Source organism: Streptacidiphilus sp. MAP12-16 (genome assembly GCF_041262165.1).
Taxonomy (GTDB): Bacteria; Actinomycetota; Actinomycetes; order Streptomycetales; family Streptomycetaceae; genus Streptacidiphilus.
Genome location: NZ_JBGCBY010000023.1, coordinates 56265 through 112975, shown reverse-complemented (window position 1 = coordinate 112975; position 56711 = coordinate 56265). Strand labels below are relative to the sequence as shown.

Here is a 56711-nt window from a genome sequence, read left to right as displayed (position 1 = left end):
CGGCAGCAGCCGGCTCGGCAGTCCCAGCAGCGTCAGCAGGCCGAACCGGCTGCCCTGGTCGTAGCCCTCCTCCTGGAGGTAGCCCGGCAGGTAGCCGATCACGCCCAGGCCGGAGGCGAGGACGTAGGGGACGTAGCAGAGCAGGAAGGTGACCCCGGCCACAGCGGGGACCGTGAGATCGCGCAGGCGCGGACGGCGGCCCCGGGCGAGGGCGCCCGACACCGCTCCCGGCAGGGCGAGCACGGGGATCAGCTTGGTCGCTGTCGCCGCACCGAGCAGCACTCCGCCCAGGACCCGGCCCAGTACCCGTCCGTTGCCCGGCCCCCAGCGGGCGCACCCGAGCACGCCCAGCCCACACACCATCAGCAGCGCCCCCAGCGCATCCACATGGGCGTCGTTGACGGCCCAGAGCGCCACTCCCGGGCACCAGCCCCACAGCGCGGCCCGGTGCAGCGGCGCGCGCGTCCGGCGCAGAACCAGCAGCAGCGCGCCCGTGGTCAGGACCGCGACGAGCGCTCCCCCGGCCTGTGCGGTACGCACCCCGTGGCCGCCGGTGAGCCGCCCGGCCTCGTACAGGCCGAGGAACCAGACCTCGGCGACCGGCGGGTAGATGGTGTGCACGGTCGGACGGTTGACGTGCGTGCAGATGCCGCCGGAACGGCGGAGGTCCCAGCCGGTGCAGGAACCGGTGACGGGGAACAGCGCGGGCTCCTGGGCGCGCAGCGCGGCCAGGTGCGGGTCGGTGGGGGCGTAGGCGTAGGGGGAGATCCCCGCGGCCTGGACATGGCCGTCCCACAGGTAGCGGTAGGCGTCGTCGCTGGTCCGGGGCGGGGCGAGGAGGCCGGTGAGGGCGACCGCGAAACTGCCGACGAGGACCAGTGCGGCGGTGCGGCGCGGGGGTACCCGGCGCAGCAGCACGATGGCGAGCGCGAACAGTGCGCCGTCGGCGAGGTACCAGACGTGCAGCGGGACCAGATTGCCCAGGGTGCCGCCGCCGACGAAGGTGTAGGCCAGCGCGGCCACGAGGGCGGCGACGGCGACGGCGCACGGCCAGGTGGCGCGGACGTCGCCGCGCCGGGCGGGCCCCGGGGAGGAGGGGACGGCCCGGCGCGGGGCTCGGAGGGTGGTGGACACCCTGTCACCCTGGCATCGGCAGGGTCGTCGTGGGGCCGATCAGGGGGCCCTGTACGACTTCCGTAAGGAGCGGCCCCGCACTGCCGCACCTGCTCGTATCCGCCCTCATTTCGCCGCTCGTATCCGCCGCAGGGCGAGGAAGTGGCGGCCCCGGGCGCTCCACGAGTCGCTGGGGCCGAGGCCGACGTGTCCGGCGATGCCGACGGTCGCTGCGGCGCCGAGCCTGGCCCAGGGGAAGGACGGCCCGCAGCGGCCCCAGGCGTCCTCGACGGTGACGGTGACCCGCTCGTCCAGCTCGGCCGGTTCGACCTCGACGAGCAACACCCCGCTGGGGGCCAGGAGTTCGGCGGCGCGGCGGAGCAGGGCCTCGGGGTCGCCGCCGATGCCCAGGTTGCCGTCGGCCAGGAGCGCGGTGCCCCAGCGACCCTCGCCGGGGAGCGGGTCGAAGACCGAGCGGCACAGGGCGCTGCCGCCGATGCCCCGGGTGCGGGCGACAGCGGCGTGGGTGATGTCCACGCCGAGAGCCGGCAGCCCGTACGACTGGAGTTCGGCGACGAGGCGGCCCGGGCCGCAGCCGAGGTCGATCGTCGGGACTCCGCGCCGCAGGCAGCGCAGCAGTAGGGTGCGGTCGGCCGAGTCCGGTGGGGCGCACCAGCGTTCGACGTCCAGGGGGTAGCGGTGTCCGTCGGGGCGGCGCAGCCACAGCGGGCCGCGCCCGGTGCGCATGGCCTCGGCGAAGGGGTCGTCCACCCAGGGGGCGCGCTCGGGGGCGAGGATGGCGGTCGTCACCTGGCGGCTCCCGCACGGACGGCTGTGTCGCTGAGGGAACGGGAACTGACGTTCCGCCAGCAGGCGGCGAAGAGACTGTCCGGCGCGAGCGCGGCGACCTCGGCCGCCTCGGCGACGGTGTCGACGTCGGTGAGCATCGGCAGCGTGGCCACCCGCAGGCCGGCCTGGTCGAGGCGCTCACGCAGCACCGCGCCGGTCACCGAGGTGGACATGGGAACGCCGACCAGCAGCCGCCGCGCCAGCTCCGCGCGCGGCCGGGCCAGACCCAGCGCCCAGAAGCCCCCGTCGGAGGCGGGACCGAACCAGGCGTCCACGCCGGACCGCGCCGCCGGGGCGAGCGGCTCGGCGAGCGTGCGCGCGGTCAGCTGCGGGGTGTCCATGCCGACGACCAGCGCCGGCGCGTCGCCCGCTACTGCGGCGAACGCCGCCGCCAGCCGTACGTCGAGACCGCCCCCGCTCTGCGGCACGACCTCCCAGCCCGGCGGCAGCCAGCGCCCTGGAGGGCCGTCCAGGACCAGCACCCGCCGCCCGGCCGGCACCTGGCCCAGCGTGCGCAGGGTGTCCGACAGCGCCGCCTCCGCCAGCTCGGCGGCCTGCCCGGGGGTGCAGGCTGGCGTCAGCCGGGTCTTCACCCGCCCGGGAACCGGGGCCTTGGCCAGCACCAGCAGGGTCGGGGCGGGTGCGGCCAGCAGAAAGCGCATGTCCTGGACCGCCTGCCGGACGCCCCGCAGCGTGCCGGTGACCTTGGACCGCCCGGCCCGGGGGCGGTACGCCACCTCGCGTTCCACGATCCGCATCCCGGCAGCCGCGCCCGCGAGGACCATCTCCAGCGGGTAGCCGGAGCGGCGGTCGCCGAGGCCGAGGCCGAGCAGGCGCTCGCGGCGCGCGACCCGCATCGGTCCCAGGTCGTGCAGCCGGGCGCCGGTACGGGTGCGCAGCCGCCGGGCCAGCTCGGCGTTGGCAAGCCGGGCGTGCAGCGGCCAGGCACCGCGCTCGGTCGGGCGGCGGCGCCCCAGCACCAGGTCGGCCGTGCCGTCCCGGACCAGGGCGACCAGGGCGGGCAGCTCGGCCGGGTCGAGCGAGGCGTCGCAGTCGCAGAAGGCGACGTACTCGGCGGTCGCCGCGAGCAGTCCCGCGTGGCAGGCCGCACCGAAGCCGCGCCGGGGCTCGGGCACCACCAGGGCGCCCAGCTCGCGGGCGAGGTCCGCGGAACCGTCGGTCGAACCGTTGTCCACGACGATGGCGCGACAGCCGTCCGGCATTCGATCGAGCACATAGGGCAGCGCCTCGACCTCGTCGAGGCAGGGCAGCACGACATCCACGCGATTCACCGCGTGCGGTGCATGAGGATTCGTCATGGCGCTCAAGGTACGAGCGGAAAGGTGGACAAATGCCCCAAGGGCTCCTTACGGAAGTCCTACGGGGTATCGCCGGAACAGATCCTCCCAGGCTGCGGCCTTCTACTCTCTGAGTGTGACCTCCTCACCTCCGCAGCACTCCCCCGACGGGCACATCCTCGTCGTTGACGACGACCCGACCGTCGCCGAGGTCGTCGCCCGCTACCTGCTCCGCGCCGGATACTCGGTCGAGCGCGCCGCAGACGGCCGAACGGCCCTGGAGCGGGTCGCCCGAACCCGCCCCGACCTGCTCGTCCTCGACCTGATGCTGCCCGAGATCGACGGCCTCGAGGTCTGCCGCCGGCTGCGCGCCGACCCGGCCGGGCGCGGCGTCCCGGTGGTCATGCTCACCGCCAAGGGGGACGAGCACGACCGCATCCTGGGCCTGGAGCTCGGCGCGGACGACTACGTCACCAAGCCCTTCTCGCCCCGGGAGCTGGTGCTGCGGATCCAGTCGGTGCTGCGCCGCAGCGCCGCCCCGACGCCGCCGCCCTCCCCCGAGCTGCTGCGCGCCGGGGACCTGGTCCTCGACCCCGGCGCCCGCCGGGCGCACCGCGCAGGCCGCGAGCTCGCGCTCACGCTGCGCGAGTTCGACCTGCTCGCGTTCCTGCTCCAGCACCCCGGCACCGCCTTCGGGCGCGAGGAGCTGATGCACCGGGTCTGGGGCTGGGACTTCGGCGACATGTCGACCGTGACCGTGCACGTCCGCAGGCTGCGCGAGAAGGTCGAGGACGACCCGGCCGCGCCTTGTCTGATCACCACCGTCTGGGGCGTCGGCTACCGGTTCGACCCCGTGTCGGACGCCAACGCTGAGAACGAGGCGGCAAGCGCATGAGCGACCTGATGCTGATGGCCAGTTACGCCGCCCTGGGCGCGGCGGCCGCCGGGGTGGTCGGCTGGCCCGCGGTCCTGCTGCTGCGCCGCCGCTCGCTGGCCCTCTCGCTGTTCACCGTGGTCTTCGTGACCGTCCTCGCCGTCGCCGCGAGCACCATAGCCGTCGCCGAGGCCATGCTCCCCGGTCATCACGACTTCCAGGTCGTCACCATCGTGACCTGCATGGGCTCCGTGGTCTCCCTGATCGTCGCCGCGCTGCTCAGCCGCCAGGTCGTCGCGGGGAGCCGGGCGCTGACCCGCGCCGCCCGTACGGTGGGCAGCGACGCCGGCTTCACCGCCCCTCTCGGGCCGCTGAGCTCGGAGCTCTCCGAGCTCAGCGCCGAGTTGTCGGCGACCAGCGCCCGCCTGGCGGAGTCCCGGCAGCGCGAGCGTGCGCTGGAGAGCTCCCGGCGCGAGCTGATCGCCTGGATCTCGCACGACCTGCGCACCCCCCTGGCCGGGCTGCGGGCCATGGCCGAGGCGCTGGAGGACGGCGTCGCCGACGAACCGCAGCGCTACCACTCGCGGATCCGCACCGAGGTGGACCGGCTGACCGGCATGGTCGACGACCTCTTCGAACTGTCACGTATCCAGGCCGGGGCGCTCACTCTCAGCCTCTCCCGGGTGTCCGTCTACGACCTGGTCGGCGACGCCATAGCCGGGGCCTACCCGCTGGCCCGCGAGCGCGGGGTGCACCTGGTCGGGGACAGGATCGCGCCGGCTCCGGTGGAGGTGGACAGCCGGGAGATCACCCGAGTGCTGGGCAACCTGCTGATCAACGCCATCCGGTCGACGCCGGTGGACGGGACCGTCGCGGTCGCCGCGCGGCAGGAGGAGGCCGAGGTCGTGGTGTCCGTCACGGACGGCTGCGGCGGCATCGACGAGCAGGACCTCGCCCGGGTCTTCGAGACCGGCTGGCGCGGCGGCAGCGCCCGGACCCCGCGCAAGGCGGCGACCGCTCCCGCCGGGGCGGTGCAGCACCACGGGGACACGGGCGCGGGGCTCGGCCTCGCTATCGTGCGCGGCATCGTGGAGGCGCACGCCGGGCACGCCTCGGTCCACAACGTGCACGGCGGCTGCTGCTTCGAGATCGCCCTGCCGGCCGCGATGCCGTGGGCCTGACGCCCGGCGCGTGACTCCCAGTACGGGGGCTCGCCCTGCGGCAGGTGCTCGCAGCGGCCAGGCTCCCGCGGCGGAGGGCTCGCGCGGGCGTGTGGCAGGGACTCGGGCGGCGGAACTCCTGCGACGGGGGCTCCCGCCCGGAGGGCTCGCGGCGGCGAGGTCCCCCCGGGGGCTCGCGCGGCGTGCGGCAGGAACTCCTGTGGCGGGACTCAGGCTGCGGGGGCTCCCGCCCCGGGGGGCTCGCGGCGGCGAGGTCCCCCCGGGGGCTCGCGCGGCGCGCGGCAGGAACTCCTGTGGCGGGACTCAGGCTGCGGGGGCTCCCGCCCCGGAGGGCTCGCGGCGGCGAGGTCCCCCCGGGGGCTCGCGCGGCGTGCGGCAGGGACTCCTGCGGCGGGACTCCGGCTGCTGGGGCTCCCGTCCGGCTGACCTGCCGGACGGGAGCCCCCCGCTACTGCCCGCGCAGCGGGGCGTGTGCGAAGGCCGCCATCCCGGAGGAGAAGGGCACGATCGGCCGCCAGCCCAGCTCCTCGCGCAGGCGGCGCGAGTCCGCGGTGATGTGGCGGACGTCCCCCAGCCGGTACTCGCCGGTGACGACGGGCTCGGGCCCGTGGTTCGCGGTGGCGAGGGCCGCTGCCATCTCGCCGACGGTGTGCACCACCCCGCTGCCGACGTTGTAGCGGCGCGACTCCCCCGGAGGCCGGTCGGGAAGTGCCCGCAGCGCTGCGAAGTTGGCCTCGGCGACGTCCGCGACGTGCACGAAGTCGCGCCGCTGGCCGCCGTCCTCGAACACCCGTGGAGCCTCACCCCTGGCCAGGGCGGAACGGAAGATCGACGCCACCCCCGCATAGGGGGTGTCGCGGGGCATGTCGGGTCCGTAGACGTTGTGGTAGCGCAGCGCGATCATCCGCCCACCGCAGGCCCGTGCCCACGCCGACGCCAGGTGCTCCTGGGCGAGCTTGCTCGCCGCGTAGACGTTGCGCGGGTCCGGTGCCGCGTCCTCGTCCACCAGCCCGGGTTCCAGCGGTGCGCCGCAGCGCGGGCAGGGCGGTTCGAAGCGCCCGGCGTCCAGGTCCACCGTGCGGCGCGGCCCCGGCGCGACCTCCCCGTGCTCGGGGCAGCGGTAGCGGCCCTCCCCGTAGACGACCATCGAGCCGGCCAGGACGAGCCGGGACACCTTCGCCCTGGCCATCTCGGCCAGCAGCACGGCGGTGCCCAGGTCGTTGCAGCCGACGTAGTCGGGCGCGTCGTCGAGGTCGAGGCCGAGGCCGACCATCGCCGCCTGGTGGCAGACGGTGGTCACTCCGCGCAGCGCCTTCTCGACGGTCTCCCGGTCACGCACGTCGCCGTGAATGAACTCGACGCCGGGAGGCAGGTTCAGCGGTGTTCCCGCCGGGTGCACGGCCGGCAGCAGGGCGTCCAGCACGCGCACGTGGTGGCCTGCCGCGGCGACGCGGGCGGCGACCGCCGACCCGATGAATCCGGCTCCGCCGGTGAGGAGTACGTCCATACCTCGGGACGTTAGGGGCATAGCGCGCCGGGCGAGTGGGTCGCGGACGATCCGTCAGGGGTCCGTAAGAGGTGGGAGTCGGAGCGGGTCGGCGAGCCCGATCCCCCCGCAGGGCATGGTTGTCCGCGGCACCTGCGAGGATGACTGGTATGCGCATCGTGGTACTGGCCGGAGGAATCGGCGGCGCGCGCTTCCTGCGCGGCCTCAAGCAGGAGGTCGGGCCCGGGGCCGGCCTCACCGACATCACCGTCATCGGGAACACCGGGGACGACATCCACCTCTTCGGGTTGAAGGTGTGCCCCGACCTGGACACCGTGATGTACACGTTGGGCGGTGGCATCCACGAGGAGCAGGGGTGGGGGCGCGCCGACGAGTCCTTCTCGATCAAGGCCGAGATGAAGGAGTACGGGGTCGGACCCGAGTGGTTCGGCCTCGGCGACAAGGATTTCGCGACGCACATCGTGCGCACCCAGATGCTGGGCGCGGGCTATCCCTTGAGCGCCGTCACCGAGGCCCTGTGCGCCCGCTGGCAGCCCGGGGTTCGGCTGGTCCCGATGTCGGACGACCGGGTGGAGACGCACGTGCTGACGGACATCGAGGGCGAGCGGAAGGCTGTGCACTTCCAGGAGTACTGGGTGAAGCACCATGCCTTGGTTCCCGCGCACGCGATCATCCCGGTGGGCGCGGAGCAGGCTAAGCCCGCCCCGGGGGTACTGGAGGCCCTGGCCGAGGCCGACGTGATCCTCTTCCCGCCGTCGAACCCGGTGGTGAGCATCGGGACGATCCTCTCGGTGCCCGGGATCCGCCGCGCGGTGGTGGAGGCGAAGGCGCCGGTGATCGGCCTCTCCCCGATCATCGGCGGCGCGCCGGTGCGCGGAATGGCGGACAAGGTGCTGGAGGCGGTGGGGGTGGAGACCACCGCCGCTGCCGTGGCGAAGCACTACGGCAGCGAACTTCTGGACGGTTGGCTGGTGGACGAGTCGGACGCGGCCTCCGTGGCCGAGGTCGAGGCGGCGGGCGTCCCCTGCCGGGCGGTGCCGCTGTGGATGACGGACGTGGACGCCAGCGCCGCGATGGCCCGGGAGGCGCTGGCCTTCGCCGAGGCGGTGCGGCGGGCGTGAGCGAGTTCTCGGTACGGGGGGTCACCGGGCTGCCGGAGATCGCCGCAGGGGACGACCTGGGCGAGCTGCTGCTCGCCGCCCTTGGCGGCAGCCTGCGGCACGGCCTACAGGACGGCGACATCCTGCTGATCACGTCGAAGATCGTGAGCAAGGCCGAAGGCCGGATCGTCCTGGCGGACGACCGCGAGGCGGCCATAGACGCCGAGACCGTACGCGTCGTCGCCCGGCGCGGGCGGACCCGGATCGTGGAGAACCGGCAGGGCCTGATCATGGCCGCGGCCGGGGTCGACGCGTCCAACACCCCGCCGGGAACCGTGCTGCTGCTGCCCGAGGACCCGGACGCCTCCGCCCGCGCGCTGCGCAAACGGCTGGGCGGGCTGACCGGCGCGCGGATCGCCGTGGTGATCACGGACACCTTCGGGCGGCCCTGGCGCAACGGTCTGACGGACGTGGCGATCGGTGCGGCAGGGCTGGACGCGCTGGAGGACCACCGGGGACGGACGGACTCGCACGGCAACGAGCTGGCGATGACCGTCACCGCGACGGCCGACGAGTTGGCGGCGGCGGCGGACCTGGTGAAGGGCAAGACGTCCGGCATGCCGGTCGCCGTGCTGCGCGGCCTCGGCCATCTGGTGACGGAGGAGGACGGCGCGGGAGTCCGGCCGATGATCCGCAGCGCCACCGAGGACATGTTCCGGCTGGGCACCTCGGAGGCGATTCGCGAGGCGGTCACCGGGCGGCGGACGGTACGGCGGTTCACCGACGAACCGGTCGACGGCACTGCCGTGCGCCGGGCGGTCGCGGCCGCGATCACCGCGCCCGCGCCGCACCACACCACGCCCTGGCGCTTCGTCCTGGTGGAGTCCGCGGAGACCCGGACCCGGCTGCTGGACGCGATGCTGGCGGCCTGGAACGAGGACCTGCGGACACTGGACGGCTGGACGGACACGCAGGTCAGTACCCGGGTCCGGCGCGGCGACGTGCTGCGCAACGCGCCGTACCTGGTGGTGCCGTGCCTGCTGATGGAAGGCTCGCACGACTATCCGGACGCGCGGCGGGCGGCCGCGGAGCGGGAGATGTTCGTGGTGGCGATGGGCGCGGCGGTGGAGAACCTGCTGGTCACGCTGTCGGGGGAAGGGCTGGGCACGGCGTGGGTGTCGTCCACGATGTTCTGCCGGGACACGGTGCGCGAGGTGCTGGCGCTGCCGGAGGGCTGGGACCCGATGGGTGCGGTCGCGGTCGGGCATCCCGCCGCGCCGGCGCCGGAGCGGGCGCCGCGCGACGCGGAGGCGTTCATCGAGGTGCGGTGAACTGACCGCCGGTGAACCGATGTGCGCTGACAGCTGAGGCGCGATGGGACCGGGTCAGCAGTGACGGCCGGGCCCTCGTCAGATCGCGCGGAAGTCGCGGGGCGAGTAGCGCGGGGCGTGGCGCGGCGCACGCATGGAGACCATCCGGAGCAGTCTGCAGACCCGGTGCCGATGGCCCCGGTAGGGCTCCAGCAGTTCCAACATCCCGGCGTCGTCGGTGCGTTCGCGACCGGCCAGGGCCCAGCCGACCGTGTTGGGCAGGTGCAGGTCCCCGACGGACACGGCGTCCGGATCGCCGTTGCTGCGCTGCATGGTCTCCGCGGCGGTCCAGACGCCGATCCCGGGGACGGTGGTGAGCAGCGCGGCCGCCTCGGCGGAGGGCAGCACCGAGGCGCGTTCGAGGCGGGCCGCGAGCCGGGCCGCCCGTACGACGGTGCCGGAGCGCTTGCTGTCGACACCTGCCCGGTGCCACTCCCAGGAGGGGATCATGGCCCAGTCCCTGGCGGAGGGCGCGACCCGCATCCGTCCGGGCGCGGGTCCGGGCGCCTCCGTGCCGAAGCGGTGCAGCAGCCGGTGCCAGGCGCTGTGGGCCTCGTCGACGGTGACCTTCTGCTCGAGGACCGCAGGGACCAGTGCCTCCATGACCAGCCCGGTGCGGCCGAGGCGCAGGCCGGGGTTGCGGCGGTGGGCCTCGCGCAGCAGCGGGTGGGTCGAGGAGTCGAAGCCCGACGGGTCGTCGTCCGCGCCGAGCAGCGAGGGCAGACGGTCCAGCAGCCACTCCGCGCCGGGGCCCCACGCCTGCGCGCTGACCAGCGCGTCGGCGGGCCGCACCAGCACCCGCAGGGTGCCGACGCCGCCGGGCGTCCGCGAGGCGCGCCACAGCGCGCCGTCGGGCGTCGCCCGGTAGGACGGATCGCGTGAGCCGTGTCGCAGGACCCCCAGCGTCGATCCCACGTCGAGCGCCCCGAGCGGCTTCCACTCGCGGGTGCGGGCAGCGTCCGCCGCGCGCTGCGCCGGCACCGCGAGCACCGCGGGTACCGCCACTCTTCCCTCGTCCACCCGAGCAAGGGTACGGGCGTCCCGCGGGGCGCAGGGGCCACTTTGATAGCGTGCGGTCGCCGGTGAAGGCCGATTGACGGGGGAATTCCATGGGTGCAGGTTTCGTCGTCCACCCAGAGGCGCTGCGCGGCTACGCGCAACTCCTGGAGACGCAGGCAGAACGAATGCAGCAGGTCAACGCCGCGATCAGTGGGGTCTCGGTGTCGGCTGACGCCTTCGGCCAGCTGCCGAACTCGGGTTCCATGCACGGGCAGTACACCGCTCACGCGGAGGCGGAGACGCAGAACACGATGGACATGGCGGAGATCCTCTCCGGCATCGGCCAGGCGCTGGCGGCGGTCGCAGACGAGTACCAGGCCGTCGAGGAGGAGCACGTCCACGCTCTGGGCTCGATAGCCGCGAACCGGGCGGCGAACTGACGTGGCCGGGGGAATAGGCGACGAGGCCGTCGCGGCCTACAACTGGATCAACACTCCGCTGTTCACACTGCCCGTCCAGCTTCCCGACATCCACAAGATGGAGTCCGGAGCGGTCGACGGCCTGATCGACAGCGGTGTACGGGAGTTCCTCAAGATCACCGGCCTGCAGGATCTCCTCGACATGGTCACCGGAAGGCCCGAGGAGCTGCACGCGGCCGGGGCCGTCTGGCTGGATCAGGCCAAGACGACCCGGGACATCTGCGGCCAGTTGCAGTCGGGGGGCCGCGCCCTGCAGCCGCAGTGGGACGGCCAGGCGTCCGGGGCATTCGGTACGTTCATGGGCAACCTGTTCCAGCAGCTGGAGTCGATGGCCCAGGACATGTCCCAGACCGCGGAGATCCTGAACAACGCAGGTCAGGAGTGCCAGCTCGCCGAGGACATGATCGTCATGATCATCCGTGAGGCGATCGAGTGGTACCTGATGGACCTCGCCGCCACCGCCGTCGCGGACATCTTCACTCTGGGCCTCGCCACCTTCGTCGGGGCCGCCGCCGCCACGGCGGAGGCGGCTGTGTTCATCGAACGTGCCACCAAGGTCTGCACGACACTGGGAAAGGTGCTCGAGGACCTGCAGAAGATGCTGAAGGACCTGAAGGCCGCGGGTGAGGCGGTCAAAGCTGCCAAGGGATTCAAAGCGACGTACGGGAGCTTCAAGGCCGCGCAGGAGTTGACGAAGGGCTTCCGGACGGCAGGCAGCATATTCAAGGTCGGGAAGGACGCCGAGTACTCCTGGAGCGCTTACCGCACCTTCAAGATCGGCAACAAGATCGTGACCGCTACCGCCGGCACCGCCCTGGGCGGCCTGACTGGACTTCCCACCGCAGTCGGAAAGTCCGGGATCGCCAAGGACATCGGCGCGGGCGCGAAGGATCAGCTGACCGGCGATGGCGGGCTCGCCGTGACAGCGCGCGCCATCGACGGCGCGACCGGAACCGGGACGCCGACACCCGCCCCCTACCGACTCCCGGACTCCAGTACCTCCTCGCTGCGTGACAAGCTCGACGCCCTCACCACTTTCGCCAACCCTGTCCCCAAACCTGCAGGAGAGCACTGACGTGTCGACACGCCCTGAACCCGCCACCGTGCAGGAGTTGTGGCAGCAGGAGCTCGACGAGCACGGCCCCCATCTCCCGCTGCTGCTCGAGCCCGAAGAGAACATCCGCGGCATCGTACGGACCGACTTCGGGTGGTTGGTGAAGAACGCGCCGGAGCGCCATCTCTCGACGGAGAAGGGCTTTCGACGCTTCCTCGATTTCCTCTCCGCCATCAGCGGCTTCGAGTCATCCGACGTCCAGCCGATCAAACGGGTACTCGGACTCCTTCCCGGCACGAAACCCCTCAGCGGCGGATGGAAAGGGGCCGCAGGCCAGTTCGTGATCGCGGCTACCAGAGCCTCCTATCCGTTGCGGAGGGTGTTCTTCGTGGTCACGGACCGCAGGGTGATCGCTCTGGGCACCCGCTACGACACTCCGCTCGCCCAGCAGAAGGTCGCCGGGGAGTACTCGCGGGACCAGCTGACTCTGCGCGCGGGCGCGCCACGCCGTCCCGGCAAGGGTGTGGACATCGCGTTCCCGGACGGGACCTGGGTCAGGATGGGCGGGAAGCAGCTCCCCGACGAGCTTCTCGCCCGGCTTCTGAGCGAGTGAGCGCCGAGGGTGCGAGGCGAAGCCGACGCCTCGGGTGCCGTACTGGTGCACGACCTTGCATGCGCCAGGGCATAGGCTGGTCGACACCATGAGCCAGACACCCCTCAGCGGCGCAGCGACCCCCGCCGATCTGCTGCGCTCCGCCCTTGCGACCGACCCTGCTCGCCCGCTGATCACCTACTACGACGACGCGACGGGCGAGAGAGTCGAACTCTCCGTCAAGACGTTCGACAACTGGGTGGCGAAGACCGCCAACCTCTTGCAGGACGATCTCGCCGCCGCTCCCGACGACCGGGCCGCGTTGCTGCTGCCCGCACACTGGCAGACCGCGATCTGGCTTTTCGCCTGCTGGTCGGTCGGTCTGACGGTGTGTCCGGGGGGTGACCCGGCCGAGGCGTCGCTGGTCGTCAGCGGTCCGGACACCTTGGAGGCGGCCCTCGCCTGCCCGGGCGAGCGGGTGGCGCTCGCGCTGCGTCCGCTGGGCGGCCGATTCCCGCAGCTGCCGGCCGGGTTTCTGGACTACGCGGCGGAGGTCCCGGCGCAGGGCGACCGGTTCGTGCCGTACGCGCCGGTGGACCCGGACCGCCCCGCGCTGGTGATCGACGGGGAGCAGCTGACGGGGGCGCAGGCGGTGTCGCTGGCCACTGAGCAGGCGGAGCGGCTGGAGCTCGGTCCCACCGACCGGGTGCTGAGCACGTTGTCGTTCGACGACTGGGCGGGGCTCGGCGGGGGGCTGCTGGCGCCGATCGCCGCCGGGGCCTCGGTCGTGCTGTGCCGCAACAGCGAGAAGCTCGCGGACGAACTGCTGGAGCAGCGGATGGCTTCGGAGCGGGTGACCCGCCGGATCAGCTGACCGCTGGACCGGCGGGCGACCGCACCTGTCACTCCGTCACTCCGTCACCCGCGCCGCCATGTTCGTCGAACACGCGTGCAACTTCAGCCGCCGTTCAAGCGTCTGGTTCTTGAACAGGTCTTCCCGGCCTCCGGCAGCGCAGCCGTGGATCCGGCGACAGCCATGGCACGAAACTCGCGGGGACGGTTCCAGGCATGAGCGGCAACGGCGAGGCCCCTCCCAACAGCGAAGTCCCTCCCGAGAAGAATCGTTTCTCCAGCGTCGAGTCCAGTAGCGAGACCTCCACCGGCGAGTCCAGCAACGCGACCTCCGCCGGCGACGCCTCGGCGGACGCGGGCGCTCCACGCCCGCGGCGCCGCCTGCACCTACTGCGCTGGTTCGCACTGGGCCTGGGTCTGGTGCTGATCGCCGTTTCGGTGACTCTCTGGCTCGGGTACCAGAAGCTCAACCACAACATCCACACCGACACCACCACGCCCAGGCTGCTCGGCCCCGTCAAGGACCGCCCGACGGTCGCGCCGATCGCCTACAACGCCGAGAACATCCTCCTCATCGGCTCCGACAGCCGGGCCGGGGCCAACAGCTCCTACGGCGACCCCAACGGTGGCGCCCGCTCGGACACCACCATCGTGCTGCACCTGTCCAAGGACCGTAAGAGCGCTGTCGCGATGAGCATCCCGCGCGACGCCATGGTGCACATCCCCGCCTGCGAACTCCCGGACGGCAACCACACCAACGCCATGTTCGCCCAGTTCAACTGGGCCTACTCCTACGGTGGAACGGCCTGCACGATCCGCACCGTCGAAAACCTCACCGGCATCCGGATAGACCACTTCATGGTGGTGGACTTCAACGGCTTCAAGACGATGGTCGACGCCGTCGGCGGCGTGAAGATCTGCCTGGCGAAGCCGGTTGCGGACAAGAACGCGCAGCTGTACCTGCCGGCGGGCCGGCAGACCATAAACGGCACCCAGGCCCTGGGCTTCGTCCGGGTCCGCGAGACCATCGGCGACGGCAGTGACACCGAGCGGATGGGTCGGCAGCAGCAGTTCCTCTCCTCCCTCGTGCAGCAGGCCGAGAGCAGCGGTGTGCTGTTCAACCCGGTGCGGCTGTTCCCGCTGCTGAACGCGGTCACCTCCTCGATCACCGTGGACCCCGGGTTGAACACCGTCAGCAAGCTGTACGACCTGGCGACCAGCCTCCGGAACATGCCCTCGGAGCAGTTGGTGCTGCTGACTGCGCCCCGGGAGCCGTACGTCAACGACTCCAATCGGGACCAGTTCCGCCAGCCCGAGGCCGACCAGCTGTTCGCCCAGATCCGGAACGATCTGCCGGTACGGCTGACGACCAGCGGGCCCTCCGGATCGCCCGCTGGTTCGCCCAGCGGCTCGGCGTCCGGTTCGCCGTCCGCTGCCGCCACGGCTCAGGCCGCCGCCGACGCCGCCCAGGGCGCCCCCTCCACATCCGCCGTCCCCTCACCCTCAAGTACCCTCCCCACCTTCACCGGACGTACCGCAAACCAGGACATCTGCACCTCTTCCTGACCCTCTTCTCCGGGCTCCGCGTCACCCTCGGGGAGTGACCGGCTAGTGTGGCCGACTCGGGGCGGACACTCCTGGGCAGAGCGGAGCTAGAGGTGCAGAGGGGACGCGGGACGGGCGCCGAACCCGGCGGCCTCGGCGGTGTCGACGCCGCCGACCTGTGGGTCCTGGATCCGGGCACGGGCGAGTACCGGATGCGGCTGCCCGGCGAGCCGCAGCGCCCGACCGGTCCCGCCTCCGCCACCGCTGGTACCACCTCGCCCTCACCCCAAGTCGCCGCCCCCGCGCGGCAGCCCGCAGGAGGCCGGGCGGCCAGGCGGCGCGGCAGCGCGCGGCGCAGCCGCGTGCACAGCGGGCCGATGATCGCCGGGGTGGCCTGCTTCCTCGTCGCCGCAGCCGGGATCGGCGGCTACGTCCTGCTCAGGGGCGGTAGCAGCAGCGCCGCCGGAGGCCCCGCAGCCGCCGCCCCGCGCAGCGCGCCGAGTTGCACCGCGCAGTCGTCCAACTCCCCGACCGTCACCGGGCCCCGCCCCGAACCCGCCGTCTCCGGCGCCTTCCTGAACGGCGCGAAGGCGGCGGCGATCGACGTCAGGGTGACCGTGCTCAACGGCAGCGGCACCTTCGGCCAGGCCGAGTCGGTACTCAGCTGGATGCAGAACACCGAGCACTTCCTGCGGACCAGCAACGGCGGCCCGGCCCCCGCCACCCTCGCCGCCACCACGCTCGTCTACGCGCCGGACCACGTCGACCAGGCCCGCACTCTCGCCGCCGCGATGGGCCTGCCCGCCACCGCGCTGCACGGCGACGGCAAAGGCAGCGGCCTGCGCGATCCCATGGTGCTGACGCTGGGTCAGGACTTCCACGGCATAGGCAAGCCGTTCGCGGCCCCCTCCCCCGCAGCCCCCTCCGGCCCGGCGAACGCCGCCGGCGGCACCGGAAAGGCCGGTTGCGGCAGCCAGTAGCCCGGCGCGCTCCGGGCAGACGCCCGAGAGCATGAAGGCAGGCACCGCCGATGACCAGCAACCACGCCAGCCCCCGCCGTCGCAGGACCCCGTCTCAGCAGTCCCGGCCCCGCACCGAGCAGCGGCGCGAGGACCGCGGGCTCCCGCGCCGCCGCACCCGGCGCCTGGCCCTGATCTGCGGCGTCCTGGTGCTGCTCTGCGTGCTCTGCGGCTGGGGCTATGTGCAGTACCTGAACAGCAACATCAGGCACGGCGCGCTGAGCTTCGGCGACCAGGGCAGCGTCTCCGTGGACTCGGCGGGACACGCCCCGCTGAACATCCTGCTGATCGGCTCGGACACCCGCGACACCGCCACCGACCTGGCTCTCGGCGGTTCCCGCTCCTCCGTGGGCGGCCCGGCGCACGCGGACGTGGAGATGCTGCTCCATGTCTCGGCGGACCGCAGCAACGCCTCGCTGATCAGCATCCCGCGCGACACCATGGTCGACATCCCGTCCTGCACCGACCCGGCGACCGGCCAGGCCTATCCCGAAGCGCCGCACGAACAGATCACCGACAGCCTGTCGCACGGCGGCCCCGGCTGCACCGTCTACACCTGGCACCAGTTGACGGGGATTCACATCGACCACTACATGATGGTCGACTTCGGCGGCGTGGTCAGCATGGCGGACGCCGTGGGCGGCGTGCCGGTCTGCACCACAGGCAACGTCAGCGACCCGTTCTCGCACCTGCGGCTGACCAAGGGCGAGCACGTGGTCAAGGGCGTCGAGGCGCTGGAGTGGCTGCGCACCCGGCACGGATTCGGGGACGGCAGCGACCTGTACCGCACACAGACCCAGCACATGTACCTCACCTCGTTGCTGCGGCGGCTGCGCTCCGGCGGCACCCTGGCCGACCCCGCCAAGGTCCTCGCCCTCGCGAACGCCGCGACCAGGGCGCTGACCGTCGACGACAGCCTCGACAGCGTCACCAGACTGGCCCGTCTCGCCGACCAGTTGAAGAACATCCAGCCGGAGCGGCTGACCACGGTGACCATGCCGTACGCGGCGGATCCGAGGAACCCCAAGGCCTGGGTCATCCCCATGCCGGGGGACGCGGACCGGCTGTTCTCGATGGTGCGGGGCGACGTCCCGCTGGACGCCCACGGTGCGGCGGCCCCGCCGGCACCGTCCACGTCCCCGTCCGCGCCGCCCGCCTCGCCGACGGCGGCGCCCTCACCGACGGGCTCCGGCTCCCCGGCCGAGGCCCGCCTCACGGTGCAGAACGGCAGCGACATCCCCGGGCGGGCGACGACCCTGACGGCGGCGCTGCGCGCCCTCGGATTCCCCCGTACCCGCAACGGCCTCAACGCACTCGGCCACCGGCACGCCACGACGCTGAGCTACGCTCCCGCCGACCGGCCTGTCGCCGAGGCCGTCGCCGGCGCCCTGCGCCTGCCGTCGAGCGCCCTGCACGAGTCCGACTCAGCCTCGCAGCCGCTCCTCGTCGTCGGCTCGGACTGGCCCAGCGGCAGCAGCTTCCCGGTCGTGGTCACCCCGGCCGCGGGGGCGGTTCCGACGACCGCGGCGCAACAGAGCGGCGACCAGAGCAAATGCGCAAAGGTGAACCCCGCGTACTCCTGGTGACGAAACGCGCCGGAACTGTCCGTTTCTTTCCAGTTCGCCAACAATTGGATTCAGCGGAATTCCCCGCCGGGTGACATGTCGACTTCGGCTTCTCATTCCTTTCTCTCGGACAACACGAGGTGAATCGGGGATCTCGAATCGATATAGTCCCCTAGCAGCGGCCGCAGGGGAGACGCCAGCCGCCGGGTTACGCCTCGGGGGTGGCGCCGACTCTGGAGACTCGCGCAGGGGTGAATTGTCCTTGATGTATGAAGACGACCGTTCCGGCGGCACCAACCAGACATACGCACCCGCAGGTGGAGAATCACCCCGCGGCACCGGCGGTCGGGCAGCCGCCCGAAAGGCGGGGAAATCGCGTCGCAAGAAGGCAGGCCGCGGCAAACGAATACTCAAGTACACGTCCGTCACGATGGGCGTGACCCTGGTGGCGGTAGCCGGCGGCGGCTACCTCTACATCCAGGAACTCAACAGCAACATTCGCACCGGCAACCTCCACGCCGACCCCAAGGCCACGGTCGCCGCGGTCGTGCCGAACCAGCAGGGGCAGACCCCGCTCAACATCCTCCTGATCGGCTCGGACGGCCGTAGTACCGCGGCCGACTGCAAGCTCGGCGGCTCCTGCGACAACAGCCCTCCGCATGCCGACGTGGAGATGCTGGTCCACCTCTCGGCCGACCGCAGCAACGCCTCCATCACGAGCATCCCCCGTGACACCGTGGTCGACCTGGCGGACTGCCAAGGGCACAACAACCGCCACGAGGCCATCACCGACAGTCTCAACTACGGTGGCCCGGCCTGCGTGGTGGACACCTGGCAGAAGCTCACCGGCATCAGCATCGACCACTACATGATGATCGACTTCTCCGGTGTGGTGAACATGGCCGATGCCATCGGCGGCGTCCAGGTCTGCACCAAACAGAACGTGATGGACTACCAGGTGAGTTACGACGCGAGCGGGGTCCGTCACGAGATCGGCTCGCACCTGCTCTACCCGGCCGGAACCCGCAAGATCCAGGGGGAGCAGGCGCTGGAGTGGCTGCGTACCCGGCACGCCTGGGAGGACGGCAGCGACATCGGCCGCACCCACGCGCAGCACCTCTACATCAACTCGATGATCCGCCAGATGAAGAGCCTCGGGACGCTCACCAACGTCAGCGAGATGAACAACCTCGCGCAGGCCGCCACCAAGGCGCTGCAGGTCGACGACAAGCTGGGCACGGTGACCGCACTGTCCAGCCTCGCACTAGAGTTCAACAAGGTCCCCACCAACCGGATCACCACGGTGACCATCCCCTGGCAGTACGGGACGAACCCATCCAACCCGCTCAATCTCCCCGTCGAGCTGAAGCCCGAGGCCCAGCAGATATTCGCGCAGTTGCGAAACGACATCCCGTTCGACAAGCACGGCAGCACGACGACCGGCAGTCCGACGACCGGCAGTCCGACCCCCAGCGCCCCGGCGAGCGCCGCCGCCAGTCCGACCCCCGTGGACAAGGCCGCTGTCCAGGTCTCCGTGCAGAACGCCAGCGGCGTCAACGGCCGCGGCAAGGCCCTCACCGAGTTCCTGGTCGCGAAGGGCTTCACACACGCGACCCTGGACTTCAAAAACCCCCCAGCGGCTCCGACCAGGCTGACCTATCCGGCGGCGGACCAGGCACAGGCCCAGGCTGTCGCGGCCGCGTTCGGCCTGTCACCGGCGGCACTGACCGCCTCGTCCTCGGCGACCCACCTCACGCTGGTGATCGGCACCGACTGGACCACCGGCACGGCCTTCACGAGCGCGCCGGCCAAGTCCGCGGGCCTGCCGCCGCAGACCGACTCGCAGAACGCCGCGGACGACAGCACCCAGTGCATGGTCGTCAACCAGCAGAAGTCCGCCAACGGCAACTACCTCTACAGCTGGACGGGCTCCACCCCGCCGGTCGTCCCGCAGCCCTGATCCGGCCCGACGCCGTTACGACCTGGGGAGCTACCGCGCGGCGGCGGCCCCGGTGTCGACGGAGGCCGCCGCAGGCGCGGTGCTGGCGATGACCCGGCTGGCCAGCGAGCGGGGGCTGGTGAGGAAGCCCCACCCCCAGCACATGTGCATGGTGGCGAAGGCGACCGGGAGTTGGACCCGGGCGCCGAGTGGGAGTCCGCGCCCCTCGCGCAGCGAGCCGAGGAGGATCAGCGCCGCGTAGCCGCCGGGGACGGCGAACAGCAGCGGGTTCAGCAGGACCCCGCCGACCAGGCCGAGGCTCACGCCCAGCACCGCCGCCGGAGGGGCGAGGTAGCGCAGGTTCACCGAGCCCCGGTGGTAGCGGGTGACGACCCGGCGCCAGCGGCCGTAGTCGCGGTACTGCCGGGCCAGCGCGCGGAGGTCGGGGCGGGGGCGGTAGGTCACGCGCAGGTCGGGGGTGAACCAGACCAGCCCGCCGTCCTGGCGGATCCGGTAGTTCAACTCCCAGTCCTGGGCCCGGACGAACTCCTCGTTGTAGCCGCCCTGCTTCTCCAGCACCTCGCGCCGGAACACGCCGAGGTACACGGTGTCGGCGGCGGAGGCCTGGCCGCCGGTGTGGAAGGCCGCGTTGCCGACGCCGATCCTGGACGTCATCGCCGCGGCGACCGCCTTCTCCCAGTCGTTCTCGCCCTCGGCGTGCATGACGCCGCCGACGTTGGCCGCCCCGGTCTCCTCCAGGAGCCGGACCGCGGTGGCGACATAGCCGGGGGTGAGCAGGCCGTGACCGTCGACCCGGACCACGACGGGGTAGCGCGAGCCGCGGATGGCCGCGTTCAGTGCCGCCGGCGTCCGACCCGTGGGGTTGGACACGGTCCGCACCTCGCGGTCGGTGCCCGCCGTCTCGGCGACGAGTGCCGCGGCGATCTCGTCGGTGTTGTCGCTGGACGGGCCGAGTGCGATCACCACCTCGAGGCTGCCCGCGTACTCCTGTTCCAGGATGCGCTGGACCGCCTCTCTCAGGTGCCGGGCCTCGTTGAGCACCGGCATGATCACGGAGACGGAGGGCAGCGGAGTCGGCTGCCCCTCGGGGGCGTGGGAGGCGGGGGTCGCGTTCATTGGACGCAACCGTACCGCTGGCTCCACGGCGTTGCCGAACGCAGGGGCGCGCACGGTTCGGGGGGCGCTGCCGCTCCGTTCCGCAAGCGTCGCGATGCTCGCCGCTGCGGGTGGAACGGTTCTCCTACGAGGGAACCACGGCGACACCCCGCCCGGGCTCCGCCTCGTACGCGTCGGCCGCGCCTACGATCCCGAAGATGCCAGCCGACCGCCGCTACCCGTACGCCCGCCCCGCGTTCCAGGCCCGCCACCACCGGCGCTGGAGCGTCTGGATCGCGGGAACGGTCTCCGGCGCGGTGCTGGCCACCAGCGGCGTGGGGTGGGCCGTGGTCAACGGCGTCGGCGACTCGATCAGCCGGATCAACGTCTTCGGCGGTCTGCGGAACCGGCCTTCCGGCGACGACGCGCTGAACTTCCTCGTCGTCGGCACCGACGAGCGCGAGGGCGTGCCGGAGAACGTGCTGCGGTCCCTCCACGCGGGCGGCGAGGCCTGCCACTGCACGGACACGATGATGCTGGTGCACCTGTCGGCCTCCGGGGGCCGGGCCAGCGTGGTCAGCATCCCGCGTGACAGCTACGTCGCCATCCCGGCCCACCGGGACTCCGCGACGGGACGGCAGATGCCCGCCGCCATGGGCAAGATCAACGCTGCCTACGGCCTGGGCGGGCCGCCGCTGACCGTGCAGACCGTGGAGCAGGCCACGGGCCTGCGCATCGACCACTACCTCCAGCTGAACTTCCTCAGCTTCGTCAGCACGGTGGACGCGCTCGGCGGTGTCCCGGTGTGCACCGACCGGCCTCTGCGCGACCCGAAGTCGGGACTCGACCTCCCGGTGGGCACGACCAGGCTCGACGGCGCGGAGGCGCTCAAGTACGTCCGGGCGCGGTATGTCGACCCGACCGCCGACCTGGGACGGATGCAGCGCCAGCAGAAGTTCGTGGCGCAGGTCATCCAGCAGGCGACCAGTTCGGGGACCCTGCTCGACCCGGTGCGGCTGCAGAGCGTGCTGTCCGCCGTGCTGAAGTCCGTGAAGGCGGACGAGGGGCTCAGCGGGCACGACCTGGTGACTCTCGGTACCCGCCTGAAGGACCTGCGGCCCTCCTCGGCCTCCTTCGCGACGGTGCCGCTGGCCGACCTGAACCACGAGGCGCCCGGCTGGGGCTCGACGGTGCTGTGGGACCGGACGCGGGCGGCCGCGCTCTTCGCGGCGCTGCGCAAGGACCAGCCGCTGACGGCTCCGGCGCCCCGGGCGACTGCCGGCGCCGGCGCGGCCACGCCCGGTGTCGGCGGGCAGACGGCCGCTCCGGTGCGGGTCGCCGTCCCGCCCGACCGGGTACGGGTGCAGGTGCTCAACGGCGCGGGCGTGCCGGGCCTCGGCGCCCGGGCCGAGGGCGAGCTGCGGGCGGCCGGCTTCGGTACCACCGGCCCGGCGACCAACGCTCCGGGCCCGGACGGCGCGGCGCGGACGGTCGTCCGCTACGACCCGCGCTGGGACGGCTCCGCCCGGACGCTGGGAGCCGCGCTGCCCGGCGCGCAACTCGTCCCGGTGCCGCACCTGGGTCCGACCATCCAGCTGGTGCTGGGCCGGGACTTCACCGGCGTCGGCAAGGTCACGACCGGCGGTCCCGCCGCCGGGACCACCCCGACCACCCCGGCCGCGGCCGCGAGCACGGGGACCGGTGTGATCTACGCCTCACGCGGTGACACGGTGATCTGTCACTGAGACCTGCCGCCACTGACTGTGAGACCTGTCGCCGAGACCTGTCACAGATCCCGTCGGATTCGCTCCTACTGCCCGACGATTCCGCCACGGGTCGTTCACCGGCATGCATCAAAACTGCTACAGGTCGCCGCCAGGGATGGCCGACGCCCCTGCCGGGCCGCGAAACAGGGCATCCTCGGACACATGACGACGCAGGATGGGTGGAACGAGAGGCCCGGCAGCCGGGACCCCCGGAGCCGGGACATCAGCGGCTGGGAGACCCGTGCCGGCGCGCCCATGGCGCACAACAGGTCCGAGCCGCCGCTGCCGCCGGAGCTGAACCCGCGCGGTGCGGGCGGTCTACGCTCCGGCGGGCGCCCGGCCCCGCAGGCCGGGCGCACCGTGCCGCGGCCGGCGGCAGGGCAGCGGGACTGGTCGCCGACCGCGTCCCACGCGGGCCAGGGATCCGGCGCACCGCAGGGCTCGGGGCTGCCGCCGGGACTGGACCCGCGCGGTCCGGGCAACGGCGGCGCGGGGCGGCGCCCCGGTGGCGGGCGGCGCGGCTGGTCCCGCAGCCGCAAGATCCGCTTCACGCTGTTCGCGCTGGTACTGACGCTGCTGGTGGTGAGCGTCGGCACGTACTTCTGGGCGGGCAGCAAGCTCACCCACAGCAACGTGCTGGCCGACTACTCCGGCCGTCCGGCCGCCGGGAAGGGCACCAACTGGCTGATCGTCGGATCGGACAGCCGCCAGGGCCTCTCCAAGCAGCAGCAGCAGGACCTGCACACCGGGTACGACACGGGCGCCCGCACCGACTCGATGATGATCCTGCACACCGGCAGCAACGGGAACACGCTGATGAGCATCCCGCGTGACTCCTACGTCACCATCCCGGCCTGGACCGACAGCAAGGGTGTGTCCCACAGCGCGGCCAAGCACAAGATCAACGCGTCGTTCGCCGAGGGCGGCGGCCCGCTGCTGGTCCAGACCCTGGAGTTCAACACCGGCCTGCACATCGACCACTACGCCGAGATCGGCTTCTCCGGCTTCGTCAACGTGGTCGACGACTTGGGCGGCATCGACATGTGCCTGGACAAGCCGATCGTCGACAAGGCCTCCGGCGCCGACCTCAAGGCCGGCTGCCAGACCCTGAACGGCAAGCAGTCGCTGGCGTTCGTCCGCGAGCGGCACCAGGAAGCCACCCAGGACCTGGCCCGGATGCAGCACCAGCAGCAGTTCCTGAACGCGCTGTCGCACAAGGCCACCTCGATGGGGACCCTGCTGAACCCGTTCACGCTCTACCCCACCCTCAACAGCGGCCTCTCCCTGCTGACGGTGGACAACAGCACCGGACTGACCGACCTGGGCTCGATGTTCTTCGCCATGAAGGACGTCAAGGGCGGCAACGGCAAGACCATCACCGTGCCGATCTCCAACGCCAACTACCCGACCCCCGCCGACGGCTCGGCCGTGAAGTGGAACATGACCGAGGCCCAGCAGGTCTTCAACGCCCTCAAGACCGACTCGGCCGTGCCGACCTTCTCGAACTGAGGCGACCTGACCCGACCTGACGAGACCTGACGAGACCTGACGCACGCAGCGTCGCACGTGGGGTGACCGACCGTCACCCCACGTGGCGTGCCAGCGGGTTGGAGCCGATGGAGTTGGCCACGGCGAAGCTGACCGAACCGGAGCGGTAGCGGTCGTCGGACCACTCGATGGGCCGGCCCGCGTGAGTCGTGGTGGTGCGGCGGATCCGCAGCAACGGGCCGCCCCTGCGGATGCCGAGCAGCTCCGCGTCCTGGGTGCCCGCGGCGACGGCGTCGATCATGTGCTCGCCGTAGGCGAAGATCACCCCGATGTCCTCGTAGAGGGCCTGGACGACGGATTCGCACTCGGCCGGGAGCCGCTCCACCGCCTCGGCCACCCACAGCGGGTAGACATTGCGTTCGACCAGAACCGGCTCGCCGTCCAGCCCGCGCACTCGCAGCACCTGCAACACGTCCGCGCCCGGCTCGATGAGCAGCCGCTCGACGTCCTCGGGGCTCGCCGGGCGGCGGTACTGCTCGACGACCCGGCCTGACGCGGTACGCCCCATGGCCCGGGCCCACTGGGCGAAGCTGCGCAGCTCGGCGAAGCTCTGGCTGCGGCGGTTGCCCAGGACGACCCGGCGGGCGCCCTGGCGGGAGCCGATCCGGCCCTCGGAGGTGAGCGCGGCGACGGCCTGGCGAACGGTACCCCGGGAGACCTCGTAGCGGGCGGCGAGATCGCTCTCGGTGGGGAGCATGCCGCCGACGGGATACTCGCCGCGGTCGATGGCCCGGCGCAGCTCCTCGGCGATCTCCTCGTGGCGTGCGGCCACAGTCGGGCCCTCCATCACAGTCGGGGTACGGCGGATTGGTTGTGCACAGTGATTCGTTGTGCACAGTGCTGTCGCAGGTGAAGCGGCGGGTGGGCCGATCCGCTGCGGCTGCGTGATCGTACCGTTACCTGCGTGCCCGGTGAAACAGGGGCCCGCCAGGCGGAATAACGACAGCCAAAGGAACGCGAGTGTATACATCGCGTTCACTGTCCCGTCATCATTCTCGGGCGTACTGTCATCGACTTGTCCAAACAAGTCGCCCCTGTGCTTCTTGCAGTCCCGGTTCTCACTTCCTTGCTCAGACGCCTCGTCAGGAGACATCGTGACCCCCTCCCGTGCCCGGGCAGCCGCCCTCACCGGCTGCCTGGTGGCCGCAGCGCTCACCCTCACTGCCTGCGGATCCGCGACGTCCACGAAGACCACTGCCGGCTCGGGCGGCGTGTCCGCCGCCACCGCGACCTCCGCTGCCGACCTCGGCGGCATGGACGCCCTGGTCAAGGCGGCGCAGAAGGAGGGCACGCTGAACGCGATCACCCTCCCCCGCGACTGGGCCAACTACGGCGCGCTCATGGACGGCTTCACCAAGAAGTACGGCATCAAGATCAGCGACGAGAACCCCGAGGGTTCCAGCTCGGACGAGATCACCGCGGTCACCACCCGCAAGGGCCAGGGCCGCGCCCCCGACGTGCTCGACCTCGGCGGCGCGTTCGCGCTCAGCGGCGCCCAGCAGGGCCTGTTCGCGCCGTACAAGGTGGCCACCTTCGCGCAGATCCCCGCGGGTCAGGCCGCCACCGACGGCAGCTGGACCTACGACTACGGCGGCTACGTCTCCATCGGCTGCAACGCCGGCAAGGTCGCCGCCTGCCCGAAGAGCTTCGCGGACCTGCTCAAGCCCCAGTACAAGGGCATGGTCGCCCTCAACGGCGACCCGACGCAGGCCGGCGCGGCCTTCGCGGGCGTCTACGCGGCAGCGCTCGCCAACGGCGGCAGCCTCGACAACATCCAGCCCGGTCTGGACTTCTTCACCAAGCTGAAGAAGGCGGGCAACTTCAACCCGGTGCAGGCCAAGCAGAGCACCGTGGAGTCCGGCGAGACCCCGATCACCATCGACTGGGACTACCTCAACGCGGGCTACGCCGCCGAGTTCAAGTCCAAGGGCATCAACTGGCAGGTCAACGTCCCCAGTGACGGCCAGTACGCCAACTACTACAACCAGGCCATCAACAAGTGGGCGCCGCACCCGGCCGCCGCCCGCCTGTGGGAGGAGTACCTCTACAGCGCCGAGGGCCAGAACCTCTTCCTCGGCGGCTTCGCGCGCCCGGTGGAGATGGACGCGCTGAAGAGCGCCGGCACCCTCGACGCGGCCGCCGCAGCCAAGCTGCCGACCGTCTCCGGTACCCCGACCTTCCCGACCCAGGCCCAGATCAAGACGGCCAAGGCCGCGCTGGCCACCGGCTGGGCGAAGGCCATCGCCGGGTGAGCACCGCCGACCCCGCGACTTCCGCAGTCGGGGCCGACCGTCCCCGCCGCCGCCTGCGCAGCATGCTGCGCAAGGCGGCGGCGGGGCGGCTCGCCGTCGCCCCCCTCCTGATCTTCGTTGCCGTGGCCTTCGGCGTACCAGCCGTCGCCATGGCCTACGGTGCGTTCACCACCAACACGCCGGGCACCCCCGCCAGTTACACCGCGGGCAACCTCAGCGCCTCACTCCAGGGCGGCTACCTGACCGCGCTGCTGGGCAGCGTCAAGCTGTCCGCTAGCTCGGCGCTGATCGGCACCGCCATCGGACTGCTGCTCGCCCAGGCCGTCGTCACCTCCCGCTTCCAGACGCTGCGGCACGCCGTGCTCAGTGCCTCCGGGGTGCTCGCCAACTTCGGCGGCGTGCCGCTGGCCTTCGCGTTCATCGCCACCCTCGGCAACGCCGGGGTGCTGACCACGCATCTGCACCTGACCAGCGCGGGCTGGAGCCTCTACACCTTCTGGGGCCTCAACCTGGTCTACCTGTACTTCCTGATCCCGCTGATGGTGCTCAGCGTCCTGCCCGCCCTCGACGGCCTGCGCCGCCAGTGGCGCGAGGCGGCCCAGAACAACGGCGCCACCACCTGGCAGTACTGGCGCCATGTGGCGCTGCCGGTGCTCGCACCCTCCCTGCTCGGCGGATTCATCCTGCTCTTCGGCACGGCCTTCGCCGCGTACGCCACCGCCGCCGCGATGGTCGGCGCGTCGGTGCCGCTGATCACCCTTCAGATCGCCAACGCCCTCAACGGCAACGTCTCCGCCGACGCCGGGAACGTCGCTCTGGCGATGAGCCTCGACATGGTGGTCATCGCCGTCCTGGTCATGGCCGTGTACCTGCCCCTGCAACGCCGGAGCGCCCGATGGCTGGTGTGACCACTGCTCTGACAACCCTGACGACGCGGCCCCCCGCGCCGGTCGCGGTCCGCCGCCGGGGCCGCCCCCGCTTCGGCCGTGCCGCGATCCTGCTGATCTGCGGCCTCTACTTCACCGTGCCCATCCTCGGCTCCTTGCTGTTCACGGTGGACGACCCGGTCAAGGGCTTCACCCTGTCCGCCTATTCGCAGATCTTCAGCGTCAGCGGGCTGTGGCCCGCGCTGCAGCTCTCGCTGGAGCTGGCGGTGGCCACCATCGCCGTGGTCTACCTGCTGCTCATCCCGGCCGTGATCGCCGTCCGCCTCGGCAGCCCCCGGCTGCGCACGGTCGTCGAGATCACCTGCACGCTGCCGCTGGTCGTACCGTCCATCGCGCTCACCGCGGGTATCAGCACCGTGCTGCGCTGGGGCACCGACAACCTCCAGTCGACGCCGTTCTTCCAGACCCTGGTCGCCATCCAGAACCCCACCTTCCCGGTCATCCTGCTGCTCGCCTACGTGGTGATGGCCCTTCCCCTCGCCTTCCGCACCCTGGACGCCGGGATGCGGGCGCTCGACGTCCGCACCCTGCTCGAAGCCGCGCAGAACAACGGCGCCGGGCGCACCCGCGCCATCGTCACCGTGATCCTCCCCAACCTGCGCGGCGCCCTGCTCAACACCGCCTTCCTCACCCTGGCCCTGGTGCTCGGAGAGTTCACCGCCTCCTCGATCCTCGGCTACGTGCCCTTCGCCGTCTGGATCGTCAACGGCAACTCCTCAGGCCAGGGGCCGGTCACCGTCGCCGTCTCGATCGTCAGCCTGGTGCTGACCTGGCTGCTGCTGCTCGTTCTGTCGGCCGGCAGCGCACGCCGCAAGACCTCGACCCCGACGGCCGACTGACCCGCACCGCCACCGCTGACCCCGCGCCACCGAGCGAACCGCGCACCGAACGACCCCCACTCCGAACGACCCCCACTCCGAACCACCCCCCAAAGGGAGCCCCCGATGACCAAGACGGCCCCCGCCGACGCCGCCTCGACCACTGGCACAGTGATAACACCCGCCACTGACAACGGCAGCGCCACCGTCGAGTTCCAGGGCCTGCGGCGCACCTTCGGCTCCACCGTCGCCCTCGACGGCCTGGACCTCACCGTCCAGCCCGGCGAGCTGCTCGCACTGCTGGGCCCGTCCGGCTGCGGCAAGACCACCGCGCTGCGCATGGTCGCCGGGTTCGAAACCCCCGACTCCGGCGCGGTCCTGGTCGACGGCGCCGACATCACCCGCATCCCGGCGCACCGTCGCGACGCGGGCATGGTGTTCCAGTCCTACAGTCTCTTCCCGCACCTCAACGCCCGCGACAACGTGGCCTTCGGCCTGCGGATGCGCCGCGTCGCGACCGCCGAGCGCCGCAAGCGCGCCGACGAACTGCTGGAACTGGTCGGCCTCCCGCAGTACGGCGACCGCTACCCGCACCAGCTCTCCGGCGGGCAGCAGCAGCGCATCGCCCTGGCCCGCGCCCTCGCCCTGCGCCCGCGCGTGCTGCTGCTCGACGAGCCGCTCTCGGCGCTCGACGCCAAGGTCCGGCTGACGCTCCGGGACGAGATCCGGCGGCTCCAGCAGGAACTCGGCATCACCACCCTGTTCGTGACGCACGACCAGGAGGAGGCGCTGTCCATGGCCGACCGGGTCGCCGTCATGCACGCGGGGCGGCTGGAGCAGTGCGCCACGCCCGCCGAGCTGTACGCGCGCCCCACGACGGCCTTCGTCGCGGAGTTCGTCGGCACCATGAACCGCATCACCGGACGCGTCGGCGACGACCCCGGCACGGTGGAGGTGCTCGGCCAGCGCCTGCCCGTGGACGGTGCCAGGACCGGCCCCGACCAGGACGTCGAGGTGCTGGTCCGTCCCGAGAACGTGCTGCTCACCGCGCAGGGCGGCAGCGGCGCGATCGTCACCGGAAGCACCTTCCTCGGCCCGGTGACCCGCCTCGCCGTACAGCTTCCCGACGGCAGGACGGTCAAGGCCGACCTGTCCACCCACGACGCCGCCGCGCTTCCGGCCGGCACCGGTGTGACGGTGCAACTCCCCGAGCGGCCGGTCCTCGTGGACAGCCACCAGGGCGGGGAGGCCTGACGCCTCCCTGCACCCCGCAGCCCTTCACTGAGCAACCCTTCTTCTGAGCAGCCCTTCACCCGGCAACACTTCACCAGCAACAGAGAGCAGTCCGCCGTGCCCACCCGCGCCACCGACACCCCCGGCGGCCCCGCCGAACTGCACGCCGTCCTCTTCGACATGGACGGCACCCTCGTCGACACCGAGGGCCTGTGGCTGCAGGCGGTGGAGACGGAGGCCGGGCTGCTCGGCCTGGTCCTCGGCGAGGAGGACCAGCCGCACATCCTCGGCCGGCCCGTCCAACACACCGCCGCCCACCTGCACCAGCGGGCTCCCGGCGGCCGTAGCGAGGCATCTCTCTCAGCCGCCCTCGAACACCGTTTCGCCGGTCTGGTCAAAGCACAGGTGGTGCCGCTGCCCGGCGCGCTGGAACTCCTCGACGCGGTCAAGGCCGCCGGGATCACCACCGCCCTGGTCTCCGCCTCTCCGCGGCACGTCGTCGACATCGTCCTGGAGGCCCTCGGCCGCCGCCGCTTCGCCGTCTCCTTCGCGGCCGGCGAGACCCCGGAGACCAAGCCCTCGCCCGATCCCTACCTCGCCGCCGCCGAGGCCCTCGGCGTCCGGCCGGGCTCCTGCGTCGCCGTCGAGGACACCCCCATCGGCATCGCCTCCGCCGAGGCGGCGGGCTGTGCGGTCCTGGCGGTGCCCTCCACGATTCCCATCTCCCCGGCCCGGGGCCGGGCCGTGGTCGGCAGCCTGCTGGACGTGGATCTGTCCCTCCTGCGCGGCTTGGTGCGGTCGAGGGAAGCATGAGCGACCAACGCTGGTTGTAGCGACGTTGGACAGCTGCACCGCCCGACCCGGAGGCCCGCCCGCCCATGCCCTACCTGCTGCTCGCGCTCGCCATCGGCAGCGAGATCTGCGCCACCATCTCGCTCAAGTTCACCGACGGTTTCACCCGGCTGCTCCCCAGCGCGGTGGTCGTCGCAGGCTACGGACTCTCCTTCGTCTTCCTCGCCCGGGCCCTCAAGCACATCCCGGTGAGCTCCGCGTACGCGATCTGGTCCGGCGTGGGCACCGCGGTTGTCGCCGCGATCGGATTCGCGTTCCTCGGTGAGACGCTCAACGCCTGGAAGTTGGCCGGGATCGCGCTGATCATCGGCGGAGTGGTGGCGCTCAACCTCGGCGGGGCCTCGCACTGACCCGGCGTCACCCGTGGCATGAGCGGCGCCGACCGCGACTCCGCACGCAGCACAGGGCACGCAAGCCCGCTCACCACCAGCGGCGGGGCACTGCTCGTGGGCGGCCGCGCGCCGTACCTGGCCACGTTGGGCCTGCTCGCCGCGCCGGCGGTCGGGGTGAACGTGTGGGAGCGGCTATGGATCCGCCGCCAGGGCGTGAACTGACCACTCCTGACCGGCCCCTCTGTTCGCGTACCTGATCGATGGCCATACTCACGTTCCATGACCATGTACGGCGCCGGCGGCCGCCCCGCTCCACCCGCGCAGACCCTGACGCTGGACGGCACCTCGCTCACCCCGGCGGACACCACCGCCCTCGCCCGCCGCCGCGCCCGCGCGGAGATCGCCCCGGCCGCGCGCGAGCGCATGCTGCTGGCGCGCAAGGTCGCCGAGGAGGTCGTCACCCGCCGCCGCGTGTACGGCCACACCACCGGCGTCGGCGCCAACCGCACCACGGACCTCCGGGACGAGGTCGCGGCCGGCCACGGCATGCGCCTGCTGCGCAGCCACAGCGGCGGCATCGGCCCGCTGGTTCCGGTCGAGCAGACCCGCGCCATGCTCGCCGTCCGGCTCAACCAACTGCTCTGCGCGGGCTCGGCGATCGGCGCGGCGGTCGCCGAGCGCCTCGCCGACGCCCTCGCCTCCGGGCACGTGCCGACCGTCCACTCCTACGGCTCCGTCGGCACCGGCGACCTGTCCGCGTTGGCCGAGCTGGGCCTCACCCTCGCCGGGGAGCAGCCCTGGCGCCACGGCGAGGGATCGGGAGACGCCCCTGCACCGCTGATCCTGGACCGCTGGGACGCCCTCCCGCTGATGTCCAGCAGCGCCCTGACGATCGGTCAGTCCGCACTCGGCTGCACCGATCTGGGCCTCCTGCTCGACCGGATACCGTTGATCGCCGCACTCTCGCTGACAGTCGTCCACGGCTCCACCGAGCCGTACGCCTCGGTGGTGCACGCGCTGCGCCCGCACCCGGGGGCGAACCGGGTCGCCGCCCGGATGCGGGCCCTGCTGGAACCCGTCACCTGGGAACCGGCCCTGGTCCAGGACCCGTTCGGGCTGCGCTGCCTGCCACAGGTCCACGGCGCGGCCCTGGACGCGGCCGACGCTCTGGACCAGGTCCTGCGCATAGAGATCAACGCGGCCGCGGAGAACCCGCTGCTGTCCATGGGACCGGCGGACTACCACCACCACGGCGGCTTCCACCAGGCTTCCCTCGCCCTGGCCCTGGACCAGGTGCGCCTGGCCGTCCTCGGCACCGCCCAGCTGTCCACCGCGCGTCTCGGCGTCCTCGCCGTACCCGCCTTCACCGGCCTGCCGTCCTACCTCGCCCAGGACGAGGACGGCAGCAGCGGCATCATGATCACCGAATACGCGGCGCAGTCCGCGCTCGCCGAACTGCGCGGCCTCGCCCAGCCCGTGACCCTCGGCCACGCCGTCCTCTCCCGGGGCGTCGAGGAGCACGCGAGCTTCGCGGCGACCGGCGCCAGGCACCTCCTGGACTCCGTCACGACGCTGCGCCTCGTCCTGGCCTGCGAACTGGCCGCCGCCGTCCGCGCCCTGCGGATGCAGGACGTCGTGCTGGACCCGGGCACCGAGCTCGGCCGCTTCCAGCACGACGCCGCCGCCGTCCTCAACCCCGACACCACCGACCGCGACCTCACCCCCGACATCGAGTCCGCCGCAGCCCTGCTGGCCCGCTGACCGCGCGGGCCGGTAACTGCGCGGGCCTGTAACGACGAGAACGGCCTACGGGAGGTTGCGGGCCATGACTATGCGCTGGACCTGGTTGGTGCCCTCGTAGATCTGGGTGATCTTGGCGTCGCGCATCATCCGCTCCAGCGGGTAGTCGCGGGTGTAGCCGTAGCCGCCGAGGAGCTGGACCGCGTCGGTGGTGATCTCCATGGCCGCGTCGGAGGCGAAGCACTTCGCTGCGGCACCGAAGAAGGTCAGGTCGCTGTCGCCGCGCTGGGAGCGGGCGGCGGCGGCGTAGGTGAGCTGGCGGGCGGCCTCGAGCTTCATGGCCATGTCGGCCAACATGAACTGGATGCCCTGGAACTCGGCGATGGCCTTGCCGAACTGCTTGCGCTCCTTGACGTAGCCGGCCGCGTAGTCCAGCGCGCCCTGGGCGATGCCCAGCGCCTGCGCGGCGATGGTGATCCGGGTGTGGTCCAGGGTCTTCATCGCGGTGGCGAAGCCGGTGCCCTCGGGGCCGATCAGGCGGTCGGCCGGGATCCTGACGTTGTCGAGGTAGACCTCGCGGGTCGGGGAGCCCTTGATGCCGAGCTTCTTCTCCGGGGCGCCGAAGGAGACACCCTCGTCGTCCTTCTCCACCACGAAGGCGGAGATGCCCTTGCTGCGCTTGTCGGGGTCGGTCACGGCCATGACCGTGTAGAACTCGCTGACGCCCGCGTTGGTGATCCAGCGCTTGACACCGTTGAGCACCCAGAAGTCACCGTCGCGGACCGCGCGGGTCTTCATCCCGGCGGCGTCGGAGCCCGCGTCCGGCTCGGACAGGCAGTAGGAGAACATTCCCTCGCCGCGCGCCAGCCGGGGCAGGTACTTCTGCTTGATCGCCTCGTCGCCGGAGAGGATCACCGGCAGCGAGCCCAGCTTGTTCACGGCCGGGATCAGGGACGAGGAGGCGCAGACCCGGGCCACCTCCTCGATCACTATCACGGTGGCCAGCGCATCCGCACCGGCGCCGCCGTACTCCTCCGGCACGTGGACCGCGTGCAGGTCGCTGCTGGTCAGCGCATCCAGGGCCTCCTGCGGGAAGCGGGCCTGCTCGTCCACCTCGGCCGCGAAGGGAGCGATCTTGTCCTCGGCGAGCGAGCGCACCGCGTCCCGGAGCATCTCGTGCTCCTCGGAGATCCGGAACAGGTCGAAGTCTGCGGAACCGTTGGACGCCATACGCCTCACCCCAAGTTATCTACCGTTAAGTAACATACTGATACATCCAAATTCTATGGCGTCCGGGCACCAGGTCCGCGCGTGACGTGCACAACAGCTGCCCGCCCGGAACACCCCCACAGGGCGTGTGGATAGGATCGCCAGGCCCGACCCGCTTCATCCGCTTCACCCCACCCAGCGGAAGGACCACCACGCCGTGAAGATCACCGTAATCGGCACCGGCTACCTGGGGACCACACACGCAGCCTGCATGGCCGAGCTCGGCTTCGAGGTGCTGGGCCTCGACATCCTTCCCGAGAAGGTCGCCGCGCTCGCGGCCGGCCACGTCCCGATGTACGAGCCCGGGCTCGAGGACCTGCTCCGCAAGCACCTGCACGGCCTGGAGGGCTCCACCGGACGACTGCGCTTCACCACCTCCTGGGAGGAGGTCGGCGAGTTCGGCGAGATCCACTTCATCTGTACCAACACCCCGCAGCGGCGCGGCGAGTTCGCATGTGACATGTCCTACGTCGAGTCGGCGTTCGACCTGCTCGCTCCGCATCTGACCCGGCCCACCCTGGTCGTCGGCAAGTCCACCGTGCCGGTCGGCAGCGCCGAGCACCTGGCGGTGCGGCTCGCCGAGCGCGCCCCGGTCGGCGCGGAGGCCGAGGTCGCCTGGAACCCCGAGTTCCTGCGTGAGGGATACGCGGTCAGCGACACCCTGCACCCCGACCGCCTCGTCGTCGGCGTCCGCAGCGACGCCGCCGAGGCCAAGCTGCGCGAGGTGTACGCGCCACTGATCGCCCAGGGCACCCCTTTCGTCGTCACCGACTTCGCCACCGCCGAGCTGGTCAAGACCGCTGCCAACTCCTTCCTCGCCACCAAGATCTCCTTCATAAACGCCATGGCCGAGGTCTGCGAGGCATCCGGCGCCGACGTCGTGCAGCTCTCCGGCGCCCTCGCCTACGACGAGCGGATCGGCGGCAAGTTCCTCAACGCCGGACTCGGCTTCGGCGGCGGCTGCCTCCCCAAGGACATCCGCGCCTTCATGGCCCGCGCCGGGGAGCTCGGCGCCGACCAGGCCCTCACCTTCCTCCGCGAGGTCGACTCCATCAACATGCGCCGCCGCTCCCGCATGGTCGAGCTGGCCCGCGAGCAGTGCGACGGCGGCTTCCTCGGCCGCCGGGTCGCGGTTCTCGGCGCGGCGTTCAAGCCCAACTCGGACGACGTCCGCGACTCCCCCGCGCTGAACGTGGCCGGGCAGATCCAGCTCCAGGGCGGACAGGTCACCGTCTACGACCCCAAGGCCATGGACAACGCCCGCAAGATGTTCCCGGGCCTCAGCTTCGCCGACTCCGCTCTCGAAGCCGCCGTCGGGGCCCATGTCGTGCTCCACCTGACCGAGTGGCAGGAGTTCCGGGCCATGGACCCGGACGACCTCGCCGAGGTCGTCGCCGAACGCCGCATCCTGGACGGCCGCAACGTCCTCGACCCGCAGCGCTGGCGCGCCGCCGGGTGGACCTACCGGGCCCTGGGGCGACCGAGCTGACTGTACGGAATGCCCGGCACCGGACGCGGGTTGTCGCCAGTGAGCGAAGGAGCAGCCCGATGAGCGACTACGGCGACGACGCCACTGTCCGGAAGATCCTTACCGAGACCGGGGACACCTGGGCGGTGGTGGGCCTGTCCACCAACCCCTCCCGCGCCGCCTACGGCGTGGCCCGGGTACTGCAGCGCTTCGGCAAGCGCGTCGTCCCGGTCCACCCCAAGGCCGAGACGGTGCACGGCGAGCAGGGGTACCGGACGCTCGCGGAGATCCCCTTCCCGGTCGACGTCGTGGACGTGTTCGTGAACTCCGACCTCGCCGGGGACGTGGCCGACCAGGCCCTGGCCGTCGGGGCGAAGGCGGTGTGGTTCCAGCTCGGTGTCATCGACCCGGAGGCGTACGGTCGTACCCGGGCCGCCGGGCTGGACATGGTGATGGACAGGTGCCCCGCGATCGAGATCCCGCACCTGGCGGGCTGAACCGGCTCCTGTCGCGACCACCGCGGGACAGGCTCAGCCGTCGAGTCGGCCGATGGTGGCGATGGACGGCGGACTGTCCTGCATGTCCCTGGCCACGCCCTCCGCATCGCGCAGCACCCGGACCGCGTTGCTCCAGGTCAGCTTGGCGAGATCGGCCTCGGACCAGCCCCGGCCCAGCAGTTCGGCGATCAGGTTGGGGTAGCCGGAGACGTCCTCGAGACCCTCGGGCGTGAACGCCGTCCCGTCGAAGTCGCCGCCGATGCCGATGTGGTCGACGCCCGCGACCTCGCGCATGTGGTCGAGATGGTCCGCCACGGTCGCCGCCGTGGCGACCGGGCGCGGGTTGGCCGCCTCGAAGGCTCGATGGACGTCCATGGCCGCCGGGGTGGTGTCCAGCGCGTGGAAGCCGTTGGCCTCCATGTTGGCGTCGGCTTCCCGGGTCCAGGCGATGGCGTCGGGAAGGATGAACTTGGGCACGAAGGTGGCCATGGCCACGCCGCCGTTGACGGGAAGCTGCGCCAGCACGTCGTCGGGGATGTTGCGCGGGTGGTCGCAGACGGCGCGCGAGGAGGAGTGAGAGAACAGAACCGGCGCGCGGGTCACCCTGAGCGCGTCCCGCATGGTGTCGGCGGAGACGTGCGAGAGGTCCACCAGCATTCCGAGGCGGTTCATCTCACGGACGACCTCCTCGCCGAACCGGGTCAGCCCGTTGGCCACCGGCTTGTCGGTGGCGGAGTCCGCCCAGGGCAGGTTGTCGTTGTGAGTGAGCGTCATATAGCGGACACCCAGGGCGTACAGGGCGCGCAGCGTGGCGAGTGAGTTGTTGATGGAGTGGCCGCCCTCGGCCCCCATCAGCGAGGCGATCCTGCCGTGCGAGCGGGCCGCCTCCAGGTCGTCGGCGCTGAACGCGAGCCGCAGCTGGTCGGGGTAGCGCGCGGCCAGCGCGCGCACGCAGTCGATCTGTTCCAGGGTGGCGCTGACGGCCTGGTCCCCCGCGTAGTCGGCGCGCACGTACACCGACCAGAACTGCCCGCCGACGCCGCCGGCGGCCAGCCGGGCCAGGTCGGTGTGCAGGTGGGCCCGCTGGTCGGTGCCGATGTCGCGCCGGTCGAGGTCGTACCCGACCTGCTGGCGCAGCGCCCACGGCAGGTCGTTGTGCCCGTCCACGACGGGGTACTCGGCGAGCAGCGCGCGGGCCCGATCCAGCAGCTCGGCCGCGGGGGGAACGTAGGCCATCGGGTTTCAGCCCCCGAATCCGAAGCTGTTGGCACCGCTGACCTTGGCGCGCAGCTTCTTGCCCTTGTCCGCAGCCTGGTTGTTCAGTTCCTGCTGGAAGTCCCGCATCCGGTCCGCGAGTTCAGTGTCGAACGCGGCGAGGAGGCGCACCGCGAGCAGCCCCGCGTTGCGCGCGCCGCCGATGGAGACGGTAGCCACCGGCACGCCGGCGGGCATCTGCACGATCGACAGCAGCGAGTCCATGCCGTCGAGGTACTTCAGCGGAACCGGCACGCCGATCACCGGCAGCGTGGTGACGGAGGCGAGCATCCCGGGCAGGTGGGCCGCGCCGCCCGCACCCGCGATAACCGACTTGAGACCGCGCCCCGCGGCCTGCTCGCCGTACGCGATCATCTCCTTCGCCATCCGGTGCGCGGAGAGGACGTCCACCTCGTAGGGGACCTCGAACTCGTCGAGGGCCTGTGCGGCGGCCTCCATCACCGGCCAGTCGGAGTCCGATCCCATGACGATGCCGACCAACGGCTGCTCGGACATTCGCTGTCCCCTTCTGCTCTGCTGTGCAGTTGTCTGAACTGGACGGGCTGTTCGCGCTATTCGACGATGTCGCCGCGCAGGTATGCGGCGGCGTGGCGGGCCCGTTCCCGGACGTCGTCCAAGTCGTCGCCGAAGACCGTGACATGGCCCACTTTACGGCCGGGCTTCACGTCCTTGCCGTACATGTGGATGCGCAGTCCGGGGTCACGCGCCATGCAGTGCAGGAACGCGTGGTACATGTCCGGGTAGTCGCCCCCCAGGACGTTGACCATCACGGTCCACGGCGCGCGGGGGCGCGGGTCGCCGAGGGGCAGGTCGAGGACGGCGCGGATGTGGTTCTCGAACTGCGAGGTGACCGCGCCGTCGATGGACCAGTGGCCGGAGTTGTGCGGCCGCATGGCCAGCTCGTTGACGAGGATGCGCCCGTCGCGGGTCTGGAACAGCTCGACGGCGAGGTGACCGGTGATGTCCAGCTCGCCCGCGATCCGCAGCGCGAGCGCCTGCGCCTCCGCGGCGAGGGCCGGGTCCAGGTCGGGGGCTGGCGCGGTCACCTCGTGGCAGATGCCGTCCTTCTGCAGGGACTCGACGATCGGGTACGCCACCGCCTGCCCGTGCGGGGAGCGCACGACGTCCGCCGCGAGCTCCCGGAGAAAGTCGACCTTCTCCTCGGCGAGGACCGGAACGCCCGCTCGAAACGGTTCTTCGGCCTCGGACTCGTCGCGGACGACCCAGACGCCCTTGCCGTCGTAACCCCCACGAGTGGTCTTCAGGACGACCGGGAAACCTTCACCCTCGGCGGCGAAGGCGGCGACGTCGGCCGGGTGCGCGACAAGCCGGTGCCGGGGGCAGGGGACGCCGAGGGAGTCCAGCTTGGCCCGCATCAGGCCCTTGTCCTGCGCGAACACCAGCGCGTCAGGGCCGGGCCGGACGGCGATGCCCTCCGCCTGAAGCGCCCGCAGGTGCTCGGTGGGGACGTGCTCGTGATCGAAGGTGATCACCTCGCACCCGGCGGCGAAGCGCCGCAGCGTGTCCAGGTCACGGTAGTCGCCCAGGACGACGTCGTTCACCACCAGCGACGCCGAGTCCTGCGGAGTGTCCGCGAGGAGTTTGAACCTCACCCCGAGCGGGATCGCCGCCTGGTGAGCCATACGGGCGAGTTGCCCGCCACCGATCATGCCGACTACCGGAAAAGTCACATGTCCGAGGATATCGGTGTCCCAGGTTCCACATCACCGCAGGCCAGAACGACGCCCCCGGTAAACACTTGGTTACCGGGGGTTGTCAAACGTTGAAGCACCACCCCTGTCCACCGTCTATCGTGGATAGTAAGGGCAGCCCCGGTCACGGCTGGTGTTGAGAGTCGGATGAGATGCCCCCGCCGTCCCAGTGAAGGAGCGGGTACGCGAACTAGCATGAAATCACGCTCCCGCGAGCCCCGACAGATACGGACCCCGATGACGACGAGCCCCGGCACTGAACCCGCTGCGCCCAATGTCCTCCGTCGGCTCATCAACGAGCTGATCAAGTTCGGAGCAGTCGGGATAGTCGGCCTTGTCGTGCAGTTCGGGACCCTCCCCGTCTGGCTGGACCTGCTCCCGGCCACCCGGGCGAGCATGGCGGCGACGCTCCTCGCGATCGGGACCAACTACATCGGCTACCGGTACTGGGTGTACCGCCACGCCGACAAGCGGACGCGCTCACGCGAGATCACGCTGTTCCTGCTTTTCAGCGGCATCGGCATGGTCATCCAGATCGGCATCGTCTGGGCCCTCACCTCGGGCCTCAAGATGGACGACAGCGTGGCGGTCATAGGGTTCAACGTGATCGGTATCGGCACCGCGACGATGTTCCGCTTCTGGTCCTACCGGACCTGGGTGTTCCGGGCCGTTCCGCAGGCTGCGGAGACCCCGGCCGTGGCGGTGGACGCCGTCGGCGCGGCCGAGCAGATCCTCGCCGCCGAGCAGGTCAAGCGCAAGCGCGCCACCTCCCGCCAGGACTGAGGCGGCCGAGACCCCCGCTACCGTTCCCCGGCCTGACGGCCGAGACCCCCGCTACCGTTCCCCGGCCTGACGGCCGAGACCCCCGCTAGCGTTCCTCGGCCTGACGGCCGAGGAATAGGGCGAACACCGGCGGCCGCTGCGACAGAAGTTCCAGCCGCCCGCCGTCGGCCTCGGCGAGGTCGCGGGCGACGGCGAGGCCGATGCCGGTGGAGTTGTGGCCGCTGACGGCGCGCTCGAAGACCCGCGCGCCCAGCTCGCTCGGCACACCCGCTCCGTCGTCCTGGACCTCCAGGACGACCGAGGTGTCGCGCACCCGGGTCCGGATGGTCACCGCGCCGTCCCCGTGCATCAGCGAGTTCTCGATCAGCGCCGCCAGCACCTGTGCGACCGCCCCGGACGTTCCGAGCGCGCGCAGCCCCGGCGGGCCCTCCAGGTGCAGCGTGCGCCCGGCGCGACGCAGCGCCGGGCGCCACTCTTCCGCCTGCTGCTTGATCACCTCGTCCAGCTCGAACGCCACCGCCGAGGCGTTCCGCTGGTCGCGGCTGTTGGTGAGCAGCCGCTGCACCACGTCGGTGAGCCGTTCGACCTGGCCGAGAGCGATGGCCGCCTCCTCCTTCACGGTCACCAGGTCGTCCGTCTCGACGATTTCCTCCAGCCGCATCGACAGGGCGGTCAGCGGCGTCCGCAACTGGTGCGAGGCGTCGGCGGCGAGCCGGCGCTCCGCTGTGAGCATCCGGCCGATCCGGTCCGCGCTGGCGTCGAGCACCTCGGCGACCCGGTCCAGCTCGACCACGCCATAGCGGCGTTGGCGCGGGCGCGGGTCGCCCGAGCCCAGGCGCTCGGCGGTCTCGGCGAGGTCCGTGAGCGGACGGGCCAGCCGCCGGGCCTGCCAGACGGCGAGCATCGCGGCGGCCAGGATGGTCAGCAGTGCGACCAGAACCAGGAGCAGCAGCATGTTGCGGATGTCGCGGTTCAGCGGCTCGCGGGACTCCTGGACGGTGACCTTCTCGCCATGCGCGCCGGTCTCGACTGCGGTGGTCGGGTTGCTGCCGGTCGGGCGTGCGCCGAGGGTGAGTTCGGGCTGCCCCGGCAACTGGACCACGGCGTAGCGCTGGGCGTTCTGGCTGGTCAGTCCGGACAGGGCCTCGGAGTCGATCGGCTCGCCCGCGATCAGCCGGTTCTCGACCACGCCGAGGAGGTGCAGCGCCTCGGAGGTGACCTGGTCCCGCGCGTTGTTCTCGATGCTGCGCTTCTCGACCAGGGCCAGCGGGACACAGAACAGCGTCACCACCACGAGTACCACGGCGAGCGTCGAGTTGATCAGCCGTCTGCGCACCCCGCCGGTCAGCCCTTCTCGAAACGGAAGCCGACGCCGCGCACGGTGGTGATGTAGCGCGGGCTGGCCGCGTCGTCGCCGAGCTTCTTCCGCAGCCAGGAGATGTGCATGTCCAGGGTCTTGGTGGAGGTCCACCAGGTGGTGTCCCAGACCTGGCGCATGATCTGCTCGCGGGTGACGACCCGGCCCGCGTCCCGGACCAGGACCCGGAGCAGCTCGAACTCCTTGGCGGAGAGCTGGAGTTCCTCGTCGCCGATCCAGGCGCGGTGCGACTCGACGTCGATCTTCACGCCGTGCGCGCCGGTGGTGAGGTCGACGGTGCCGCGCCGCAGCAGGGCCCGGACCCGGGCCAGCAGCTCGGCGAGCCGGAACGGCTTGGTGACGTAGTCGTCCGCGCCCGCGTCCAGGCCGACCACGGTGTCGACCTCGTCGGCCCGGGCGGTCAGCACCAGGACCGGGAAGCCGTGGCCGTCTGCGCGCAACCGGCGGCAGACCTCGAGACCGTCCATACCGGGGAGGCCGAGGTCGAGCACCAGAAGGTCGATGTTGCCGCCTTCGAGCCCGGCCTCCAGCGCGGAGGGGCCGTCCTCGCGCACCACGACCTCGTAGCCCTCCCGGCGCAGCGCGCGGGCGAGGGGTTCCGAGATGGCGACGTCGTCCTCGGCGAGCAGTACACGGGTCATGTCCTGATCGTAGTGCGCTCGAAAGGCGTGCTCCGCCGAGCGGCCCACCAGGCCGGTACCCGGGCGATCTGCGGGGTACCGGCGCCGATCTGGGCGGGCGTCAACGCGGGCGGCGCAGGCGGCGCCAGGGGGTGAGCGCGAAGACGGCCGCGCCCAGGAGCAGGACGGTGCCGCCGGCCAGGCCGAGGGCCTGGACCGTGGCGGTGTCACCTCCGGTCTGGGCGAGACCGCCGGTGCCGCCGGACGAGCCGGTGCTGCCGGTGCTGCCGGTGCTGCCGCCGGACGTGCTGGTGCTGCCTGTCGTGCCGCTGCTGCTGGTGGTTCCGCCGGAACCGCCGGTGACGTTCAGGGTCAGCGAGACGCCGGGCTGGCTGGTGGCTCTGCAGGTGGTGGTCGTGCCCAGGGCGGAGATGGTGAGGACACCCGGAGTGAGCTGGATCTGGCCGCTGTTGGGAAAGATGTAGCTACCGGACATGTCGTTCGGCTTGATGGGAGTGTTCGCCGGGATGGTGGCGGCGTTCGCCGGCCCGGTGAGATTGAGCGACCCGCTGTCCGCACCCGCTACGAGCACCGTGGTGCTGGGCTTCATCGTGCCTGCGCCGAGGTCGACCGGTGACGAGGAGACCCCGGACGCGAAGGACTCGGTGATCGCATAGGTGACGCCGGACTGCTTGGCGCTGATGGTGATGGAGGGCGTGGCGGTCTTGACCCCGATGGGCGTGGTGCAGGAGTAGTGGACGGTGACCGGGGTCCCGGGGAAGTCGCCGCCGCCGCCTCCGGTGGCGCCGCCGGACGTCGTCCCGCCGGTGGTGGTCCCGCCCGTGGTGGTGGTTCCTCCGGTCGTGGTCGTCCCACCAGTGGTCGTCCCGCCTGTGGTGGTGCCGCCGGTGGTGGTGCCGCCGGTGGTGGTCGTGCCGCCCGTGGTTCCGCCTACCGCTCCGACGGTCAGGGTCAGGCCGACCGGTGGGGTCGCGTCGGGAGCGCACGTGGTGTCCGTGGAGATCGGCTGGTTGACGTTGATGTCGTACGCCCCCGGCGTGAACGTCACCGAGCCCGCCGCCGTCAGCTTGAGCGTCGCCGTCATGTCCGACAGGACCATCGGCGAGTTCTTGGGGATCGGCGGGTTGGTACGGGGGCCCTTTACCGCGAGGCTGCCGCTCTGCGCGCCGCCGACCGCGACGGTGCCGCTGGGTTGGACGACATTGGCGTTGAGGTCGATGATGTTCGGATTGTTCGACGCCGCCTTCACCGTCTTCCAGGTGAGCGTGATGGTGTCGCCGACCTTGGGGGTCGGGTTTGAACTGCTGAGGTCGACGACCGTGGTTCCCTTGATCGGGCCCAGGCCGGAGATGGACGGTGGGATGCACGTGGTCGCGAAACTGTCGTTCGCCGCCACTGCCTGCTGCGTCCCGAGGACGAGCGTCGCGCCGGACATCGCCAGCAGAACGGCCCAGGTCAGCCTTTTCCGGTACACGGCTCGGATTCCTTTGTTCGAGGTGATGGAGAACCAGGGGTGCGGACCTGGGCGGGAGTGGGAAGGGGGACGGTGCCCGGCGAGAACCAGGGGAGCACCGGTTCGCGCGGCTTCTGCGGCTCGGGCCTCCGCGCGGGCGGGTAGGCAGGCGGGTGCGGCGGAACCGGTGGCAGGACGAGGGTGTCCCGCGCTGTGGACGACTCGGACGGCGACACTCCCGGCACTGGGTCGCCGGCCCGGCGGCGACCGAGCCCCGCCGTGCGCCGGTCACGCCGCTCGTCCCGGCGAAGGCCGCGCCGAGCCGTGAGGTCCGGGCGCATCCGATCCACCACGGCCAGCCCGATGCGGAACAGGCCCACCGGAATGACCACACACAGCAGCAGCCAGAACAGGGTCACTCCCCACGAACGCGGAAGCGTCACTTCCTGTGTCGTCAACTCCCCTCCTGCATAGCGGAGTTGCAACTCGTAGTCGCCGTGGGCGCCGGAGGCGAAGTCGACCGGGACATCGATTTCCTGCTTCGCCCCGGGGGCGAGGACGCCGCTCCACTGGAAGTCCTGCCATCCCGGCGCGTACACCGAGTGCGAGGTGCCCAACTGAAAGACCGGGTTGGCGACGGCCGTGTCGCCCAGGTTGGCGATGATCGCCTTCAGGGTGCGGTGCGCCGGCGCGCCGAACCAGTTCATCAGGCCGCTCTCGCCGCCGAGGTCGGCGTTGAGCGCGACCAGCCGGCCACTGAGGGTCGGCAAGGGGACGACGGGCGCGCCGATCACCGGGAACGAGGTGTCCACGGACACCTTCGGGCCGGTCACGGTGGTGGTGTGGATGACGCAGGGGCAGGGCTTGGGCGGGGTGGCGATCGGCAGTCGTACGGTGAAGCCGCCGTTCGCGCCCGTGGTGACGGCCCGCCCGGTGGGGTTGGCGCAGGAGTCCGTCCCGCTGAGGGCGTTCTGTCCGCAGAGCAGCACGGTGAGCAGCGTGCCGCCCGGCCAACCGGTGCCGGTGACGGTGGCTGTGGCGCCGGGCGCGGCAGTGGCGGGGTCGGCCCGCACGGCTGCTCCGCCGTCCGCGTGCGCTGCCGGTGCGGTCAGCGAGAAGGGGAGCGCGAGCAGGCCCAGCAGCAGTGCCGACAGGGCGAGGCGGCTCCGCAGCGCCCTCATGCCGCCGCCTCGACCCGGGTCCGCCCCCGCCGGTTCCAGGCCCAGTGCCCGCGGTGCGCGCGCCGCCGCTTCGCGCGGGCCCAGAGCAGCAGCAGCGCCGCGCTGACCAGCAGGAGAAGCACGCCGACCAGGAACCAGGGTACGGCCAGGAAGCTCGAACTCCCGGACGCCGAGACGTCCGTGCCGCTGACCGAGAGCTTGAGGGAGACGCGGTCGAACTGCGGGGCGTGGGGCCATGCTGCGGACAACTGCACCTGCTGCCCGGGCAGCAGGTCGATGCCGAGATCGCGGGCGGGGACGGCGAGGACGGTCCCGCCGATCCAGCCGCTGCCCTTGATCGAGAGCCTGGGGTGCACGGTGACGTTCCCGTGGTTGACCAGCGTGTAGTGGATGGTCGCGATCGAGCCGCCGATCCCGGGGACCAGCGGCGCATGGCGGTCGACCTGGACGTTGTCGACGCTGACGTCCGGGACGGCGACACCGGAGACGCGCAGGTAGAGGCGTGCGCCCACGGCGCGCTGGATGCCGACCGCGACCTTGCCGGCCGCGCTGGTGGCTTCGGTGGTGGTGTCCAGAGCGACGACGGCCCCGGGATGGTCGCCCGGCTCCGCGCCTGCGGGGATGTCCACGGTGAAGGGGATGTCGACCCGGGTGTGCGGAGGCACGGTGAGCCGGTCGGCCTTGAGGTGCACCCAGGCGCCGACGCCGGTCTGCGGCTGGTCGGCGGCGCGCAGCGCGAAACCGCCGTCACGCGGGGTGTTGTAGGCGTCGGCGCCGTACAGCCGGAAGTTGATCGGCCGGCCGGAGAGGTTGACGACGGAGACCGTGTCGTTGACGACGGCTCCGGGTGCCGCCTCCAGGTAGAAGTACTGCCGGTCCGGAGTGCCGGCGTTGCCGCCGGCCGCGGGCGTCGGGAAGACCGCCCAGGTGCCGTTGTCGGCGGCCGGTGCGGACGCGGGCGCCGGTGCGGACGCGGGTGCCGGTGCCGATGCGGGTGCCGGTGCCAGGACCGGTGCCGTCCCGAGGGTGAGCGCGCCGAGGGCTGACAGCAGGGCCGCCGCCAGCAGTCTCGGCAACCGCGACGCTCCGTGCGGTCGGTGGAACATCGGCAGCCCTCCAACGGTGCGGGTGTGGGCGGCGACCGGGGCCGCCGCCCACTCAGATGTCACGCGGGGCTCACGCCAGGGTCAGCGTGAGGGTGGAGCTGTAGGTGCCCGGCGCGGTGAAGGCCGGGATGCTCAGCGAGAGGTTCGCCGTGGCACCGAACTGACCACCGGTCAGCGTCGCCGCGGGGGTGCTCGCCAGGGTCGCGCCGGCGGTGCCGACGGGGCCCGCCGAGCCGGCGGCGCAGGTGCTGGGGCTGCCTGCGGTGGTGCTGCAGGCGGGGGTCCAGCTGAGGTCGGCGGCGGGCAGCGTGCTCCCGCCGGGACCGGTGAAGTTGGTGTTGCTGGCGGTGAGCGACCAGCCGCTGCCGACGCCTCTGAAGTCCTTGACGGTCACGGCGTTGAGCGAGCCGGTGGAGCTGCCCCCGGTGCCGAAGTCGACCGGGGTCATCGTGACGGTGCTCCCCGCCTGGGTCATGCTGAGCGTGCCGCCCTTGACCGAGCTGTTCAGCGTCTGGCTGGCGCCACCGGGCGGGGTGACCGTGGTGACGCTGTAGGCGGCCGGCGGGGCTGCCTTGGTCGGGTCGTAACTCGTCCCCTCGAAGGCGATGATCCCGGTCGTCGAGGCCGCGTTGACGGTGAGCGTGGCGCTGAACGCACCGCTGCTGTCGGCCGTGGCCGTGGTGGCGTCACCGGTCGCCGTGGTGCCGCTGAAACCCGCCACGGTGATCGCCGCGGCGGCGGTGAAGCCGGTGCCGGTCACGGTGACCTTGGTTCCGGTCGGCCCCGAGGAGGGATTGTCGGTGATGGCACGGTTGTTGGGCACCGTGACTGGTCCGGCCGTGATCGTGTTGGACACCGGCGCCGGCGGGGTGTCGATGGTGCAGGGTGTGTCGAGGTTGATGATGTAGTTGGAGTTGATGGTGTAGTTGCCGGGGGTCAGCGTGATCGAGCCGGCGGTGGTGACCTTGAAGGTGCCGGTCATCTGGAAGGGCGGGAAGGGCGCGTTGCCGGCGACGGGCGGGTTGGTACGGGTTCCGGTGACGGCGACCGTTCCGGTCTGCGCCCCGCCGAGCTGCACCACTCCGGAGGGCAGGATGACGTTCGCCGGAAGCGCCGTGGAGGTGGGGTTGCCGGACGCGGGCTGGGTCACGTCGTAGGTGACCGTGACCGTGTCGCCGACCTTGGGGGTCGCGTTGTCCACGGCGATCTCGGTGATCGTGGTGCCGTGGATGGCCGGGACGACCCCGGGCGTGCAGGTGGTGGCGAAGGACACCGACGTGCCCGGAGTGGCCGCCTGAGCCTGCCCGGCGAGCGCCATCGGCACTGCGACCAGCAGCGAGACGACCCCCGCCCATGCGGCGTGGCGAACCCCGGGCCTGGTGCCTCGGTGGCGCGTTGCTGAGATCTGGAACACGATCGTGGTGCCCCTTTCGGTGGACGAGCGGCTATCGCCACGCCCGCTGCGTGACAGCCGTCACGGTCACCGCTGCCGATCTCCCCCCGTCGCGTGCACCGGGGCTATTCTTCGATCGGCGCTACGGTGCCATGCGGGCCGGCCGCCCCTGTTCCCTTGCCGTGGACGGGGCGGTCGGCCTCGTGCTATCCACGAGACCGGGCCTCCGCCGCCGTCTGCGGCGAGTCCCGGGGTCCCGTGGTGCCCATTATTGACGACCCGTCAGATTTAGAAGTCAAGGGAAGCGCCGCACCGGACCCGCGCCCGGCCCTCACCTGCCGACCCGTTGGGACCGCCTCGTCAGAAGCAGCATCCCGCCGACGCCGCCGAGCAGGACGGTGCCGCCGAACAGCCCGAACGCCACCGCGTCATCCGCCGGCCCGGTCTGCGGCAGGGTTCCCGAGCCGGCCGCCGAGGCGTTCTGCGCGCCGGCCGCGGCCGTCACCTGGAGGCTCAGCGCGACGCCGACGGCTCCGGTGGGAGTGCAGGTGGTGAGCGTGCCGAGAGCGGAGATGGTGAGCTTGTCCGGCGTGAACGTGACGGTCCCGCTCTGGGTCGGCGTGTAGCTCCCGGTCATGCTGCCGATCTTGATGGGAGTGTTGGCCGGTACGGCCGCCGGGTTCCCAGGCCCGGAGACCTTCACCGTCCCCTTGCCCGCGCCGCCGAGCGCCAGCAGGGCGCTGGGCTGCATCGTGCCCGCACCGAGCTCGACCGGACTGGAGGAGACTCCGTTGGTGAAGGTCATTGTGACGGCGTAGCCGGAACCGCTCGGCACCGCCGTGACCTCGACCTGAGAGACGGCGTCTTTGACCCCGATGGGCGTCTGGCAGTGGTAGTCCACGGCGACGGTCGCCGCGTGCGCGGCTCCCGGCGACGCGAGCACCACCCCGCCGGCGGCGGCCAGGGCGGACGCCACCCCTCCCGCGAACCTGCTGATACGCATGTAGGCCCCACCTTTCGCCTCCGTCACGCCCATACTGACGGATCGTCAGATTGGGCAGACGGTACGCCACCCGCGTCACAGGCGGAACCACCATGCACCGACCTTCTCAGTCGACGATGGCAGGGTCGGGGACGTGTCAGGGCTTACGCCCTTGGGGAGCGATAGGGCTCGGGCGCCCGGCACCTCCGCTTGCCGCGTTGCCGACCCGGACATCAGCGGCCGGCGCCGCGAGCCCACGTAGCTCCGCTACAAGGGCGTCCCGGCGCCTTGCCATCGAAGGCCACGCGGCGGAGCCGCACAGTGTCACTGCGACGGCGTGCGCTGACCCGAGCCCTATCGCTCCCCAGGTCGTTCGCCCCGGGTCGTCAGACCTCGCGGACGCCCGCGCGCCATACCGCGGCGACCAGCGGGACCCCGGGGCGGTAGGCGAGGTGCACATGCGAGGGCGCGTCCAGGAGCACGAGGTCAGCGCGCGCCCCCACGGTCACCCGCCCGACATCGGTACGCCGCAGCGCCGCAGCGCCACCCGCCGTCGCGGACCACAGCGCCTCGTCCGGCGTCATGCCCATCTCCCGCACCGCGACGGCGATGCAGAACGGCACGGAGGTGGTGAAGCTGGAGCCCGGGTTGCAGTCCGTGGAGAGCGCGACCGTGGCGCCCGCGTCGAGCAGGCGGCGGGCGTCGGGGTAGCGGGCACGGGTGGAGAACTCCGCACCTGGGAGCAGCGTGGCGACCGTGCTGGCCGAGGCCGAGGCCAGTGCGGCGACGTCGGCGTCGGTGAGGTGGGTGCAGTGGTCGGCGGAGGCAGCGCCGAGCTCGACGGCGAGCTGGACGCCGGGGCCCTCGGTGAGCTGGTTGGCGTGGACGCGGGGCGTCAGGCCGCGCTTGGCACCGGCGGTGAGGATCGCCCGGGCCTGGTCCCCGTCGAAAGCGCCTCGCTCGCAGAAGACGTCCACCCAGCCGGCGTGGGGGGCGCAGGCGTCGAGCATCGGTCCGGTGACCAGGTCCACGTACGCCGCCGGGTCGTCGGCGTACTCGGGTGCCACGACGTGCGCGCCGAGGTAGGTGACCTCGTCGGTGTGGCGGGCCGCGATGCGCAGGGCGCGGGCCTCGTCCTCGACGGTGAGCCCGTAGCCGGACTTGCACTCCAGCACGGTCGTGCCCTGGCGCAGCGCCTCGCCGACGTAACGGGCGACATTGGCGTCCAGCGCCTCGTCGGTCGCGGCCCGGGTGGCGGCGACCGTGGTGCGGATGCCGCCCGCCGTGTAGGACTGGCCGGACATCCGGGCGTTGAACTCGGCCGTGCGGTCGCCTGCGAAGACCAGGTGCGAGTGGGAGTCGACGAAGCCGGGGACGGCGGCCCGTCCGGCGGCGTCGAAGACCTCGTCCGCGGCGGGTGCGCCGGCGGCCGGGCCGACCCAGGCGATCCGCCCGCCGTCCAGCACCACGGCGGCGTCGGTGACCGGACCGAGCGGGCCCGCGCCGAGCGCGGGGTCGTTGGTGACCAGGCTACCGATGCCGGTGATCAGGGTGCTGCCCATGGTGTGTGGCTCCTCGTGGTGTGGGTCAGCCGCGTACGGCGGCGATGGCGCCGGCCAGTGCCGCGCCCACGTCGGGGACGGTCTGGTGCACGCCGTCGCGGACGACGAACCGGCCGCCGACCACGACCTCGCGGACGTCGGCGGCCGTGGCGGCGAAGACCGCCGTCTCCGCGCCGAGCCGGGCCTCGGGGCCGGCCGTGCGCGGGGTGTCCAGGGCGATGGTGCAGAAGTCGGCGAGCGAGCCGGCGGCCAGCCGCCCGGCCTCGGGCCAGCCGAGCGAGACGTGGCCGTCCTCGGTGGCGGCGCGCAGCAGCGCCGTCGCCGTCCAGTGGCCGCGCTGCTGGGTGGCGAGGCGCTCGTTGAGCTCCAGCGCCCGCGCCTCCTCGAAGGGGTCGATGATCGCGTGGCTGTCGCTGCCGAGCGAGATCGGACTGCCCATACCCGCGAGCCTGCGGGCCGGACCGATGCCGTCCGCGAGATCGCGTTCGGTGGTCGGGCACATGCAGATGACGGTGGAGGTGTCGGACAGCAGCTTGATGTCCGCGTCGCTGAGGTGGGTGGCGTGGACGGCGGAGGTCCGGGGGCCGAGCGCGCCGTGCCGGTTCAGCAGCTGGGTGGGCGTCACCCCGTGGGCGGAGAGGCAGGCGTCGTTCTCGGCGGTCTGCTCGGAGAGGTGGACGTGCAGCGGCGCGCGGGGTTCGTGGGTCCACGCCGCCACGGTCGACAGCTGGTCGGCGGGGACGGCGCGGACGGAGTGGATGGCCGCACCGATGCGGGCGTGGGCGCGGGGCTTGAGCGCTGACGCGCGCGCCGCCCAGGCGTCGGCGTCGCCGTCACTGAAGCGCTGCTGGTGCCGGTTGGGTGCCTTGCCGAAGCCGGAGGAGAGATAGCAGGTGTCGAGCAGGGTGATCCGGATCCCGGCGCGGGAGGCGGCCTCGATCAGGGCCTCGCCCATCGCGTTGGGGTCGTCGTAGCGGACGCCGCCGGGGCCGTGGTGCAGGTAGTGGAACTCGCCGACGGCGGTGATGCCCGCGAGCGCCATCTCCGCGTAGACGGCGGTGGCCAGGGCGAGGTAGCTGTCCGGGTCGAGCGCGTCGGCGGTCCGGTACATGGTGTCGCGCCAGGTCCAGAAGGTGCCGCTGCCGACCTGGACGGTGCCGCGCAGGGCGCGGTGGAAGGCGTGGCTGTGCGCGTTGGCCATGCCGGGGAGGGTGAGGCCGGTGAGGATGTGCGCGCCCGCGGGGGCCGGGCCGCTGTCGGGGGTGACAGCGGTGATCCGGCCCTCCTCGGACACAGTGATCAGGACGTCGGGTTCCACGACCGGGTAGACCCAGGCGTGGGGGGCCCAGAACTGAGTCACTGGCATGTCAGGTCCTCCAGGACGTCGGCGAGCGCGGCCGTACCGGCCAGGCAGTCGGCTTCGCTCGCGTACTCGCTCGGCGAGTGCGAGACACCGGTGGGGTTGCGGACGAACAGCATCGCGGTGGGGATGACGGCGGACAGGATGCCCGCGTCGTGGCCCGCGCCCGTGGGCAGCACGGGGGTGTCGGCACCGAGGCGCGCCGCGAGCCGGTCGCGCAGCGGCGCGTCGAAATCGACAACCGGAGTGTAGGACTCGCGCACGACATCGGCGCGGACGCCGTCCCGCTCGGCGCGCTCCCTGGCTGCCACCGAGATCTCCTCGACCAGTGCGGTCAGGGTCGCCTCGTCCGCCGCTCGGGAGTCGAGCCAGCCGCGCACCAGCGAGGCGATGGCGTTGGTTCCGTTGGGCTCCACGCTGACCTTGCCGAAGGTCGCCAGCGCCCCGTGCAGCCGGGCCTTCTTCCTGGCGGCGAGCACGGTGTTGGCGTACGTCAGCATCGGGTCGCGGCGGTCCTCCAGACGGGTGGTGCCCGCGTGGTTGGCCTCTCCGTGGAAGTCGAAGCGCCAGCGGCCGTGCGGCCAGATCGCGGAGGCGACGCCCACCGCGTGCGGACCCCGCTTCGCTGTCCCGGTCGCGAGGAAGCGCCCCTGCTCGACGTGCAGCTCGACGTAGGCGGCGACCCGGGAGAGGCGGTCGCTGTCCTTGCCGATCAGCGAGGGGTCCTGCCCGGCCGCCGCCATGGCGTCGGGCAGCCGGACGCCGCTCGCGTCGCGCAGCGCGTACGCCTGGTCCGGCGTCAGCACCCCGGCGGTGAGCCGGGAGCCGACGCAGGCGACTCCGAAGCGCGCGCCCTCCTCGTCCACGAAGTTGGTGATCGCGAGCGGGCGCACCGGCGTGAACCCGCGCTCCCGCAGCGCGTCGAGCGCCGCGAAGGAGGCGACGACTCCCAGCGGGCCGTCGTAGGCGCCCCCGTCCGGGACGGAGTCCAGGTGGGAGCCGGTGACGATGGCCCCCTCACCTTTCGGGTCGCCGTACCAGGCCCACTGGTTGCCATTGCGGTCCACCTCGTAGACCAGGCCGCGCGCCTGCGCCTGCTCGGCGAACCAGGTGCGGCACTCGGCGTCTGCGGCCGTCCAGGCGTGCCGGCGGTAGCCGGCGGACGCGTCGAAGCGGCCCACGGGGAGCAGCTCGGACCACATCCGGCGGTACGCGTCGGTCGCGGAGCCGAGCTGCTCCTCGACGGAGGTCATGCTCACTGGCCCTCGCGCATCGGGATGCGGACGTTGCGCTCGGCCGCGACGTCGACGGCGATGTCGTAGCCGGCGTCCACGTGGCGGATGACGCCCATGCCCGGGTCGTTGGTCAGCACCCGGCGGATCTTCTCGCCGGCGAGCTTGGTGCCGTCGGCGACGGTGACCTGTCCGGCGTGGATGCTGCGGCCGATGCCGACGCCGCCGCCGTGGTGGATGGACACCCAGGAGGCGCCGGAGGCGACGTTGACCATCGCGTTGAGCAGCGGCCAGTCGGCGATGGCGTCCGAGCCGTCCAGCATCGCCTCGGTCTCCCGGTACGGGGAGGCGACGGAGCCGCAGTCGAGGTGGTCGCGGCCGATGACCAGCGGCGCGGAGACGGTGCCGTCGGCGACCATCTCGTTGAAGCGCTCGCCGGCCTTGTCGCGCTCGCCGTAGCCGAGCCAGCAGATGCGGGCGGGCAGGCCCTGGAAGTGGACCCGCTCCCCTGCCATCTTCATCCAGCGGGCCAGCGACTCGTTCTCCGGGAAGAGGTCGAGGACCGCCTTGTCGGTGGCGGCGATGTCCTTGGGGTCACCGGACAGCGCGGCCCAGCGGAACGGGCCCTTGCCCTCGCAGAACAGCGGGCGGATGTAGGCGGGGACGAAGCCGGGGAAGTCGAAGGCGCGGGTGTAGCCTGCGAGCTGGGCCTCGCCGCGGATGGAGTTGCCGTAGTCGAAGACCTCGGCGCCCTTGTCCTGGAAACCGACCATCGCCTCCACGTGCTTGGCCATGGACTCGCGGGCGCGGGTGGTGAACTCGGCGGGCTTCTCGGCGGCGTAGGTCGCCATGTCGTGGAAGTCGACGCCGATGGGGAGGTAGGCCAGCGGGTCGTGGGCGCTGGTCTGGTCGGTGACGATGTCGATCGGCGCGTCCATCGCCAGCAACTGCGGGACGAGTTCGGCGGCGTTGCCGAGCAGCCCGATGCTGAGCGGCTTGCGCTGGTCGCGAGCCTCGACCGCGAGCTCCAGGGCGTGCTTGAGGTTCTTGGCCTCGACGTCCAGGTACCTGTGCTCGATCCGGCGGGTGATCCGCGACTGGTCGCAGTCGATGCAGATGGCGACGCCGTCGTTCATGGTGACGGCGAGGGGCTGGGCGCCGCCCATGCCGCCGAGGCCGGCGGTGAGGGTGATGGTCCCGGCGAGGGTGCCGCTGAACTTCTTGGCGGCGACGGCGGCGAAGGTCTCGTAGGTGCCCTGGAGGATGCCCTGGGTGCCGATGTAGATCCACGAGCCGGCGGTCATCTGCCCGTACATGGTGAGGCCGAGGTGCTCCAGGCGGCGGAACTCCTCCCAGTTGGCCCAGTCGCCCACCAGGTTGGAGTTGGCCAGCAGCACGCGCGGGGCCCACTCGTGGGTCTGCATGACGCCGACCGGACGACCGGACTGGACCAGCATGGTCTCGTCCTGCTTGAGGGTCTGCAGGGTGCGGACCATGGCGTCGAAGGAGCGCCAGTCGCGGGCCGCCTTGCCGGTGCCGCCGTAGACGACCAGCTTGTCGGGGTGCTCGGCGACCTCGGGGTCGAGGTTGTTCATGAGCATCCGCAGCGCGGCCTCCTGCTGCCAACCCTGCGTGGTCAGCGCGCTGCCGCGCGACGCTCGTACGGTGCGCGGACCGCTCTGGTGCTGCGTCATGACTCTCCCGACCTCCTCATGGATACATCCATTCAGTTCTTCTGTCTCTGAAGATAGCCAATCATTCGCTGCGGCACCAGAGGCCTGCCATCCGTTATGTCCGGTAAGTCCATCTATGGACCATATGCTGTCAGCCAGTATCTCCGCGCCGGAGGACACCCGAGGACACCCCGAGAGGAGACCCGTGTGGGCCCCGTGGAATTCCTGGTGCTCGCCTTCCCAGGCGAGGAGATCGGCGCGGACGTCCTGGCCCCGCTCGCGGCGCTGGGCCGCTCGGGCGGGGTACGCCTGATCGACTCACTGGTCGTCACCAAGGCGGCGGACGGCAGCATCGGCGCTGCCGAGCTCGTCGACTTCGACCACCTCGACGACGTCGTGTCCGACGCCGACGCGGCCAAGCTGATGGGTGCGGAGGACGCCGAGGAGGCCGCCGAGCTGATCGGGCCCGGCTCCAGCGCGCTGCTCCTGCTCGTCGAACACGTGTGGGCGACCGAGGCCACCGAGGCGTTCCGCAACGCGGGAGGCCGCGTCGCCGCGTCGGTACGCATTCCGCCCGAGCACATCACCGAAGCGCGCCACGCGCTCGCCAACGCACAGCAGAGGTGACCCCGACCATGTCCCGACCGACCCGACCCACCACCGGACGCCGCCCCGTCGGCGCCCCTCTGCTCCGCGGCGCGATCACCGGCAGCGCCGGCCGCGGCACGGACCACCGCGCCGACCTCGCCGCGACGCTGACGCAGCTGGCGGCGATGGCCCGACAGGGGCTGCTCACTTCGCAGGAGTTCACCGCAGCGAAGGCCAGGCTGCTCGGCGACTGAAAGTCCGCCCCACTGAACGACCGTGCCCCCGGAGTCTGCGCCGGGGGCACGGTCATGTGCAGCTCGCCGGCTCCGGCGCTACCTCCGTGCCGCTCCGCGGACGACGGGGCGGACGAGGCCGGCGGCCGGGCCGGTGGTGGCGAAGGCGCCGATCCGGTTGCGGCGGCCGAGCAGTCGGCTGTCCTCAGTGCGGGCCCAGACCAGCGTCTCGTGGGTCCGCTCCCAGCGGGCCAGCAGCCACACCGCGAGCTGGATTCCGAAGCCGTAGCCGAGGACGAGCAGGCCGGCGGCGGGGCCGCCGAGCAGGCCGAGGGCGCAGGCGGCGGCCATGCCGCCGAACAGCCACAGGGCGTTGGTGCGGGCGAGCCGGAGCCGGGTCTCGTGCGGCGGCTCCATGGTCACCGCGAAGGCGGCCTTCTCGGCGGCGCGCGCCCGGGCGGCGTACCAGCGGCGGCGCTGGAGCAGCCCGACCAGTGCGGCCAGGACGAACAGGGCGGCGCCGAGCAGCGCCCCTCTGCCGAGTCCGGTCAGACTCGGCACGAGCAGCCCCGCCACCGCGCCCACCGCACCGATCCACATCAGCGTGCGAGCCACCGCACCACGGATGACCACCACCCGGGCGAGCGCATAGGTACCGCGCATCCTCACCCTCCCAACCAAGCGGATTCGACAGATCTGGCGGGACCATAGCGCTCGCGCATGAGGTTTGGCTGAATCCTCCCGCGATTGCCTCGATCAGTTTTCGAACGCGGCCACACCGACCGCGCGACGGCGCAGCCCCAGTCGCTCGTAGAGGCGGATCGCGGTGCTGTTCCAGTCGTCGACCATCAGACCGACTGCCCGTGGACGGCCAGCACCCTCCTGGGGCCTCGCCTACGACGCGGCCACGGACCTGGGCGGCGAGCCCCCTGCCCCGGGCGGCCGGGTGGACGGCGACGCCCGCGAGGTAGCCGATGCGCCGATCATGCCAACAGCTCAGCCGACGAACAGACCGCGGGTCGCGGCGGCGTTCTCGAACTCCTCCAGCCGGGCCACCGCGCCCGGCAGTTCGTCGCACATCGCCTGGAGCAGCACCCGGCCCAGCATCATCGGGGCGCAGGCGGTGTCGAAGATCAGGCTGGATCCCACGGCGGCCGGCAGCATCAGGTCGGTCAGACCGGACACCGGGGCGAACGCGCTGTCCGCGACGGTGATGACGGTCAGTCCGGCCTGCTTCGCGGCCGTCAGAGCGTCCAGCAGCTCGCGCGGGTGGCGCGGCAGGGCGAAGCAGATCAGCGTGGTCGCGCCCGCCTGCGCCGCCTGCTCGATGCGGTCGAGCAGCATGCTGCCGCCCTCGTCGAGCAACCGGACGTCCGGGTGCACCTTCGCCGCGAAGTAGGCGAAGCCGTGCGCCTGCGCGGACCCGGCACGCAGGCCGAGGACCAGCAGCGGGCGCGAGGCGGCGAGCAGTCTCGCGGCCTGGAGCACCGGCTCCGGGTCGGCGAGGACGGCGGCGAGGTGCTGCAGGTTGGCGATCTCGGAGAGCACGGCCTGCTGCTGCTCGTTGCGGACCACATCCCGATCGGTCTCCGGACGGGTCCCCTGCTCGCCCGGCTCGCTCAGGCCGAGGTCGCGGAGTTGCCGGCGCAGTGCCGGGTAGCCGTCGAACCCCAGAGCGACGGCGAAGCGGGTGACCGAGGGCTGGCTCACGCCTGCCAGTTCGGCGACCTCGACACTGGACAGGAACGGCGCCTCGGCGGCGTTGCGCACCAGGCAGTGGGCGATCCGGCGCTGGGTCGGGGTCAGCCGGTGCCCGTCGAACAGGCGCAGCAGCCTGCCGGAGGGACCGGCTGCCACGGCCTCGGCCGCAGCGGGCGTCGCCGGTGTCGGTGTCGGTGTCGTACTCATGACGCCCTGCCATCCTCTCGCTCTGTTCGCTCCGCCGAGCCGGACCAGAATTTCACTGTTCGCTGACTCTGCATGAGTCCATGCAGGAACAGCAAGTGCCATCTCGCTCGCCGGACTCCCCCTGACCTTTCCCTGACCTGACCCTGAGAGGCCCTCGACAGGGGGTCCCGGCTCTCTACGCTCGGAGGCATGCATCCAGGCGACAGCGAGACCAAGAAGGATCTACAGGCAGCGGTCCACACTGCCCGGGAGCTCGGCCCCGAGTACGAGAACGAGGTCATCGACGGGTTCCTGCAGCGACTGGAGAACCGGCTGGACGCCCAGGTCGCCGTGCGGGTCCGGCGGGAGCTGGACGCCCGGGGCGAGCGTCCGGCGGCGTCCAAGCGGCAGCGGCGGGGCGACCGCGTCAGCGCGTTCCAGTACTTCTCACTCGTGCTGGCGGTGCCGCTGTCGGCGATCGGCGCGGGCGTCGCGCACCTGCCGGGCCTGCTGGTCGCCTGGGGCGGGATCGTGGGCGTCAACTTCGTGCAGCTGCGCGCCCAGCGCCTGGAGGGGATGCGGTCGCCGCGTCGTGACGACTGGGAGTGACCCGGTCGGGTGACCGGGTGAACCCACTCGCCGTCACGACGCGGCATCTCGTCAGACCAGCGGTCCGGTGACCGTCTCGACCGCCGTGATCAGGCCGCCGGTGGCGACGAACTCCGCCGCCGCGTCCAGGTCCGGGGACAGGAAGCGGTCGGTGCCGGGGCCGCCGACTCCTGCTGCCCGGGTAGCCGCCAGGGCCGCCGCGGTCGCCGGGGCGAGCGGGCCGCTGCCGGTGTTGAGACGGATCTCCAGGGCGCGCGCCGAGGCGGTGAGCTCCACCGCGAGGATCCGCGACAGGTTGTCCACGGCCTGGCGCAGCTTGCGCGCGGCGGACCAGCCCATGGAGACGTGGTCCTCCTGCATCGCCGAGGAGGGGATGGAGTCCACCGAGGCGGGGACGGCGAGCCGCTTGTTCTCGCTGACCAGGGCCGCCTGGGTGTACTGGGCGATCATCAGGCCGGAGTCCAGGCCCGGGTCGTCGGCCAGGAACGG

General features: G+C 71.9%; 53 protein-coding genes and 1 pseudogene (2 of these 54 cut by a window edge). 28 read left to right on the top strand and 26 right to left on the bottom strand.

Annotated features, from left to right (window positions below):
* From ABIA33_RS27260 to ABIA33_RS27245, 4 genes and pseudogenes are all read right to left on the bottom strand, one after another.
* Positions 1-1134, bottom strand: the 5' portion of a protein-coding gene (locus ABIA33_RS27260; protein WP_370085213.1) for a hypothetical protein. It extends 393 nt beyond the left edge of the window; 1134 of the gene's 1527 nt are visible here — the first part of the coding sequence; its start codon is at positions 1132-1134; its stop codon lies beyond the left edge, outside the window.
* A 105-nt stretch (positions 1135-1239) separates the two neighbouring features.
* Positions 1240-1923, bottom strand: coding sequence for a methyltransferase domain-containing protein (locus tag ABIA33_RS27255; protein WP_370085212.1), 684 nt, complete (start codon positions 1921-1923; stop codon positions 1240-1242).
* Complete coding sequence (locus ABIA33_RS27250; RefSeq protein WP_370085254.1) at positions 1920-2390, bottom strand: DUF2064 domain-containing protein; 471 nt, start codon at positions 2388-2390, stop codon at positions 1920-1922. The genes ABIA33_RS27255 and ABIA33_RS27250 overlap by 4 nt, the downstream gene beginning before the upstream one ends.
* A 168-nt stretch (positions 2391-2558) precedes the next feature.
* A pseudogene (locus ABIA33_RS27245) lies at positions 2559-3281 on the bottom strand (glycosyltransferase family 2 protein); the annotation flags it as partial.
* A gap of 115 nt (positions 3282-3396) precedes the next feature.
* Between ABIA33_RS27245 and ABIA33_RS27240 the strand changes: the two are divergent.
* Together ABIA33_RS27240 and ABIA33_RS27235 are read left to right on the top strand one after the other, a co-directional pair.
* A complete protein-coding gene (locus ABIA33_RS27240) occupies positions 3397-4155 on the top strand; it encodes a response regulator transcription factor (protein WP_370085211.1) in 759 nt (252 codons plus the stop codon).
* Positions 4152-5315: a sensor histidine kinase gene (locus ABIA33_RS27235; protein ID WP_370085210.1), complete on the top strand. Its 1164-nt coding sequence runs from the start codon at positions 4152-4154 to the stop codon at positions 5313-5315. Before ABIA33_RS27240 ends, ABIA33_RS27235 begins: the two co-directional genes overlap by 4 nt.
* Positions 5316-5763: 448 nt before the next feature.
* Here the strand turns inward: ABIA33_RS27235 and ABIA33_RS27230 are convergent, their stop codons facing one another.
* Entirely contained in the window at positions 5764-6822 is a 1059-nt protein-coding gene (locus ABIA33_RS27230) for an NAD-dependent epimerase/dehydratase family protein (protein ID WP_370085209.1), read from the bottom strand.
* 149 nt (positions 6823-6971) lie between these two features.
* Between ABIA33_RS27230 and cofD the strand changes: the two genes are divergently transcribed.
* Together cofD and ABIA33_RS27220 are read left to right on the top strand one after the other, a co-directional pair.
* Positions 6972-7943 carry a 2-phospho-L-lactate transferase gene (gene cofD / locus ABIA33_RS27225; protein WP_370085208.1) on the top strand — a complete coding sequence of 324 codons (972 nt, stop codon included), beginning with the start codon at positions 6972-6974 and terminating at the stop codon, positions 7941-7943.
* A complete protein-coding gene (locus ABIA33_RS27220) occupies positions 7940-9253 on the top strand; it encodes a coenzyme F420-0:L-glutamate ligase (RefSeq protein ID WP_370085207.1) in 1314 nt (437 codons plus the stop codon). Before cofD ends, ABIA33_RS27220 begins: the two co-directional genes overlap by 4 nt.
* Before the next feature lie 78 nt (positions 9254-9331).
* Here the strand turns inward: ABIA33_RS27220 and ABIA33_RS27215 are convergent, their stop codons facing one another.
* Positions 9332-10312: a DNA-3-methyladenine glycosylase gene (locus ABIA33_RS27215; RefSeq protein ID WP_370085206.1), complete on the bottom strand. Its 981-nt coding sequence runs from the start codon at positions 10310-10312 to the stop codon at positions 9332-9334.
* Between the two features lie 89 nt (positions 10313-10401).
* On the opposite strand from ABIA33_RS27215, the gene ABIA33_RS27210 reads away from it, so the two are divergent.
* The 8 genes from ABIA33_RS27210 to ABIA33_RS27175 all read left to right on the top strand — a co-directional run bounded on the left by ABIA33_RS27210 (position 10402) and on the right by ABIA33_RS27175 (position 19357).
* A complete protein-coding gene (locus tag ABIA33_RS27210; protein WP_370085205.1) occupies positions 10402-10731 on the top strand; it encodes a type VII secretion target in 330 nt (109 codons plus the stop codon).
* Position 10732: 1 nt separating this feature from the next.
* Positions 10733-11845, top strand: a complete 1113-nt coding sequence (locus ABIA33_RS27205) for a WXG100 family type VII secretion target (protein ID WP_370085204.1) — start codon at positions 10733-10735, stop codon at positions 11843-11845.
* A 1-nt stretch (position 11846) separates the two neighbouring features.
* Positions 11847-12437 carry a hypothetical protein gene (locus tag ABIA33_RS27200; RefSeq protein ID WP_370085203.1) on the top strand — a complete coding sequence of 197 codons (591 nt, stop codon included), beginning with the start codon at positions 11847-11849 and terminating at the stop codon, positions 12435-12437.
* A gap of 88 nt (positions 12438-12525) precedes the next feature.
* Positions 12526-13290, top strand: coding sequence for a TIGR03089 family protein (locus tag ABIA33_RS27195; RefSeq protein WP_370085202.1), 765 nt, complete (start codon positions 12526-12528; stop codon positions 13288-13290).
* A gap of 194 nt (positions 13291-13484) precedes the next feature.
* A complete protein-coding gene (locus tag ABIA33_RS27190; protein ID WP_370085200.1) occupies positions 13485-14834 on the top strand; it encodes an LCP family protein in 1350 nt (449 codons plus the stop codon).
* A gap of 92 nt (positions 14835-14926) precedes the next feature.
* On the top strand, positions 14927-15793 hold the full coding sequence (locus tag ABIA33_RS27185; protein ID WP_370085199.1) for a LytR C-terminal domain-containing protein: 867 nt from the start codon (positions 14927-14929) through the stop codon (positions 15791-15793).
* 50 nt (positions 15794-15843) lie between these two features.
* The gene (locus tag ABIA33_RS27180; protein ID WP_370085198.1) at positions 15844-17418 is read left to right on the top strand and encodes an LCP family protein; all 1575 of its coding nucleotides are present in this window, start codon (positions 15844-15846) and stop codon (positions 17416-17418) included.
* Between the two features lie 409 nt (positions 17419-17827).
* Entirely contained in the window at positions 17828-19357 is a 1530-nt protein-coding gene (locus ABIA33_RS27175) for an LCP family protein (protein WP_370085196.1), read from the top strand.
* A 30-nt stretch (positions 19358-19387) separates the two neighbouring features.
* Here the strand turns inward: ABIA33_RS27175 and ABIA33_RS27170 are convergent, their stop codons facing one another.
* A complete protein-coding gene (locus ABIA33_RS27170; protein WP_370085195.1) occupies positions 19388-20473 on the bottom strand; it encodes a glycosyltransferase family 2 protein in 1086 nt (361 codons plus the stop codon).
* A 197-nt stretch (positions 20474-20670) separates the two neighbouring features.
* Between ABIA33_RS27170 and ABIA33_RS27165 the strand changes: the two genes are divergently transcribed.
* Positions 20671-22197: an LCP family protein gene (locus tag ABIA33_RS27165; protein ID WP_370085194.1), complete on the top strand. Its 1527-nt coding sequence runs from the start codon at positions 20671-20673 to the stop codon at positions 22195-22197.
* A 183-nt stretch (positions 22198-22380) separates the two neighbouring features.
* A complete protein-coding gene (locus ABIA33_RS27160) occupies positions 22381-23727 on the top strand; it encodes an LCP family protein (protein ID WP_370085193.1) in 1347 nt (448 codons plus the stop codon).
* A 73-nt stretch (positions 23728-23800) separates the two neighbouring features.
* On the opposite strand, the gene ABIA33_RS27155 is transcribed toward ABIA33_RS27160, so the two are convergent.
* The gene (locus ABIA33_RS27155; RefSeq protein ID WP_370085192.1) at positions 23801-24538 is read right to left on the bottom strand and encodes a GntR family transcriptional regulator; all 738 of its coding nucleotides are present in this window, start codon (positions 24536-24538) and stop codon (positions 23801-23803) included.
* Between the two features lie 322 nt (positions 24539-24860).
* Here ABIA33_RS27155 and ABIA33_RS27150 point away from each other — a divergent pair, with 322 nt between their 5' ends.
* The 8 genes from ABIA33_RS27150 to ABIA33_RS27115 all read left to right on the top strand — a co-directional run bounded on the left by ABIA33_RS27150 (position 24861) and on the right by ABIA33_RS27115 (position 31961).
* Positions 24861-26018, top strand: a complete 1158-nt coding sequence (locus ABIA33_RS27150; RefSeq protein ID WP_370085191.1) for an ABC transporter substrate-binding protein — start codon at positions 24861-24863, stop codon at positions 26016-26018.
* Positions 26019-26080: 62 nt separating this feature from the next.
* On the top strand, positions 26081-26926 hold the full coding sequence (locus ABIA33_RS27145) for an ABC transporter permease (protein ID WP_370085252.1): 846 nt from the start codon (positions 26081-26083) through the stop codon (positions 26924-26926).
* The gene (locus ABIA33_RS27140) at positions 26914-27804 is read left to right on the top strand and encodes an ABC transporter permease (RefSeq protein ID WP_370085190.1); all 891 of its coding nucleotides are present in this window, start codon (positions 26914-26916) and stop codon (positions 27802-27804) included. The genes ABIA33_RS27145 and ABIA33_RS27140 overlap by 13 nt, the downstream gene beginning before the upstream one ends.
* Positions 27805-27909: 105 nt before the next feature.
* Complete coding sequence (locus ABIA33_RS27135) at positions 27910-29037, top strand: ABC transporter ATP-binding protein (RefSeq protein ID WP_370085189.1); 1128 nt, start codon at positions 27910-27912, stop codon at positions 29035-29037.
* Positions 29038-29133: 96 nt separating this feature from the next.
* On the top strand, positions 29134-29829 hold the full coding sequence (locus ABIA33_RS27130; protein ID WP_370085188.1) for an HAD family hydrolase: 696 nt from the start codon (positions 29134-29136) through the stop codon (positions 29827-29829).
* A 65-nt stretch (positions 29830-29894) separates the two neighbouring features.
* On the top strand, positions 29895-30218 hold the full coding sequence (locus tag ABIA33_RS27125; protein ID WP_370085187.1) for a multidrug efflux SMR transporter: 324 nt from the start codon (positions 29895-29897) through the stop codon (positions 30216-30218).
* 18 nt (positions 30219-30236) lie between these two features.
* On the top strand, positions 30237-30422 hold the full coding sequence (locus tag ABIA33_RS27120; RefSeq protein ID WP_370085186.1) for a hypothetical protein: 186 nt from the start codon (positions 30237-30239) through the stop codon (positions 30420-30422).
* 57 nt (positions 30423-30479) lie between these two features.
* A complete protein-coding gene (locus ABIA33_RS27115; protein ID WP_370085185.1) occupies positions 30480-31961 on the top strand; it encodes an aromatic amino acid lyase in 1482 nt (493 codons plus the stop codon).
* Between the two features lie 45 nt (positions 31962-32006).
* Here the strand turns inward: ABIA33_RS27115 and ABIA33_RS27110 are convergent, their stop codons facing one another.
* Positions 32007-33170 (bottom strand): acyl-CoA dehydrogenase, encoded by a 1164-nt coding sequence (locus tag ABIA33_RS27110; RefSeq protein ID WP_370085184.1) that lies wholly within the window; start codon positions 33168-33170, stop codon positions 32007-32009.
* Between the two features lie 196 nt (positions 33171-33366).
* On the opposite strand from ABIA33_RS27110, the gene ABIA33_RS27105 reads away from it, so the two are divergent.
* Positions 33367-34698 carry a UDP-glucose/GDP-mannose dehydrogenase family protein gene (locus tag ABIA33_RS27105; RefSeq protein WP_370085183.1) on the top strand — a complete coding sequence of 444 codons (1332 nt, stop codon included), beginning with the start codon at positions 33367-33369 and terminating at the stop codon, positions 34696-34698.
* A 59-nt stretch (positions 34699-34757) separates the two neighbouring features.
* Positions 34758-35174, top strand: a complete 417-nt coding sequence (locus tag ABIA33_RS27100) for a CoA-binding protein (RefSeq protein WP_370085182.1) — start codon at positions 34758-34760, stop codon at positions 35172-35174.
* Between the two features lie 33 nt (positions 35175-35207).
* Here the strand turns inward: ABIA33_RS27100 and ABIA33_RS27095 are convergent, their stop codons facing one another.
* From ABIA33_RS27095 to ABIA33_RS27085, 3 genes are read right to left on the bottom strand one after another with little or no spacing between them, the layout of a single operon-like run.
* Complete coding sequence (locus ABIA33_RS27095; RefSeq protein WP_370085181.1) at positions 35208-36410, bottom strand: dipeptidase; 1203 nt, start codon at positions 36408-36410, stop codon at positions 35208-35210.
* Positions 36411-36416: 6 nt separating this feature from the next.
* Complete coding sequence (gene purE, locus ABIA33_RS27090; protein ID WP_370085180.1) at positions 36417-36944, bottom strand: 5-(carboxyamino)imidazole ribonucleotide mutase; 528 nt, start codon at positions 36942-36944, stop codon at positions 36417-36419.
* Between the two features lie 56 nt (positions 36945-37000).
* Positions 37001-38140: a 5-(carboxyamino)imidazole ribonucleotide synthase gene (locus tag ABIA33_RS27085; RefSeq protein WP_370085179.1), complete on the bottom strand. Its 1140-nt coding sequence runs from the start codon at positions 38138-38140 to the stop codon at positions 37001-37003.
* 258 nt (positions 38141-38398) lie between these two features.
* Between ABIA33_RS27085 and ABIA33_RS27080 the strand changes: the two genes are divergently transcribed.
* Positions 38399-38944 carry a GtrA family protein gene (locus ABIA33_RS27080; RefSeq protein WP_370085177.1) on the top strand — a complete coding sequence of 182 codons (546 nt, stop codon included), beginning with the start codon at positions 38399-38401 and terminating at the stop codon, positions 38942-38944.
* An 85-nt stretch (positions 38945-39029) separates the two neighbouring features.
* Here ABIA33_RS27080 and ABIA33_RS27075 read toward each other — a convergent pair whose 3' ends face one another.
* The 11 genes from ABIA33_RS27075 to hutU all read right to left on the bottom strand — a co-directional run bounded on the left by ABIA33_RS27075 (position 39030) and on the right by hutU (position 52926).
* Positions 39030-40280, bottom strand: coding sequence for an ATP-binding protein (locus ABIA33_RS27075; protein ID WP_370085176.1), 1251 nt, complete (start codon positions 40278-40280; stop codon positions 39030-39032).
* An 8-nt stretch (positions 40281-40288) separates the two neighbouring features.
* Positions 40289-40963: a response regulator transcription factor gene (locus tag ABIA33_RS27070; protein WP_370085175.1), complete on the bottom strand. Its 675-nt coding sequence runs from the start codon at positions 40961-40963 to the stop codon at positions 40289-40291.
* A 100-nt stretch (positions 40964-41063) separates the two neighbouring features.
* Positions 41064-42437 carry a hypothetical protein gene (locus tag ABIA33_RS27065; protein WP_370085174.1) on the bottom strand — a complete coding sequence of 458 codons (1374 nt, stop codon included), beginning with the start codon at positions 42435-42437 and terminating at the stop codon, positions 41064-41066.
* Positions 42419-43597, bottom strand: coding sequence for a hypothetical protein (locus tag ABIA33_RS27060; protein WP_370085173.1), 1179 nt, complete (start codon positions 43595-43597; stop codon positions 42419-42421). Before ABIA33_RS27060 ends, ABIA33_RS27065 begins: the two co-directional genes overlap by 19 nt.
* Positions 43594-44766, bottom strand: a complete 1173-nt coding sequence (locus ABIA33_RS27055) for a DUF916 domain-containing protein (protein ID WP_370085172.1) — start codon at positions 44764-44766, stop codon at positions 43594-43596. The genes ABIA33_RS27060 and ABIA33_RS27055 overlap by 4 nt, the downstream gene beginning before the upstream one ends.
* A 7-nt stretch (positions 44767-44773) precedes the next feature.
* Complete coding sequence (locus ABIA33_RS27050) at positions 44774-46108, bottom strand: WxL domain-containing protein (protein ID WP_370085250.1); 1335 nt, start codon at positions 46106-46108, stop codon at positions 44774-44776.
* A 319-nt stretch (positions 46109-46427) separates the two neighbouring features.
* On the bottom strand, positions 46428-47099 hold the full coding sequence (locus tag ABIA33_RS27045) for an LPXTG cell wall anchor domain-containing protein (RefSeq protein ID WP_370085171.1): 672 nt from the start codon (positions 47097-47099) through the stop codon (positions 46428-46430).
* Positions 47100-47464: 365 nt separating this feature from the next.
* Positions 47465-48640 carry an imidazolonepropionase gene (hutI, locus tag ABIA33_RS27040; protein ID WP_370085170.1) on the bottom strand — a complete coding sequence of 392 codons (1176 nt, stop codon included), beginning with the start codon at positions 48638-48640 and terminating at the stop codon, positions 47465-47467.
* A 25-nt stretch (positions 48641-48665) separates the two neighbouring features.
* Entirely contained in the window at positions 48666-50006 is a 1341-nt protein-coding gene (locus tag ABIA33_RS27035) for a formimidoylglutamate deiminase (RefSeq protein ID WP_370085169.1), read from the bottom strand.
* Complete coding sequence (locus tag ABIA33_RS27030) at positions 49997-51253, bottom strand: allantoate amidohydrolase (RefSeq protein ID WP_370085168.1); 1257 nt, start codon at positions 51251-51253, stop codon at positions 49997-49999. The genes ABIA33_RS27035 and ABIA33_RS27030 overlap by 10 nt, the downstream gene beginning before the upstream one ends.
* A gap of 2 nt (positions 51254-51255) precedes the next feature.
* Complete coding sequence (gene hutU, locus ABIA33_RS27025) at positions 51256-52926, bottom strand: urocanate hydratase (RefSeq protein WP_370085167.1); 1671 nt, start codon at positions 52924-52926, stop codon at positions 51256-51258.
* Between the two features lie 186 nt (positions 52927-53112).
* On the opposite strand from hutU, the gene ABIA33_RS27020 reads away from it, so the two are divergent.
* Both ABIA33_RS27020 and ABIA33_RS27015 read left to right on the top strand, forming a co-directional pair.
* A complete protein-coding gene (locus tag ABIA33_RS27020; RefSeq protein WP_370085165.1) occupies positions 53113-53532 on the top strand; it encodes a DUF6325 family protein in 420 nt (139 codons plus the stop codon).
* A gap of 8 nt (positions 53533-53540) precedes the next feature.
* Entirely contained in the window at positions 53541-53747 is a 207-nt protein-coding gene (locus ABIA33_RS27015) for an SHOCT domain-containing protein (RefSeq protein WP_370085163.1), read from the top strand.
* Positions 53748-53825: 78 nt separating this feature from the next.
* Here the strand turns inward: ABIA33_RS27015 and ABIA33_RS27010 are convergent, their stop codons facing one another.
* The gene (locus tag ABIA33_RS27010) at positions 53826-54389 is read right to left on the bottom strand and encodes a hypothetical protein (protein ID WP_370085162.1); all 564 of its coding nucleotides are present in this window, start codon (positions 54387-54389) and stop codon (positions 53826-53828) included.
* 333 nt (positions 54390-54722) lie between these two features.
* Complete coding sequence (locus tag ABIA33_RS27005; protein ID WP_370085161.1) at positions 54723-55634, bottom strand: MurR/RpiR family transcriptional regulator; 912 nt, start codon at positions 55632-55634, stop codon at positions 54723-54725.
* Between the two features lie 189 nt (positions 55635-55823).
* Between ABIA33_RS27005 and ABIA33_RS27000 the strand changes: the two genes are divergently transcribed.
* Positions 55824-56222 (top strand): hypothetical protein, encoded by a 399-nt coding sequence (locus ABIA33_RS27000; RefSeq protein ID WP_370085160.1) that lies wholly within the window; start codon positions 55824-55826, stop codon positions 56220-56222.
* Positions 56223-56273: 51 nt separating this feature from the next.
* Here the strand turns inward: ABIA33_RS27000 and hutH are convergent, their stop codons facing one another.
* Positions 56274-56711: the 3' end of a histidine ammonia-lyase gene (hutH, locus tag ABIA33_RS26995; protein ID WP_370085159.1), read on the bottom strand. Its footprint extends 1140 nt past the window's final position; only the last 438 of its 1578 coding nucleotides appear in the window; its start codon lies off the right edge, out of view — the gene reads right to left on this strand; its stop codon occupies positions 56274-56276.

Bases quoted from the DNA above. Each gene is read 5' to 3' on its own strand.
- ABIA33_RS27235 (WP_370085210.1), top strand. From the start codon at position 4,152: ATGAGCGACCTGATGCTGATGGCCAGTTACGCCGCCCTGGGCGCGGCG.
- ABIA33_RS27230 (WP_370085209.1), bottom strand. From the start codon at position 6,822: ATGGACGTACTCCTCACCGGCGGAGCCGGATTCATCGGGTCGGCGGTC.
- cofD (WP_370085208.1), top strand. From the start codon at position 6,972: ATGCGCATCGTGGTACTGGCCGGAGGAATCGGCGGCGCGCGCTTCCTG.
- ABIA33_RS27210 (WP_370085205.1), top strand. From the start codon at position 10,402: ATGGGTGCAGGTTTCGTCGTCCACCCAGAGGCGCTGCGCGGCTACGCG.
- ABIA33_RS27195 (WP_370085202.1), top strand. From the start codon at position 12,526: ATGAGCCAGACACCCCTCAGCGGCGCAGCGACCCCCGCCGATCTGCTG.
- ABIA33_RS27190 (WP_370085200.1), top strand. From the start codon at position 13,485: ATGAGCGGCAACGGCGAGGCCCCTCCCAACAGCGAAGTCCCTCCCGAG.
- ABIA33_RS27180 (WP_370085198.1), top strand. From the start codon at position 15,844: ATGACCAGCAACCACGCCAGCCCCCGCCGTCGCAGGACCCCGTCTCAG.
- ABIA33_RS27175 (WP_370085196.1), top strand. From the start codon at position 17,828: ATGGGCGTGACCCTGGTGGCGGTAGCCGGCGGCGGCTACCTCTACATC.
- ABIA33_RS27170 (WP_370085195.1), bottom strand. From the start codon at position 20,473: ATGAACGCGACCCCCGCCTCCCACGCCCCCGAGGGGCAGCCGACTCCG.
- ABIA33_RS27165 (WP_370085194.1), top strand. From the start codon at position 20,671: ATGCCAGCCGACCGCCGCTACCCGTACGCCCGCCCCGCGTTCCAGGCC.
- ABIA33_RS27160 (WP_370085193.1), top strand. From the start codon at position 22,381: ATGACGACGCAGGATGGGTGGAACGAGAGGCCCGGCAGCCGGGACCCC.
- ABIA33_RS27145 (WP_370085252.1), top strand. From the start codon at position 26,081: ATGCTGCGCAAGGCGGCGGCGGGGCGGCTCGCCGTCGCCCCCCTCCTG.
- ABIA33_RS27140 (WP_370085190.1), top strand. From the start codon at position 26,914: ATGGCTGGTGTGACCACTGCTCTGACAACCCTGACGACGCGGCCCCCC.
- ABIA33_RS27135 (WP_370085189.1), top strand. From the start codon at position 27,910: ATGACCAAGACGGCCCCCGCCGACGCCGCCTCGACCACTGGCACAGTG.
- ABIA33_RS27125 (WP_370085187.1), top strand. From the start codon at position 29,895: ATGCCCTACCTGCTGCTCGCGCTCGCCATCGGCAGCGAGATCTGCGCC.
- ABIA33_RS27120 (WP_370085186.1), top strand. From the start codon at position 30,237: ATGAGCGGCGCCGACCGCGACTCCGCACGCAGCACAGGGCACGCAAGC.
- ABIA33_RS27115 (WP_370085185.1), top strand. From the start codon at position 30,480: ATGACCATGTACGGCGCCGGCGGCCGCCCCGCTCCACCCGCGCAGACC.
- ABIA33_RS27110 (WP_370085184.1), bottom strand. From the start codon at position 33,170: ATGGCGTCCAACGGTTCCGCAGACTTCGACCTGTTCCGGATCTCCGAG.
- ABIA33_RS27100 (WP_370085182.1), top strand. From the start codon at position 34,758: ATGAGCGACTACGGCGACGACGCCACTGTCCGGAAGATCCTTACCGAG.
- ABIA33_RS27095 (WP_370085181.1), bottom strand. From the start codon at position 36,410: ATGGCCTACGTTCCCCCCGCGGCCGAGCTGCTGGATCGGGCCCGCGCG.
- purE (WP_370085180.1), bottom strand. From the start codon at position 36,944: ATGTCCGAGCAGCCGTTGGTCGGCATCGTCATGGGATCGGACTCCGAC.
- ABIA33_RS27080 (WP_370085177.1), top strand. From the start codon at position 38,399: ATGACGACGAGCCCCGGCACTGAACCCGCTGCGCCCAATGTCCTCCGT.
- ABIA33_RS27070 (WP_370085175.1), bottom strand. From the start codon at position 40,963: ATGACCCGTGTACTGCTCGCCGAGGACGACGTCGCCATCTCGGAACCC.
- ABIA33_RS27060 (WP_370085173.1), bottom strand. From the start codon at position 43,597: ATGAGGGCGCTGCGGAGCCGCCTCGCCCTGTCGGCACTGCTGCTGGGC.
- ABIA33_RS27045 (WP_370085171.1), bottom strand. From the start codon at position 47,099: ATGCGTATCAGCAGGTTCGCGGGAGGGGTGGCGTCCGCCCTGGCCGCC.
- hutI (WP_370085170.1), bottom strand. From the start codon at position 48,640: ATGGGCAGCACCCTGATCACCGGCATCGGTAGCCTGGTCACCAACGAC.
- ABIA33_RS27035 (WP_370085169.1), bottom strand. From the start codon at position 50,006: ATGCCAGTGACTCAGTTCTGGGCCCCCCACGCCTGGGTCTACCCGGTC.
- ABIA33_RS27030 (WP_370085168.1), bottom strand. From the start codon at position 51,253: ATGACCTCCGTCGAGGAGCAGCTCGGCTCCGCGACCGACGCGTACCGC.
- hutU (WP_370085167.1), bottom strand. From the start codon at position 52,926: ATGACGCAGCACCAGAGCGGTCCGCGCACCGTACGAGCGTCGCGCGGC.
- ABIA33_RS27015 (WP_370085163.1), top strand. From the start codon at position 53,541: ATGTCCCGACCGACCCGACCCACCACCGGACGCCGCCCCGTCGGCGCC.
- ABIA33_RS27010 (WP_370085162.1), bottom strand. From the start codon at position 54,389: ATGCGCGGTACCTATGCGCTCGCCCGGGTGGTGGTCATCCGTGGTGCG.
- ABIA33_RS27005 (WP_370085161.1), bottom strand. From the start codon at position 55,634: ATGAGTACGACACCGACACCGACACCGGCGACGCCCGCTGCGGCCGAG.
- ABIA33_RS27000 (WP_370085160.1), top strand. From the start codon at position 55,824: ATGCATCCAGGCGACAGCGAGACCAAGAAGGATCTACAGGCAGCGGTC.